48 protein-coding genes and 1 pseudogene (2 of these 49 only partly in view) are annotated in these 57,671 nt (G+C 47.1%); 34 read left to right on the plus strand and 15 right to left on the minus strand.

Features of this window, described 5'->3' with window-relative positions:
• From mmsA to CWM47_RS14460, 10 genes and pseudogenes are all read left to right on the plus strand, one after another.
• Nucleotides 1–237 carry the 3' end of a CoA-acylating methylmalonate-semialdehyde dehydrogenase gene (gene mmsA / locus CWM47_RS14420; RefSeq protein WP_100988661.1) on the plus strand. 1,221 nt of this gene lie to the left of the window's left edge, so 237 of the gene's 1,458 nt are visible here — the last part of the coding sequence; its start codon lies off the left edge, out of view; its stop codon occupies nt 235–237.
• A gap of 21 nt (nt 238–258) precedes the next feature.
• On the plus strand, nt 259–1,605 hold the full coding sequence (locus tag CWM47_RS14425; RefSeq protein WP_100988663.1) for an aminotransferase class III-fold pyridoxal phosphate-dependent enzyme: 1,347 nt from the start codon (nt 259–261) through the stop codon (nt 1,603–1,605).
• 142 nt (nt 1,606–1,747) lie between these two features.
• Nucleotides 1,748–2,476 (plus strand): annotated as a pseudogene (locus CWM47_RS14430) (cytosine permease); the annotation flags it as partial.
• Between the two features lie 218 nt (nt 2,477–2,694).
• Nucleotides 2,695–3,201: a tRNA-dihydrouridine synthase gene (locus CWM47_RS39200; RefSeq protein WP_240625906.1), complete on the plus strand. Its 507-nt coding sequence runs from the start codon at nt 2,695–2,697 to the stop codon at nt 3,199–3,201.
• A 45-nt stretch (nt 3,202–3,246) separates the two neighbouring features.
• Nucleotides 3,247–3,555: a 4Fe-4S dicluster-binding protein gene (locus tag CWM47_RS39205; RefSeq protein ID WP_240625907.1), complete on the plus strand. Its 309-nt coding sequence runs from the start codon at nt 3,247–3,249 to the stop codon at nt 3,553–3,555.
• 116 nt (nt 3,556–3,671) lie between these two features.
• The gene (locus CWM47_RS14440) at nt 3,672–4,157 is read left to right on the plus strand and encodes a GNAT family N-acetyltransferase (protein WP_206170641.1); all 486 of its coding nucleotides are present in this window, start codon (nt 3,672–3,674) and stop codon (nt 4,155–4,157) included.
• 699 nt (nt 4,158–4,856) lie between these two features.
• Nucleotides 4,857–5,603, plus strand: coding sequence for a (S)-ureidoglycine aminohydrolase (allE, locus tag CWM47_RS14445; RefSeq protein ID WP_100988667.1), 747 nt, complete (start codon nt 4,857–4,859; stop codon nt 5,601–5,603).
• Nucleotides 5,604–5,984: 381 nt separating this feature from the next.
• Entirely contained in the window at nt 5,985–9,257 is a 3,273-nt protein-coding gene (locus tag CWM47_RS14450) for a CotH kinase family protein (RefSeq protein WP_170069427.1), read from the plus strand.
• Between the two features lie 303 nt (nt 9,258–9,560).
• Nucleotides 9,561–9,827 carry a hypothetical protein gene (locus CWM47_RS14455; RefSeq protein ID WP_100988671.1) on the plus strand — a complete coding sequence of 89 codons (267 nt, stop codon included), beginning with the start codon at nt 9,561–9,563 and terminating at the stop codon, nt 9,825–9,827.
• A 59-nt stretch (nt 9,828–9,886) separates the two neighbouring features.
• A complete protein-coding gene (locus CWM47_RS14460) occupies nt 9,887–10,369 on the plus strand; it encodes an Hsp20/alpha crystallin family protein (protein ID WP_100988673.1) in 483 nt (160 codons plus the stop codon).
• A gap of 73 nt (nt 10,370–10,442) precedes the next feature.
• Here the strand turns inward: CWM47_RS14460 and CWM47_RS14465 are convergent, their stop codons facing one another.
• Nucleotides 10,443–10,898, minus strand: coding sequence for a CHRD domain-containing protein (locus CWM47_RS14465; protein WP_100988675.1), 456 nt, complete (start codon nt 10,896–10,898; stop codon nt 10,443–10,445).
• Nucleotides 10,899–11,202: 304 nt separating this feature from the next.
• On the opposite strand from CWM47_RS14465, the gene CWM47_RS14470 reads away from it, so the two are divergent.
• Complete coding sequence (locus tag CWM47_RS14470; RefSeq protein ID WP_100988677.1) at nt 11,203–13,470, plus strand: aconitate hydratase; 2,268 nt, start codon at nt 11,203–11,205, stop codon at nt 13,468–13,470.
• A gap of 238 nt (nt 13,471–13,708) precedes the next feature.
• Here CWM47_RS14470 and CWM47_RS14475 read toward each other — a convergent pair whose 3' ends face one another.
• The 4 genes from CWM47_RS14475 to CWM47_RS14490 are packed head-to-tail and all read right to left on the minus strand — an operon-like array spanning nt 13,709 to nt 17,263.
• A complete protein-coding gene (locus CWM47_RS14475) occupies nt 13,709–14,236 on the minus strand; it encodes a GNAT family N-acetyltransferase (RefSeq protein WP_100988679.1) in 528 nt (175 codons plus the stop codon).
• A gap of 18 nt (nt 14,237–14,254) precedes the next feature.
• Entirely contained in the window at nt 14,255–14,593 is a 339-nt protein-coding gene (locus CWM47_RS14480; RefSeq protein ID WP_157815969.1) for a hypothetical protein, read from the minus strand.
• Nucleotides 14,594–14,644: 51 nt separating this feature from the next.
• The gene (locus tag CWM47_RS14485) at nt 14,645–16,147 is read right to left on the minus strand and encodes a helix-turn-helix domain-containing protein (RefSeq protein WP_100988683.1); all 1,503 of its coding nucleotides are present in this window, start codon (nt 16,145–16,147) and stop codon (nt 14,645–14,647) included.
• Between the two features lie 15 nt (nt 16,148–16,162).
• Entirely contained in the window at nt 16,163–17,263 is a 1,101-nt protein-coding gene (locus CWM47_RS14490) for an o-succinylbenzoate synthase (protein ID WP_100988685.1), read from the minus strand.
• Between the two features lie 84 nt (nt 17,264–17,347).
• Between CWM47_RS14490 and lpxK the strand changes: the two genes are divergently transcribed.
• From lpxK to CWM47_RS14545, 11 genes are all read left to right on the plus strand, one after another.
• Complete coding sequence (lpxK, locus tag CWM47_RS14495) at nt 17,348–18,412, plus strand: tetraacyldisaccharide 4'-kinase (protein ID WP_100988687.1); 1,065 nt, start codon at nt 17,348–17,350, stop codon at nt 18,410–18,412.
• Nucleotides 18,413–18,464: 52 nt separating this feature from the next.
• Entirely contained in the window at nt 18,465–20,483 is a 2,019-nt protein-coding gene (locus tag CWM47_RS14500) for a putative porin (RefSeq protein WP_100988689.1), read from the plus strand.
• Between the two features lie 131 nt (nt 20,484–20,614).
• Nucleotides 20,615–22,360 (plus strand): GMC family oxidoreductase, encoded by a 1,746-nt coding sequence (locus CWM47_RS14505; RefSeq protein WP_100988691.1) that lies wholly within the window; start codon nt 20,615–20,617, stop codon nt 22,358–22,360.
• Between the two features lie 189 nt (nt 22,361–22,549).
• Nucleotides 22,550–23,188, plus strand: a complete 639-nt coding sequence (locus tag CWM47_RS14510) for a gluconate 2-dehydrogenase subunit 3 family protein (RefSeq protein WP_100988693.1) — start codon at nt 22,550–22,552, stop codon at nt 23,186–23,188.
• Nucleotides 23,189–23,508: 320 nt separating this feature from the next.
• Nucleotides 23,509–25,206 carry a CTP synthase gene (locus CWM47_RS14515; protein ID WP_100988695.1) on the plus strand — a complete coding sequence of 566 codons (1,698 nt, stop codon included), beginning with the start codon at nt 23,509–23,511 and terminating at the stop codon, nt 25,204–25,206.
• Nucleotides 25,207–25,277: 71 nt separating this feature from the next.
• Nucleotides 25,278–27,149: a membrane protein insertase YidC gene (yidC, locus tag CWM47_RS14520; RefSeq protein WP_100988697.1), complete on the plus strand. Its 1,872-nt coding sequence runs from the start codon at nt 25,278–25,280 to the stop codon at nt 27,147–27,149.
• 161 nt (nt 27,150–27,310) lie between these two features.
• Nucleotides 27,311–29,104, plus strand: a complete 1,794-nt coding sequence (locus CWM47_RS14525) for an ABC transporter substrate-binding protein (RefSeq protein ID WP_100988698.1) — start codon at nt 27,311–27,313, stop codon at nt 29,102–29,104.
• A gap of 87 nt (nt 29,105–29,191) precedes the next feature.
• Nucleotides 29,192–30,481, plus strand: coding sequence for a glutamate-1-semialdehyde 2,1-aminomutase (gene hemL / locus CWM47_RS14530; RefSeq protein WP_100988700.1), 1,290 nt, complete (start codon nt 29,192–29,194; stop codon nt 30,479–30,481).
• Nucleotides 30,482–30,504: 23 nt separating this feature from the next.
• Nucleotides 30,505–30,630, plus strand: a complete 126-nt coding sequence (locus CWM47_RS14535) for a GxxExxY protein (protein ID WP_100988702.1) — start codon at nt 30,505–30,507, stop codon at nt 30,628–30,630.
• A 6-nt stretch (nt 30,631–30,636) separates the two neighbouring features.
• The gene (locus CWM47_RS14540) at nt 30,637–31,662 is read left to right on the plus strand and encodes a glycosyltransferase (protein WP_100993880.1); all 1,026 of its coding nucleotides are present in this window, start codon (nt 30,637–30,639) and stop codon (nt 31,660–31,662) included.
• Nucleotides 31,663–31,750: 88 nt separating this feature from the next.
• Complete coding sequence (locus CWM47_RS14545) at nt 31,751–32,107, plus strand: hypothetical protein (protein ID WP_100988704.1); 357 nt, start codon at nt 31,751–31,753, stop codon at nt 32,105–32,107.
• A 20-nt stretch (nt 32,108–32,127) separates the two neighbouring features.
• On the opposite strand, the gene CWM47_RS38770 is transcribed toward CWM47_RS14545, so the two are convergent.
• Nucleotides 32,128–32,283, minus strand: a complete 156-nt coding sequence (locus tag CWM47_RS38770) for a hypothetical protein (RefSeq protein WP_170069428.1) — start codon at nt 32,281–32,283, stop codon at nt 32,128–32,130.
• Between the two features lie 164 nt (nt 32,284–32,447).
• Between CWM47_RS38770 and hisS the strand changes: the two genes are divergently transcribed.
• The gene (gene hisS, locus CWM47_RS14550) at nt 32,448–33,812 is read left to right on the plus strand and encodes a histidine--tRNA ligase (protein ID WP_100988706.1); all 1,365 of its coding nucleotides are present in this window, start codon (nt 32,448–32,450) and stop codon (nt 33,810–33,812) included.
• Between the two features lie 64 nt (nt 33,813–33,876).
• Here the strand turns inward: hisS and CWM47_RS14555 are convergent, their stop codons facing one another.
• The 3 genes from CWM47_RS14555 to CWM47_RS14565 all read right to left on the minus strand — a co-directional run bounded on the left by CWM47_RS14555 (nt 33,877) and on the right by CWM47_RS14565 (nt 35,874).
• Nucleotides 33,877–34,773, minus strand: coding sequence for a phosphoenolpyruvate carboxykinase (ATP) (locus CWM47_RS14555; protein ID WP_100988708.1), 897 nt, complete (start codon nt 34,771–34,773; stop codon nt 33,877–33,879).
• A gap of 63 nt (nt 34,774–34,836) precedes the next feature.
• Complete coding sequence (locus tag CWM47_RS14560) at nt 34,837–35,196, minus strand: hypothetical protein (protein ID WP_240625909.1); 360 nt, start codon at nt 35,194–35,196, stop codon at nt 34,837–34,839.
• Between the two features lie 99 nt (nt 35,197–35,295).
• Nucleotides 35,296–35,874: a DUF4142 domain-containing protein gene (locus CWM47_RS14565; protein WP_100988710.1), complete on the minus strand. Its 579-nt coding sequence runs from the start codon at nt 35,872–35,874 to the stop codon at nt 35,296–35,298.
• Between the two features lie 134 nt (nt 35,875–36,008).
• Here CWM47_RS14565 and parS point away from each other — a divergent pair, with 134 nt between their 5' ends.
• The 4 genes from parS to CWM47_RS14585 all read left to right on the plus strand — a co-directional run bounded on the left by parS (nt 36,009) and on the right by CWM47_RS14585 (nt 41,260).
• Nucleotides 36,009–36,392 carry a type II RES/Xre toxin-antitoxin system antitoxin gene (parS, locus tag CWM47_RS14570; RefSeq protein WP_100988712.1) on the plus strand — a complete coding sequence of 128 codons (384 nt, stop codon included), beginning with the start codon at nt 36,009–36,011 and terminating at the stop codon, nt 36,390–36,392.
• A gap of 41 nt (nt 36,393–36,433) precedes the next feature.
• Entirely contained in the window at nt 36,434–36,883 is a 450-nt protein-coding gene (locus CWM47_RS14575; protein WP_100988714.1) for an RES family NAD+ phosphorylase, read from the plus strand.
• A gap of 277 nt (nt 36,884–37,160) precedes the next feature.
• On the plus strand, nt 37,161–39,677 hold the full coding sequence (gyrA, locus tag CWM47_RS14580) for a DNA gyrase subunit A (protein WP_100988716.1): 2,517 nt from the start codon (nt 37,161–37,163) through the stop codon (nt 39,675–39,677).
• A 140-nt stretch (nt 39,678–39,817) separates the two neighbouring features.
• Nucleotides 39,818–41,260, plus strand: a complete 1,443-nt coding sequence (locus CWM47_RS14585; RefSeq protein ID WP_100988717.1) for a tetratricopeptide repeat protein — start codon at nt 39,818–39,820, stop codon at nt 41,258–41,260.
• Between the two features lie 764 nt (nt 41,261–42,024).
• Here the strand turns inward: CWM47_RS14585 and CWM47_RS14590 are convergent.
• Nucleotides 42,025–42,534, minus strand: coding sequence for a helix-turn-helix transcriptional regulator (locus CWM47_RS14590; RefSeq protein WP_100988719.1), 510 nt, complete (start codon nt 42,532–42,534; stop codon nt 42,025–42,027).
• 191 nt (nt 42,535–42,725) lie between these two features.
• The gene (locus tag CWM47_RS14595; protein ID WP_100988721.1) at nt 42,726–43,541 is read right to left on the minus strand and encodes a 2,3,4,5-tetrahydropyridine-2,6-dicarboxylate N-succinyltransferase; all 816 of its coding nucleotides are present in this window, start codon (nt 43,539–43,541) and stop codon (nt 42,726–42,728) included.
• 1,405 nt (nt 43,542–44,946) lie between these two features.
• Between CWM47_RS14595 and gap the strand changes: the two genes are divergently transcribed.
• Nucleotides 44,947–45,939 carry a type I glyceraldehyde-3-phosphate dehydrogenase gene (gene gap, locus CWM47_RS14600; RefSeq protein WP_100988723.1) on the plus strand — a complete coding sequence of 331 codons (993 nt, stop codon included), beginning with the start codon at nt 44,947–44,949 and terminating at the stop codon, nt 45,937–45,939.
• A 132-nt stretch (nt 45,940–46,071) separates the two neighbouring features.
• On the opposite strand, the gene trmB is transcribed toward gap, so the two are convergent.
• From trmB to CWM47_RS14615, 3 genes are read right to left on the minus strand one after another with little or no spacing between them, the layout of a single operon-like run.
• Nucleotides 46,072–46,704, minus strand: a complete 633-nt coding sequence (gene trmB, locus CWM47_RS14605) for a tRNA (guanosine(46)-N7)-methyltransferase TrmB (protein ID WP_100988725.1) — start codon at nt 46,702–46,704, stop codon at nt 46,072–46,074.
• A gap of 2 nt (nt 46,705–46,706) precedes the next feature.
• Nucleotides 46,707–47,993: a bifunctional folylpolyglutamate synthase/dihydrofolate synthase gene (locus CWM47_RS14610; RefSeq protein WP_100988727.1), complete on the minus strand. Its 1,287-nt coding sequence runs from the start codon at nt 47,991–47,993 to the stop codon at nt 46,707–46,709.
• Nucleotides 47,993–48,937, minus strand: a complete 945-nt coding sequence (locus tag CWM47_RS14615) for an energy transducer TonB (RefSeq protein WP_100988729.1) — start codon at nt 48,935–48,937, stop codon at nt 47,993–47,995. Before CWM47_RS14615 ends, CWM47_RS14610 begins: the two co-directional genes overlap by 1 nt.
• A 281-nt stretch (nt 48,938–49,218) precedes the next feature.
• Here CWM47_RS14615 and CWM47_RS14620 point away from each other — a divergent pair, with 281 nt between their 5' ends.
• The 4 genes from CWM47_RS14620 to CWM47_RS14635 all read left to right on the plus strand — a co-directional run bounded on the left by CWM47_RS14620 (nt 49,219) and on the right by CWM47_RS14635 (nt 54,604).
• Complete coding sequence (locus CWM47_RS14620) at nt 49,219–50,382, plus strand: sensor histidine kinase (protein ID WP_100988731.1); 1,164 nt, start codon at nt 49,219–49,221, stop codon at nt 50,380–50,382.
• Complete coding sequence (locus CWM47_RS14625; protein ID WP_100988733.1) at nt 50,348–50,755, plus strand: response regulator; 408 nt, start codon at nt 50,348–50,350, stop codon at nt 50,753–50,755. Before CWM47_RS14620 ends, CWM47_RS14625 begins: the two co-directional genes overlap by 35 nt.
• Nucleotides 50,756–50,865: 110 nt before the next feature.
• A complete protein-coding gene (gene menD, locus CWM47_RS14630; protein ID WP_100988735.1) occupies nt 50,866–52,617 on the plus strand; it encodes a 2-succinyl-5-enolpyruvyl-6-hydroxy-3-cyclohexene-1-carboxylic-acid synthase in 1,752 nt (583 codons plus the stop codon).
• 406 nt (nt 52,618–53,023) lie between these two features.
• Complete coding sequence (locus tag CWM47_RS14635; protein ID WP_100988737.1) at nt 53,024–54,604, plus strand: serine hydrolase; 1,581 nt, start codon at nt 53,024–53,026, stop codon at nt 54,602–54,604.
• Nucleotides 54,605–54,615: 11 nt separating this feature from the next.
• Here the strand turns inward: CWM47_RS14635 and CWM47_RS14640 are convergent, their stop codons facing one another.
• Entirely contained in the window at nt 54,616–55,719 is a 1,104-nt protein-coding gene (locus CWM47_RS14640) for a tetratricopeptide repeat protein (RefSeq protein WP_100988739.1), read from the minus strand.
• Nucleotides 55,720–55,746: 27 nt separating this feature from the next.
• Here CWM47_RS14640 and CWM47_RS14645 point away from each other — a divergent pair, with 27 nt between their 5' ends.
• Together CWM47_RS14645 and CWM47_RS14650 are read left to right on the plus strand one after the other, a co-directional pair.
• Nucleotides 55,747–55,995, plus strand: coding sequence for a hypothetical protein (locus CWM47_RS14645; protein WP_100988741.1), 249 nt, complete (start codon nt 55,747–55,749; stop codon nt 55,993–55,995).
• A gap of 216 nt (nt 55,996–56,211) precedes the next feature.
• A protein-coding gene (locus CWM47_RS14650; protein ID WP_100988743.1) for a chemotaxis protein CheB crosses the window boundary here: on the plus strand, nt 56,212–57,671 show its beginning. 3,145 nt of this gene lie beyond the right edge of the window; 1,460 of the gene's 4,605 nt are visible here — the first part of the coding sequence; it begins with the start codon at nt 56,212–56,214; its stop codon lies beyond the right edge, outside the window.

The raw sequence follows: 57,671 nt of genomic DNA on the forward strand, positions 1-57,671 counted from the left end.
GTTTTTACGCAAAACGGCGGCATGGCCCGATACGTAATCGACAAAGCCAGTGCCGGCATGGTGGGTGTGAACGTGGGCGTGCCTGTTCCGCGCGAACCCTTCTCGTTTGGCGGCTGGAACGAAAGCCGATTTGGTGTGGGCGACATTACGGGTAAAAGCTCCATCGAATTCTGGACGAAATTCAAAAAAAGTACGACGAAATGGAACCCCGAAGCGGGTATAAACTGGATGAGTTAGACAACTTCAAACAACAGAAACATGCTTGACACAGCAACGCTTTCCGAAACGCAGGAAGTCCTTCAGGATAATTTCGATTATACCATGTTTGCGTGGAGCAAGCAGAAAAATATTTCGCCCATTGCGGTAAAATATGCCAAAGGCGTGTACCTATACGATTATGACGACAAGCGGTATATCGACTTTTCATCGGGCCTGATGAATGTCAATATCGGGCATGGTAATCAGCGGATAACGGAGGCTGTTGTCCGGCAAATGCAGGAGGTGAGCTACGTGACGCCCTATTGTGTAACTAAAGTTCGGGGGGAGTTGGGTAAGAAACTGGCCGAAATATGCCCCGGCGATCTTAACAAAGCATATTTCACCCTGTGCGGTGCTACCTCAAATGAGGCAGCCATCAAACTGGCTCGATTATATACAGGACGGCACAAGATCCTGAGTCGGTATCAGTCCTATCATGGGGCTACCTATGGAACGCTTTCCGTTGGGGGCGACCCCCGCAAACTACCCGATGATTCACAACAGGCACCAAACTTCGTACACATTGATATTCCCTATCGATATCGGTGGAATCACGACGAAGAAAGCATGTTAACGGATTCGGTTGCTCATTTAGAGCGCGTCATCGCTTACGAAGGACCAGGCAACATAGCGGCTATTATGCTGGAAGGGGAGTCGGGTACGTCGGGTTGTTTGCAATACCCCGTCGGCTATCTGGCTGCCGTCCGGGAAATCTGCGACAAGTACGGTATTCTCCTTATTATCGACGAGGTGATGAGTGGTTTTGGCCGCACGGGAAAATGGTTCGGCTTTGAAAATCACGGTATTGTGCCCGACATGGTCACGATGGCTAAGGGTATCACGAGCGGGTATATACCTTTTGGATGTTTGATGGTAACGGATAAAATCGCTGCCCGCTACAATGACACCGTCTTGGCAACGGGTATGACCTATGCCGCCCATCCAGTGGGTTGTGCCGCAGCGCTGGAAACGCTGAAAATTTATGAGGATGAACATCTGATTAAGAACACCGTTGAGATGGGAAAATACATGGATGCTCAGGCGGCACTCCTAATGCAAAAGCACCCGTGTATCGGCGATTTTCGAAATACGGGCCTGCTCGGTTGTTTTGAATTAGTCAAAAACCGGACGACAAAAGAACCAATGGCCCCCTTCAATGCAAAGCCGGAGGAAATGGCGGTTATGGCGAAAGTGGCCGCTAAAATAAAGGAGTTGGGCATGTACACCTTCGTTCGCTGGAGTTACGTATTCGTGGCGCCCCCATTGTGTGTTACCAAAGAGCAAATAGATGAAGGACTGGCAATCATCAGCGAGGCATTGTCGATTGCTGACGAGTATGTAAGGTAAAAAGGTAACAAAACCAACTACCGTAGGCCAGAGACTAATGCAGGCACTAACCGATGAAACCGTAGTTGAATCATCCGCTCTGTATAGCGAAGATTTAGCGCCCATTCCCGCGTCGAAGCAAACGTGAAATACCTGGAATTTTGCTGCTCTGTGGATCAGTATGAGCCTGTGTATTCCCTACTACATGATGGCCAGTTCGCTGATTCAGGGGGATGAACTGGTGGCAGGCCATTTTACCATCTTTCTGGGCAATACAATTGTGTTGATTCCAATGGTCTTGAATGGACATGCCGGTGCCAAATACGGGATTCCCTTTCCGGTGTTGGTGCGGTCCAGTTTTGGCACTAAAGGGGCCAATATTCCGGCTTTGTCGCGGGCCAATGTGGCCTGTGGCTGGATTGGCATCCAAACATGGATTGGTAGATTTTCTATTTACCAGATGTTTCGGTTGTGGATTCCGACACTGGAAACATTGCCCCAGGTCTTCACAACTTCATTTGGTCTGCAAACGGGCCCGGCTATCTGTTTCTTCTTATTCTGGCTGCTGAATATTCACGTCGTATACCTTGGCGTTAACAGTATCAAGAAACTGCTGATTTTTAAGGCGTTCTTTCTGCTTGTCGCGGCACTGGCGTTACTTTGGTGGGCTATTTCGGCTGGAAATGGACTGGGACCAATTTTAGAGCAGCCCGCTAAATTCACCTCACCGGCTACTCTCTTCGCCTTTTTCTTCCCGGCTCTAACAGGCATGGTTGGTTTCTGGGCTACCCTGTCGCTCAACATTCCTGATTTTACGCGCTTTGCCTTCAGCCAGAAGGCGCAGGTAAAAGGGCAGATTATTGGACTTTCATTCTTCAAAAACAAAGGATAAACAATACATTGTACTGCGGGCCTTCGAAGCTGGCTGGGGTGGTGTCGTCTGGAAACGCTCGGAAGTCAGGTTAAAAACTTGTCGTTCCGGTATTCGGCGATTGATTAAGGCGGCACCAAAAGATGAGGTTCAACAATATCGAGCTCATTTCCAACCGTCCGCTGGAAATCAACCTGTGAGAAATAGCCGAATGCGTCCGATTATTCCCGGATCGGGCCATGATCGTGTTGTTAATGGCTGATAACTCACGTGAAAAATGGCATGAATTAATTGCCCAGGTTGAAGACACTGGCGTACACGGTTTCGAATTAAACTTCGGTTGTCCGCACGGCATAACCGAACGTGGTATGGGGGCGGCTGCAGGGCAGGACCCGGAAATTGCCAAAATGGTGGTGGAATGGGTTATGGAGAAAGCGACCATCCCGGTCATTACCAAGCTGAGAGCCACCGTTCACTCCGTAGTGCCAACGGGTCGTGCATCTGTAGAAGGCGGCACGAATGCACTGTCGCTCATTAACACAATACAGTCGATAACGGGTGTAGATCTGGATACGTTTGTGCCTAACCCTTATGTGGCCGGAAAATCGGTTTTTGGCGGTTATTGCGGGCCTGCGGTGAAACCCATTGCCTTGAAAATGCTAACGGCCATCGCGCAGGACCCGATAACCTCCCGTGTGCCCATTTCGGGTATTGGCGGGGTTAGCACCCGGAAAGCTGCTGTATAGTTTATGCTCCTGGGGGGCTCGAACGTTCATATTTGTACGGCTGTTATGAAACACGGCTTTCGCATCGTTGAGGACATGTGCGATGGAATGACTAACTGGATGGACGAAAAGAGTTTCAAAACCCAAACCGATCTCGTTGGAAAATCGGTCCTTACCATTACGCATTGGGAAGATCTGGATATCAATTATCACATTGTTGTCAACATCGATCAGAACAAGTGCATCCATTGCGGCCTGTGTCATATCGCCTGCGAAGATACCTCTCACCAGTCGATTATTTTGTCGTATGGAGACCCATTCAACACCTATTCGATCAAAGAGGATGAATGTGTCGGTGCAATTTGTGTAAGTTAGTGTGCCCCGTCGATAGCTGTATTTCAATGGTAGAGCAGCGAAAAGGCGATGAATACGTAAACTGGAAAGAATTTCAGGCTCGCGGACTACCGCTGAATGACCATTGACTAAGGAGCATGATAGAGATTAGACACGCTACATCGGCTGATAATGAGCAAATTTGGGAAATAATTCAGCCGGTAATTTCAGCCGGTGAAACGTACGTTTTCGCCCCGGATTCTTCAAGAGAAAAAATGCTCGCTTACTGGTGCGGTCCAGACAAACACACCTACGTGGCGGTGCTGGACGGTCTGGTAGTGGGAACGTTTGTGCTTAAAGACAATCAACCTGACTTAGGTTCACATATTGCCAATGGCTCTTATATGACGCTGGCATCGGCATCAGGCCAGGGGGTAGGGAGGGCAATGGGCGCGTTTTCGATAAACGAAGCGAAACGGCTGGGCTATAAAGCCATGCAGTTCAATATAGTAATCAAAACGAATGAGCTAGCCGTACAATTATGGCAAAAATTGGGATTCAATATAATTGGCGAAGTACCAGAAGCCTTTAATCACAGGCAACATGGATTGATAAACGCCTATATCATGTACCGTAAACTCTGATAAACTGTCAATTCACGATTTACACAAAAACTGATCGGTATAAAGTCGAGTTTGACGCATGACCTTTTCTTAGGGTCATGACCCTTTGTTGAGATTGTTGTTGGGCAGAATTGTCTCGTACCAGCGTATCATTTGTCTCGAGAAGAAAACTGAAAAGCTTATGCGCAGGCAATGGCCATCCAGCCCATTTATTGGCACAGCGAGACTGATTATCGTCAACTAGTGGATGAAAGCGGACAAATTAGGTTGGAAGCACTAGTTAAAAAACAGATTCCACACCCATTCAATTGTTGTTAAAAACAGAAATCCAGAGATGAGAAATACTACCGTCCAAGGTCCAGGTACAAGGGATTTTTTGTTAATAGTCATTGTCAAATAGGCTTTAGTTACGAATGTAGAAATATCAATAACGCTAAGTTAAATAAATATTCTTATGTGTCCAAAGATAGATTCTATTTGCCGAATATAAATCTATTTTTATTTCTCTAATCCGAAACCAAGTATAACTGATTTTGCTGTTATCATCACAATTTTTTGTTACCAGTTTTCCTTAATTTAGCTCAAAACCTTATTTTCTGCCAACACGGCGGTTCTTTTTACACCTGGAAATCGAGTACCGGTTTGCTAAATTTTGTTGAAGCGGACGAATTCAAGTAGGGCGGAATGGTATTCCGTTTTATAGTTTTACTAATGAACTCTATGGAAATTTCCGCACTAACCCGTTCTGTTGTTAAGCGTACCCATGCCGTAATCAGTCCCGACGGTTACATCAATAGTCGCGTGCCTGGCTGGGACAATTGCACCGTCAATGTTATCATCAACGAGCAGATGGGGGCAAACTTGTGTCAAACGCTCATTACAATGAATGCGAATGGTCAACTTGTTGGCAAAACAATCGCATCTCAATTGTTTTTCTATGTCATTGAAGGCCAATGCACTGCTGCTATACGTGGAGAGAAACAAGTGCTAACCGCAGGCCAATTTGTTTATGTCCCCATTGGATACAACTATGTAGTTGATAAGCCGACAGAAGGAGCAAAATTAGTGTCGTTTCATAAGGTCTACGAAAAACTGGATGGTTTCGATGTGCCTTCAAGTCTGTATGGCGATGCTGCAACTATAGATTGCCCTGCCTATATGGGTGATCCGGCTCTTCGTTTACAAGTGTTGCTGCCAGATGATCTCTCGTTCGATATGGCGGTCAACATTTTTACCTACGATCCGGGTGGGCACCTGCCGCTTGTTGAGACACACGTTATGGAACACGGCCTGATTTATTTGCAGGGACAGGGTATATATAGGCTCGATCAGGATTGGTACCCGGTGAATAAAGGAGATTCTATCTGGATGGCCCCCTATTGTCAGCAGTGGTTCACGGCAATGGGCAAAGAACCCGCCGTTTATATTTATTATAAGAACGTAAATCGGTTTCCTACAACAGTATGACTATTCGAGAGTAAAGATGAAGGCCTTATACTGTATTCTATATGCAGTATGACTATACGCATAAAAATGTATCAAGTAATTCTTTGATGTATCGATTGGAATCGAAAAATTCGGTGAAACCGGTTTAAACAAGCCTGCACTGATGATCGAATAAAACGTTTTTTTCTAAAGCGCTTTGTGTTATAACTCATATGTATTTATCTATTTGATAGTCAGTTGTATGGGCATAGTTTCGCTGGGTAAAAAAAATAAAAAGTGGGAATTATTCTCTTATGGATTTTTGATCTAGTTTTGTAAATAAATATACAAAATATGAACAATAGTATATCTTTTAGTATCAGGTGGTCATATATCGTACTACTTATACTTGTTCCCTGGGTTATGATGAGTTTCACCTGTACAGCCCAGCAGCTTTACATTAATGAAATCATGGCGTCTAATTCTCAAACAATTGCCGACGGTGCTGGGGCATATGAAGATTGGTTTGAGATATACAACCCAAATCCCACACCGGTCAATATAGCGGGCTATTACCTATCTGATAATTCGAATTTAATAAAATATCACCTGCCTGTCGGTTCGTCACAGACCATTATACCGGCCAATGGGTATTTGTTGTTATGGGCAAGTGATGTTGTCAGTCGTGGGCCCCTTCACGTTGGCTTTAAACTCTCGGCAGATGGCGAGATGATTAGTTTGGTTCAGCCCGATGGCAGTACGGTGGTCGATCAGGTACTATTTGGTGCCCAGCGTACCGACGTTTCCTGGGGGCGGCAACCGAATGGATCCTCTACCTGGCTTTATTTTCAGCGAACCAATTCGATAAACAACACGAGTCCGGGGGCCAGTAACAATGCCAAAACTGGTTATGCAACTATCATGAGTGACCCCATTTTCTCGCAGGTGGGTGGCTTTTACTCCACAGATTTTAGCCTGACTATCACCTCGTCTGATCCAACAGCGACTATTTTCTACACGTTGGATGGTTCAGATCCAGATCCAGTTAATCCGGGACCCAATACCTTTCAGTATAAAAATAATTATGCCGAGCAGCCAGGTCAGGGCAATGGATCATTTTTAACAGAGAGTTATCAGACACGTACCTACTCCAGCCCGTTGTCGATTAGTGACCGAACCAGTTCACCCAATAAAGTATCGACTAAATCGTCGACGTTCAACTCGTCGCCCTACTATATACCAACCGAACCGGTCTTTAAAGGAACTGTAGTGCGGGCAGTGGTCTATAAGGCCAATGCGCTGATGAGCGACGTCGTTTCGGAAACGTATTTTATTGCGCCTGCCACCAGGTACGGAAACCTTCCCGTTGTGTCGATCAGTACGAATGAAAAATCCCTGTTCGATTATAATAGTGGCATTTATACCGCCGGTACAACATTTGATGGCTGGCGAGCCGGTAATCCAACAGCCGAAAGTATTTTTTGTTCGCCCGGTAACTTTACAAACAAAGACGATAATTGGCAGCGATCGGCCCACGTACAATTTTTTATCAACGGCCGCTCCGTGCTTAATCAGCATGCAGATATTGCCATCAACGGTGGTTGCTCCCGATCCACTCCGCGCAAAAGTCTGCGACTGTATGGTGATACCGATTTTAATTACCCATTTTTCAGCAATCGCCCAATCAACCAGTATTACAATCGATTATTGCTGCGTAGTGGAGGTAATGACTGGAACTTTACGACCCTTATTGATACCTATATGCAAACCATGGTCCGGCATTTGCCATTCGATACCCAGTCGAATCGCCCCGGTATTGTGTTTTTGAACGGTGAATATTGGGGTGTTCATAACTTAATGGAGCGGTATGACCAATACTACCTGAATCGAAATTACGGCGTAGACCCGGACAGTGTTGACATAATTAAGTTCGATTATGGCGCTTACCAAGCCGATAATGGCGATCTGGTAAAATTCTATGCACTAAAAGATTATTTTGTGGGATCACCTACGATAGACTACGGGTATGTTTCCACATTAATGGATGTAGATGGGTTTTCGGATTATCAGATTTCCGAAATCTACGCCGGAAATTTTGACTGGCCCTATAACAATCAGCAACTCTGGCGGAAACGAACCAGCCAGTATGTGCCTACTGCACCCAAAGGGCATGATGGCAGATTCCGCTGGATGATGAACGATATGGACTGGACACTGGGAGCGGGTAACGACTATACGTCCAATTCACTCGATCGGGCCACCTCTACGGGCTACGACGTTTCAGTTACCGAATACACGCGCTTCCTTCGTCGGCTGCTGGAGGTAAGCAGCTATAAAACATACTTCATTAACCGGTTTGCCGACCTGCTCAATACTACGTTCATTCCGGGCCGAAACATTGACCTGCTCAATACTTTCCAGCAGAGTTATCAGCCGTATATGGACGAACATTTCTCGCGATGGAAAACAGGAAATTCGCTTACTAAATGGCTCAGTAACGTCAATATCGTCCGAACGTTTCTACAGCAGCGTCCTGCTTATGTACGCGACCATATTCGCTCCCGATTTAGCCTGACTGCCAATCGTACCATTACACTGTCTGTGTCTGATACAGCCAAGGGATATGTTAAAATTAATACAATTGATATTTTGCCCTCCACCGTTGGGGTGGCCACTAATCCGTACCCTTGGACTGGTACCTATTTTCAGGGGAACGCTGTACGGGTTGTTGCCAAAGCGCGTGTTGGCTATCGCTTTGTTTCCTGGCAGGAAAACAGTGCTACTATTTCTACCGATACAGCTTATAGTTTTGATCCTACCACCAATCGGAGCCTTATTGCCCAATTCGACCTCGATAATTCATCGACCGGAAAACCAACAGCCTATAACCTGAGCACGTGCGAATATCGGTTCGATGCTTTTCCGGCCACAACCCCGGCGGGAACCTACCCACCCAACATGTATTTTGTGAGTATGAATGCAGCAGATCCAGCCCTATCAGCTACGTTCGCCCTGGCTGATACGGTAAAAGGTGCTTATAACCTCACTAGTGCTACCCGCATTAATGGGTTGGGGAGCGACGGAATTGCGATGATAAATACAGGTAGTGCGCCGTCGGGCTACATTGCTGGTGCATTGGGCGGGGTGGTTCTTGGGCTGCGAACCACCAATTTGACCGAAGCTACAGTGCAATGGACAGGTGGAACAGTTACGCCCAATCCGCGCCAGTACAATATTCGGCTTCGCTACCGGATTGGTAATTCCGGGCCCTTTACTGACTTGACAGATGGGGCAAATAATCCAGTGGAATATGTTCGAAATGCAACGGCCGGACACAGCCAGGATATTGGGCCGGTGTCATTGCCAACGGCTCTGCTCAATAAACCTTATATACAACTGTTATGGCAATACTACTACACCGGTGTGGGTACTTCGGGAGCTCGCGACCAGTTGCGAATCGACAATATTAGTATTCGCCGGGGTGGTTGCCAGAGTATTTCGTCGGGTAGTTGGCACACGGCCAGTACCTGGAATTGCGGGCGGGTGCCCAGTGTATGCGATGATGTCGTGATACGTGCCGGACACGTTGTATCTGTAACGACAAACGCTGCAACGGCCCGTAGTATTCGCTTTGAATTGGCAGGGCAACTACAGTATGTAAATGCTAATGCGTCGGTGTACCTCCAAAATCCCTGAACCAGTCTGCTCTTCTATTTTTTTTTGCGTCGCCAAAATGATCCTGATTTGAACGTTAAGTCGTTACTAATCAGGATCATTTTTTATTGATTGTCAGTTTTAAGGAATAGGCTAGATATGGACAGCCGCTCTTGACGGCAGTATTTTAAAAATAATTTAAAAATTTTTAAAGTAAAAGTAAAGCCTTGTGCGTCATCCTTACCAAAGGCCAATACCAGGAAGCACACGAAACGATAAACATCGAATTTCACCATTCACTTCCTACTAAACAGGGCTTTTTTTAACCATTAAATCATAAACAACATGAACATCATTTGGCGAGTAGCAGGGGTGGCGTTGGCTGCCGGATTGGTACTGTTTCTGGTATCACTTATTGTAAAAGTACTAGTCGTTGGCCTGGGCATCGCCTTGCTGGCTCGGGTAGTAGGGCCTCGGCTGGCCGGAGGGCGGGCGTTTGGTCGGTTTGGTCGTGGTGGCTGGCAGTCTTCGCAGATCATATCCATCGACGATCCAACGTATCATTCGCCCATGAGCCGGGGAAGGTTTGAACGGGTTATCCCAATCAATTAATCAAGAGCAGTAAACACACGAATACAATCAGTAAACACAAAACTAAACAACACACAAACATGTATAATCAACACGCATTCGAAACAGGTAATAAAGGAGGTTGTGGCTCAATGGGCCGTGGTAAATTTGGTGGCCCCTGGGGTCGCGGTAAGTTTGGCGGATTCTGGGGCGGGCCAATGGCCGGTCGTCATGGCGGTGGCTTTCAGCACACACCCGTCAACATTGAAGAAAATGAGACAAGCTACATTATCTCCCTGTTTGCGGCTGGTCTGGTAAAAGAGAACGTGAAGCTGTCGGTTAAAGACGATGTACTGACAATCTCGTACCCCGGCACCGACCAATCGGGGAACCCTGAACAAGCGACAACGGGCAATTATACCTATCAGGAATTTACGAACCGTTCGTTCGAGCGTTCATTCCGACTCAACGATAAAGTGCTCACCGAAGAAATTTCGGCCACGTATGCCGAAGGAATTCTGAAAGTGACACTGCCTAAAAATCCGGCAACGAACAAACCTGCGCAAACGATCTCGGTAGCGTAACTGATGGCTTAGATTAACTAAAAAAGCCCCTCCTGAAATCAGGATGGGCTTTTCTGTTTCTGTTGATGGCACTTTACTGTTTTTTTACTTCACCCCGAATTTCGCCACCTGGATAGGCTACCGTGTGCAGGTTTGCATAATATTGACCCGCCAGTAAACTATCGACCTGTGTTTGGCGCAGTGCGGCTGTCGTGGCAATAATAGGATTCGTTAAGCTAGGGAATGGAATGTTTACCGGGCCTGTGCCATCGGCGTTTGTAATCCGGTGTAAATGGCCACCCGTTGGGGTTAGCCCCTGATAGTTAACCGTATAACTCAATACACGAGTCGTTGTGTTCAAATCGCCCACGAATGTACCCGTTGCTGTCGATGGTGTTGCCGCAGGTTTTTCACCGGAACCGGTTAATGTTGCCGCCAGGCGTGTCTTCGTGGTGGTAATGGTTGGGTTTTCGTCATTGCTACATGACGACAGAGTAAGTCCGAGACTTAACAGGGTTGCCACAGAAAGGAGAACGTTTTTCTTGTTCATAATAGATAGTGTCTATGCGTCAAATAGGTTGATTAATAGTTGGGTGTTAATTGAGTTAACCCGATTTTCACTGCCAAGATAGGTTTATTATCTATTCAGTTCTATTTGTGAACTTAGAAACTGAGCGAATTGCAGGATTGTACCCTACCTTTACGGCTGTTTAGAATCCATTCTTCGGAATATTTCCAAAACGAATCAGAATCTTATAATTTTGACTCGCTAAAACGAATCAATTTTCTGAATTCGTTGGTTCTTCCTAAGAGAATATCCCTTTCAGTAACCTGTTTTTTTATTCCTACTTGCTATGGCTTTTGATTTAGACATGATTCAGCGCGTTTACGCTAACCTCGGCAAACGCGTCGAAGCCGCCCGGCAGGCAGTCGGCAAACCGCTGACCTTGTCGGAGAAAATTTTGTACAGTCACCTTTTCGGCGGTGAAACAACCCAGGCGTTCGAGCGGGGTAAAGCGTATGTTGATTTTGCACCCGACCGCGTGGCTATGCAGGATGCAACAGCCCAAATGGCCCTTTTGCAATTCATGCAGGCCGGTCGGCCACAAGTTGCTGTTCCATCCACTGTTCACTGCGACCACCTGATTCAGGCTGAAGTAGGGGCCGTTGAGGATTTGGACATCGCTAAAAATAAGAACAAAGAAGTATATGACTTCCTGGCATCTATTTCCAACAAATATGGTATCGGTTTCTGGAAACCCGGTGCAGGTATTATTCACCAGGTCGTAATTGAAAACTACGCGTTTCCGGGTGGCATGATGATCGGAACCGATTCGCACACGCCTAACGCGGGTGGATTGGGTATGATCGCTATTGGTGTGGGCGGTGCTGATGCCTGCGACGTGATGGCGGGGCTCGCCTGGGAACTCAAAATGCCGAAACTGATCGGTATCAAACTGACCGGCAAACTGAGCGGCTGGGCATCGGCAAAAGACGTTATCCTGCGTGTGGCTGGTATCCTGACCGTAAAAGGTGGAACGGGTTGCATTGTTGAATACTTTGGCGAAGGAGCTGAAAGTCTATCGGCAACGGGCAAAGGTACGATCTGTAATATGGGTGCCGAAATTGGGGCGACCACCTCTATTTTCGCCTATGACGAGAAAATGGCAGATTATCTGCGGGCAACCAGCCGCGCCGATATTGCAGATGCGGCCAACGCCGTAAAAGCGGATCTTCGTGCCGATGAAGAAGTCTACGCCGATCCGGCTTCCTATTATGACCAACTGATTGAAATCAACCTGTCGGAACTGGAGCCACACATCAACGGTCCATTTACGCCTGATCTGGCCTGGCCTTTGTCGAATTTTGCCAAAGCCGTAAAAGAAAATAACTGGCCCGCCAAGCTTGATGTTGGTTTGATCGGTTCGTGTACCAACTCCAGCTACGAAGACATGACCCGTTCGGCTTCTGTAGCGGCTCAGGCAACGGCCAAGAATCTGAAAACAAAAGCGGAGTTCACCGTAACGCCGGGCTCTGAACTGGTTCGGTTCACCGCTGAGCGCGACGGTCTGCTAACGACATTTGAAGAAATTGGTGGGGTAGTATTGGCTAATGCCTGTGGTCCTTGTATCGGTCAGTGGGCGCGTCATATGGACGATCCAACCCGTAAAAATTCGATCATTACGTCGTTTAACCGGAACTTTGCTAAACGGAATGACGGTAACGCCAGCACCCACGCGTTTGTGGCATCGCCGGAAATCGTAACAGCCTTGGCAATTGCCGGAGATCTGACATTTAACCCAATGACCGATACGTTGACAAACGAAGCCGGTGAGCAGGTAAAACTTGATGAACCACAAGGCATTGAGCAACCCCTGAACGGGTACGCCGTTGATGACGCCGGTTATCAGGCGCCAGCCGAAGACGGTTCGGGTGTGCAGGTACTGGTTAGCCCAACCTCCGACCGTCTGCAATTGCTGGCTCCATTTGCTCCCTGGGAAGGTACAGACATCAAAGGGTTGAAATTGCTGATCAAAGCGAAAGGCAAGTGTACGACCGACCATATTTCGATGGCTGGCCCCTGGTTGAAATACCGCGGTCATCTTGACAATATTTCCAACAACATGCTGATCGGCGCAGTGAACTTCTACAACGAGAAGACCAACACCGTTAAAAATCAGCTAACCGGCGAATACGGCGAAGTGCCAGCTGTACAACGGGCCTACAAAGCCGCAGGTATTGGTTCGATCGTAGTTGGTGACGAGAACTACGGTGAAGGTTCATCACGTGAGCACGCGGCTATGGAACCTCGTTTCCTTGGTGTGCGGGCAATCCTGGTGCGTTCATTTGCCCGGATTCACGAAACCAACCTGAAAAAGCAGGGGATGCTGGCCCTAACATTCGCCAACCCTGCCGACTACGATAAGATTCAGGAAGACGATGTTATCGACATTGACGGACTGACGGAGTTCGCTCCGGGTCGTCCGCTCGAAATCGTTCTGCATCATGCCGATGGATCGACGGATGAGTTTCCTGTCAATCATACTTATAACGAAGGCCAGATTGAGTGGTTCAAAGCGGGTGCCGCACTGAACATTATTCGGATGAAGCAAAACGCGTAAGATAAACGTTTCATTACTAGTTAACAGACCGGGCCGATTGTTAAGACAATCGGCCCGGTCTGTTTGTTATTACCGATGGCGCAAGACTCTGGCCTTGTGTCTGGTATTCTGCGGCCTCCGGCCGGAATAAATACGAAAGCTTACAAAACGGCCAGAGGCCCCAGAATACCAGACACAAGGCCAGAGCCTTGCGCCATCATATCACAGTTAACGTGGCCCGGCCTTACGTCATCAACGATCAATAAAATCGGTTATAAACCCGCGCTTCAATAAGCGCACTTAGCTCGGTAAATGCTTCCGGGTTTTCAATGGCAGGTATCGACATCAAGTGCATGGGTATTTCAGGCATCCCGGGCTGATAAGGAGGTTGATTATAGTTGAATAGGTTTAGATGAAAGCCTTGCCGTTCATAAAACTGAATCCGTCGGCGGCTGATGTCATCTTGTGGTAATTCGACTTCCAGAATAAAATAACGGCTGTCTATAGCCAATAGTTTGTCGAGTGCCCGCTGGCCAAATCGCTGGCCTCGTTGACTTGGGTCAATGGCAAAATGCTCAACAAATACCAGCTCAGGCCATTGCCAGTAAACGATAAATCCAACCAACTGCCCCTGCTCGACTAATCCGCAGAGGTGCATGTCAGGACATGAAAGAATCCGACGTAAGTTGGTGAATGAACGACGTTCGTTCGCTGGGAATGACTCCTCGTACCAGATTCGAATGGTGTCTAAATAGGGGTGTTCCTGCTCAATTCGTACGAATATCATTTGTGGAAACAGGGAATTTTAATCAATCGGAACCGAGATAACTGCACCCTGTTGCCTGTAAATCAGTATTAATTTTTCCCCTTTCTCTTTGGTCACGGTATCGCCAATGGCTATGCTGGCACGGTCACGGTAGTCCATGAAAAAGCTGGCTGCTGCTTTTGTGTCTATATCGGTGTAGCCAATTTTGAGCAAATAATTGGCAGCATTTGCCTTGTTTACTGACGTATCCGTGACGACAGCGTTCAGTCGTTTGTTGATCAGGGAATTTGTAGTAACGTCTGTGGCAGTAGCAGCGTCTTCGCCCATATACTCCTGGTAGAAAATGACGAACACTATAGCAACTATTGCTATAACCATGATAACTAGATACCGAGTGGCTGGCTTCATACAAGTGGATAGAATGACCGATTAACGTAGTCCCTCGATAGCTTTTTTCATAGCGGCAAACTGCCGTTTCTTTTGTAAAACAGCCGGAGCGGCAACCCGTTCGCGACAATCAAAAATGCCACAGCGTTCACAGGCCTCATTCACGATACGAAAAGATACCTCGCTGGCAGGGTTGTTTTCCGGAGATGTCGACAGGAAATTCATCTTGCTTTTTAGGGCGTCATTCACGGCAAAACACATGGATACACTGATGTTTTGATCACCGGCGGCCCGCGAAGGGTGAGCTACTGAAATAATCAGGTATTGGTGTCCGGTATCGTAATACTCCGAAAGTTGTGCCCGGCAAAGCGTGCCATCGAATTGTTTATTCTGTTGTAGAAACTGTAGTTCCTGCAAAATTGTCCAGGCTATCCACCGCCGACAGAAATGCTCGTCCATAATACCGCGTGGTCCTTGCAAACGCGACAGGTGCATTTCCTTTGTCAGTTTAAAGGTCGTTTGGCCGGGTGTATGATTGAACCGATAAAAAAACAACTGATCTATACCGAATGCACTGGGCAACACATTACTCAGTCGATAACAGAAGCGCTCAGGCGTTGCCCCAAAATGGTCGATGAGTTGCAGGAAATCGTCGTTGTTCCAGGTATCCCGGGCAAAAAGTTCACTTAATTTAGCGACGAGCGCAGCCCGTCGAATTAAAATGGCACCGGCAAAGTAAGAGGCTTTATAATTATTGAGAATCTGCTCAAACGATTCTGCTTCAACCCAGGAATAGCTGAATGGACGATTCTTAAGATTCATAAACTGGAAGCCCACTTCCCGCGACAGAATAAACGACCGTTGTTCTGTCGAAAGGCCCGCATTAAGGTGAAGTGTGTGCTGTTCGGGTCGATATACTGACCGCAAGGCGGCTAATTCGGGTTGCGTTAGCGGGTCGAAGTGCTCGATTCGAATGTTATACCGCGTTTTAAGCAGATTAATTAACAGAACTTCGGTAACCGCCTGATCGGGCATTGGGGCAAATTCGGCCAGAAAGCGATCGGCATCGGCTTCGATATCGGGAAAGTAATTATCGTGCATTTCCTGATAGGACCGCAGCATAGTCAGATACAACCGCTCGACGCTCATGTTGTAGCTAAGGGCAATATCCATGAATGTACGAATCATGGCACTGACTTTAGCGGGGGCTTCGGCCAGTAGTTCGAGCAGGTCGGAGGGGTCTATTCCGAACAGTTCGAGGGGGATTTCAGTCAGGAATTTCGAGCGCAGCAAGTCCGAAATGGGCTCCAGCTTCTTGCTTAATTTTAACGAAACAAGCGTATCGTAATCCACTTGCATAGCATTGGCAAGTGCCGAAATTTTATCGGCTTTGGGGTATTTTCGTCCTTTTTCAATTTCGGTGACGTAGGAGACTGATAAGTTGGATCTTTGGGCTAATTCGCTGACAGACAATCCTTTATCAAGGCGTAGTTGGCGAAGTTTCAAGCCAAACAACAGGCGGATATGATCTGCGGGTAGGTTCAAGGAATGGAAGCTTAATTAGTGAGACGCATCAACTAAAAGCGGACTCAGGTTCCAGGACCTGGCCGGATCGTATTGCAGTTGACCATGGTCGATAACCAGCGGGCTATCGACATTATTGTGGTATAATTGCCCAGTGCCTAAGCCCTGTGGCAACAGGTGTTTAAATTGCGCTGTATACTGAGCAATAGCATTCAGGCCAATATTCGATTCCAGCGCCGAGGTAAGCCACCAGCCAATATTGAGTCGGCCAGCCAGTTCGATCCATTCGTCGCAATGACGTAACCCACCCAAAAGGGTAGGTTTCAGTATAATATACTGTGGCTGGATTTTTTTTAAGAGCTTAAATTTATGGACGTATTCCATTTGCCCGATCAGCTCTTCGTCCAGCGCAATTGGTAAAGGCGAATGCTTACACAGGTCGGCCATTAGCTCCGGTTGCCCGGCACGAATGGGTTGTTCGATAGAATGCAGGTTAAACGTGGCCAGCCGTTCGAGCTTTGCTATTACATCGGCAGGGGTAAACGCACCGTTGGCATCCACCCGAAGGGTGATCTTATCGGCCGGGAATCGTTCCCGAATCATGGCCAGCAGATCGCACTCCTGTTCAAAATCAATAGCCCCTATTTTTAGTTTTATCGTAGTGTAGCCGGCTTCAAGTTTTTCCTCGATCTGCTGCCGCATAAACGACTGGCTGCCCATCCAGATCAGGCCATTGATTGGCAGTGTGCGCTGTCCGTTAGTGAAATCAGACGTCCTGATAATGTGTTGCCCGCCTGAGAGGAAATCAAGCATGGCTGTTTCAAAGCCAAATAAAATACTTGGGAAAGCCTGGCTGATAAGTTGATTCAGGATGATGGGAATATTCCAGCTAAACAACTCCAGATCCATCTCTGTAAACTCATCGCAATACTGACAAAGAATATCCTCGAAATCGGGACGGTCATCGAAGCTTAGTCCTTTCAGCGGTCCACATTCCCCATAACCAACAACAGCCGGATTTTCATCATCAAAAATTCGAATAACGTAGGACGTTTTTTCCGTAAGGGTGCCGCGTGACGTACCCGCTTCGAAGCGAAAGTGCAACGTGTATTTCAGGTAGTCGGCTTTTAAACTCATTGTACCAAACGGTGAGGACGGGAGTTCCCAGTCCTAAAAGTACTAATTTTGACTGCTCAAGCTGGCAATATTACGAAAATATTAATGAAACGTTTAGGGAGTAAGTGGCTACTATTGCCTTTCAGTCTAGTATATGGGGTAGTTATGGACATACGTAATTGGCTATTTAACAGCCACTTATTGAGATCCTATTGGCCTTCTATTCACACAATATGCGTAGGCAATTTGACCGTTGGCGGCACCGGAAAAACGCCTATGATCGAATTTTTGATTAAACGGTATGCGTTATCAAAGGAAGTAACCCCAGGAGTAACGGCTACGTTAAGTCGGGGCTACGGCAGGCAAACGACTGGGTTTCGGATAGCTACTGATACCGATACAGCCTCGACGATTGGTGACGAACCCCTCCAGCTATACCGAAAATTTGCACCCCTCGTTCGGGTGTGTGTTGGCGAACGAAGAGCCGGGGCTATTCAGGTACTGGTGAGCCATCATCCCGAAACGAAGCAGGTTTTGCTGGACGATGCTTACCAGCACCGGGCTGTTCAGCCACACCTGACTATTTTATTAATGGATTACAATCGGCCCTTTTATGACGATTATCCGTTCCCCGCTGGTCGATTGCGCGAACGGCGAAAGGGTGCGCGTAGGGCCGATGTGATCGTTGTGACGAAGTGTCCAACTGATTTGTTTACGACCGAACAGCAGCGTATTTCGGAAAAGATTCGCCCATACTGTAAGCCTGAAACGCCCATTTTTTTTGCGGGCTTGCAGTACGGTCAACCTGTTTCGTTCGAAAGTCGGCAAGCCGTAACGAACCTGCAAAAAGTCGTGCTGGTGTCGGGCCTGGCAAATGCCGATCTGCTGGAATACTATGTTGATCAAGCCTACACCTTAGTTAAGCATCACCGCTTTGCCGATCACTACGCGTACAGTCGCGATGAACTTGATTCTATCCTGACAGGCTTACCGCCCGCAACCGCTTTGCTTACAACTGAAAAAGACTGGGTAAAACTCGACGGGTTGCTCTCGCCTGGCGAGCGTACTACACTTCCGTTGTATTACCTGCCGGTTGCCATGCAGTTCCTGCCCGGACATGAACAGGGCTTTAACCAGTTTTTAGATCGATCAAGCCTTAAAAATCGTTAACTGAACCAAGTCGACGAGCGAGTGTCCGACGTTTTGACGTACTTTTGACCTAATGAATCGGAGTTTACTTGCCTTACTTTTTAGTACTTGCCTCTCGCTCACAGCCTGGGCACAGCAGTTTCCGGGTAATACCCAAACGCCCAATAGTTTTGGCGGTCGCCAGACAATGCCTACGTCAACAACCGGCAGCAATGGTATCGACGATTCGACGAAGGTTATTTATGGTCCAAAGTCAACCCGATATGTACTGGAGGACGATAATTTGAATAACCGCCGGAAACTTTACACCCTCGATACGACCATGGACGAGGTGCATCGGTTCACCTATGTGCAGCGAAATCAAAATCTGTATCAGGACTTAGGCGAACTGGGTACGCCCATGCGGCCTGTATTTCTGCAAGTTCCCCAACAATTGGGTGCGCAATCGGGCTATTATGTCTTTTTGCCCTATGCCTTTCAACCAATGGACGTGAAGTATTTCGATACCAAGTCGCCTTATACTGATATGTATCTTGCGCTGGGCGGGCATAATCAGAATATACTTCGGTTCGATATGTCGCAAAACATTAATTCCCGCTGGAATGTGGGTTTCGATGTACAGCGATTTACCTCCCAGAAGCAGTTTGGCACGAGTGGTAATAACGACCCATACAAGTTACTGGCGCAGAACTGGGGGTTGTTACTGCATACGAATTACCGCTCTAAAAACGAAAAATACACCCTGCTGGCTCACTTCAATAACATGAACCACAGCCTCGATGAGCAGGGGGGAGTATTGCCGGGGCAAAATGCAGATGGAAGCACCATTGCCATCAATTACACCGGCGATTCGCGTTTACGCAGCGGCAGTACAACCGCTCAGGGACCACACGGTTGGGAAATTCGGAACAACTGGCATGTCTATCACCAGTATGTGCTCGACAAGGGATTTCAACTGTATCATAAATTTGACTATCAGACCCAAAAGAATTTTTATCAGGATGATACCCTGCGGCTGAATCAGACAGATACGCTGCTGGCAGCTGACAATAAAGTCAGGCGATTCTATCCCGCTATTCTGGGCGACACATCCCGCCTGGAGCAGCACGCCCGGTTTCGAGTGCTCGATAATCAGTTTGGGATAAAAGGGGTTGCGCAGTACAAAGGCGCGTCGTTCAACTACCGCGCGTACCTGCGGATACGAAATTATAAACAGTCATCTCTCTACAATACATCACGCACTCAATATAATGAATACAGTACTGCCCGAACCGAAACGTTTGTGGGTGGCTGGCTAGGCTATTATTTCCCGGATAGCTTGTCGCGGCTGACGGCCGAAGCCGAAATTGGGGCCGATGGTAGCCGACGAATTCAGGGGCAGGTCGAAAGTAAGTTTCTAACAGCGGGCGGCTCCTATGTAAATGTCCAGCCTACACTCGTTCAGGAACGTTTTCAAAGCAAGGTATATAACTGGCCGGATGTAACGAACGGACTTAATCCACTGACCAAGAGGGACTATTTGCAGGCCTATGGTAAGCTGACTGTACGATATCATAAACTCCGACTGGAACCGAGCCTGGACTATTACCTGATTAAAAATTTCGTTTATTTCGACACAAAAGGTGTTGTTCAGCAGGAAAATTCACCCATTAGTATTGTTCGGCCGGGACTTGGCTACCACTTTCAAATCGGCAAGTTTCTGATCTCTGGGCAGGGCTATTATACGGCGAAAGAAGGCCCCGACGTTATCCGTATACCATCAATTTTTGTGAACACTCGCATTCAGTACGAGTTTTTATATGCTAAAGTGCTGTACATACAGACCGGGGTCGATTTGCACTATAAGTCGAAGTACTATGCCGATGCGTACATGCCCTTAACCCAGCAGTTTCATCTTCAGAATAGACAACAGGTGGAAGGCTATGTTCTTGCCGACTTATATGCCAATCTTCGTATCAACCGTACCCGTTTATTTGTTAAACTTACGCACATAAATCAGGGCATTTTATCGCCCGGTTACTATGTAGCGCCCGATTTCCTGCAAATGCGCCGTGGCTTCTCATTCGGAGTTGACTGGTATTTATTTGACTGATTCTGGCGTTAACAGGTAGGAGACCGCCATTTTTTGCTTATTCCGTCAATGACGGAACGAATTGTCTCTTTTGCTTTACAAAAGTACCATTGCGTTTCTTTTCATTTAAATAATTAATCTTTACTTTTTGCATGGATCCATTTCAGATTCAAAAAGCTCCGGTTCAATACGACGTTGCCATTGTTGGTTCAGGAGCCGGGGGCGGCATGGCGGCTTATACACTGGCAAAAGCGGGCGCTAAAGTCGTTTTGCTGGAAGCAGGCGGTTATTTTGATCCTGCCGATCCGAAATACATTACGCAACTGAAATGGCCCTGGGAATCGCCACGGCGGGGAGCTGGTACGACACGGGCGTTTGGGGATTTCGATGCCGCCTGGGGTGGCTGGGACATTGAAGGTGAGCCGTATACGAATGTAAAAGGCTCCGATTTTCAGTGGTTCCGGTCCCGTATGTTAGGTGGACGTACCAATCACTGGGGACGTATTTCGTTACGTTTCGCCCCCGACGATTTTCGCCGGAAAAGCATGACGGGTGTTGGTGAAGACTGGCCTATTGGCTATGACGATATCAAACCTTTTTACGACCGAATCGACCGGATGATCGGCGTTTTTGGCTCGGTTGAAAATATGGCATCCGAACCGGATGGTATTTTTCTGCCTGCGCCAAAGCCGCGCTTGCACGAGTTGATGATTCGGAAAGGAGCCCGCAGTATCGGTGTTCCGGTTATTCCGTCTCGCCTGTCGATTCTTACCAAACCTGTGAATAACGAACGCGGGTCCTGTTTTTATTGCAGCCAGTGCGGACGGGGGTGTCAGGCCTATGCCGATTTTTCCTCCTCGTCGGTGCTGGTGAAGCCCGCAATGAAAACGGGCAATGTTACCCTGATTAACGGGGCCATGGTTCGTGAAGTCCTCACCGATCCGGGAACGGGATTAGCCACAGGCGTTAGTTACGTCGATACGTTAACGTTGCAGGAAGTTACCGTGAAAGCGAAGTCAGTCATTCTGGCTGCCAGTGCGGGTGAAACGGCACGTTTGCTGTTAAACTCTAAATCAAGCCGTTTTTCGACGGGGCTTGCCAATTCAAGCAACGTTGTCGGTAAATACATCAATGACTCTACGGGTGCCAGTCGCTCGGCCTTTATTCCGGCCCTGATGGATCGCAAACGGTATAATGAAGATGGTGTTGGCGGTATGCACGTGTTTACCCCCTGGTGGCTCGACAACAAAAAACTGGATTTTCCGCGTGGTTACCATATTGAATACTGGGGTGGCATGGGAATGCCTGCCTACGGATTTGGTTGGGGAATCGAAGCCATGAACGGCATGATAGCCGCTCGTAATGGCATGATGAAGCCGGGTGGTGGATATGGCGCTAGTTTGAAAGACGACTACCGCCGATTCTATGGTGCCTACGTGGGTATGGCTGGTCGGGGCGAACCCGTCCCGCTGGAAAGTAATTATTGCGAAATTGATCCTGGCGTTGTCGACAAATACGGTATTCCAGTGCTGCGATTCAACTACAAATGGTCGGAGAACGAGGTAAAGCAGGCAAAGCACATGCAGGATACCTTCGAGGAAATCATTCACTCGATGGGCGGCATTGCGTTGGGCGACAAACCGAATGCGTCAACTAATTACGGTCTGGCCGCTCCGGGTCAGATTATCCACGAGGTAGGAACCGCCCGTATGGGTAATGATCCAAAAACGTCGGTACTGAATAAATACCAGCAGGCCCACGACGTGAAAAACCTATTTGTTGTCGATGCGGCCCCATTTCCATCGCAGGGTGACAAAAACGTTACCTGGACAATTCTGGCCAGTTCCATGCGCACAAGTGAGTATTTGATCGATCAGGTAAAACAGAAAAATATATAATGTTTTCGGTTTTCGGTATACGGTAGGAGTTTCAGGGCAATGGCGAAGATAGATCGGTCAGTCCCTGAAAAAATCACCTATTCGCGGGTTGAGATATAAAGTGGATGAGCCCGAGATCGACTATCAGGTAGAGAACTTCCCGAACCCGGCACTGTAAACCGAAAACAAAAAACCAAAAACCTTTCGTTTATGAAACGCAGAGATTCCTTAAAAGCCCTTTCGCTCGCGGGTTTTGGCATGGCTGTCAATCCTGTCGAAGCCGCTGTACCCGCACCACCCGATGTTAAACCACTGAAAATACCCGGTGGCCGACAGAAGTTCGAAGCCGAACGGGATGCAAAACTAAACGCTGAAAAATTCTTTACACCCCACGAACTGCAAACGGTTACGGTATTGTCAGATATTATTCTGCCTGCCGATGATCGGTCGGGGAGTGCCTCACAGGCCGGTGTACCGGCGTTTATTGAGTTCATGATGAAAGACCAACCCAAGAACCAGACGCCCATGCGCGGTGGTATTCGGTGGCTGGACAATACCTGTACCAAACGCTACGGTAAGGCATTCATGCTGTGTACAAAAGCGCAGCAGATCGATATGGTTGAGCAAATCGCCTACCCGTCGAAAGCCAAGCCCGACATGACGCAGGGTGCTTCGTTTTTCAGTTTCATGCGTAACATGACGGCTTCGGGATTCTACACCAGTCAAATGGGTGTGAAAGACTTAGGGTACGTTGGTAATGTTCCCAATCAGTGGGATGGCGTTCCAGCTGATGTGCTCAAGCAATACGGGCTTGCTTATGAGGAGCGAGAGCTGAATCAGGATAAATAAGTAAAGTTTTAGTTTAACTATAGTGTAAAAAAATGGCCCTACTGACTCAGATAGGGCCGTTTTTATATGCGCAGTTGCCCTAAACTATTCTGATCGGTTCAAGGGTAATAAGGGTCTACACTAGGTGTCGAGACCGGACAATCAGGTTCAGACGATGTTGTTGACCGCTAAAGTCAGTGACAAATCAATAAATCGCAGACCAGTTCATTGACCACCAATAGATTACTCAACAGGCCCGAACATTTCCCGTTTATTTTTCTGCCATTCTGCCTTTTTTCTCGTACTTTTACATCCCGTAACGACCTAATTAGGTTTCAATCATGGCAGCTACGGGACCAAAATCCGCGAAATATATTTTTGTTACCGGCGGAGTAACTTCATCACTAGGCAAGGGTATCATTGCCTCTTCATTGGCCAAATTACTTCAGGCACGGGGACTTACGGTAACGATCCAAAAATTCGATCCGTATATTAACATTGATCCAGGCACCCTCAATCCGTATGAACATGGCGAATGCTATGTGACCGACGACGGCGCCGAAACAGATCTAGACCTTGGGCACTACGAGCGGTTCCTGAACCGACCCACCTCGCAGGCAAATAACATCACCACCGGGCGCATCTACAACAATGTCATCACCCGTGAACGTCGGGGTGATTTCCTTGGTAAAACCGTTCAGGTAGTTCCCCACATCACCGACGAAATCAAACGTAATATTAAGTTGCTGGGCGAAACCGGCGATTATGATATCGTCATCACCGAAATTGGCGGATGCGTTGGCGACATCGAATCGCTGCCGTTTGTGGAAGCCGTTCGACAATTGAAGTTCGAACTCGGCGAAAAAGACACCCTCGTTATTCACCTCACCCTGGTGCCTTACCTGCAATCGGCGGGGGAGTTGAAAACCAAACCTACGCAGCACTCTGTTCGGATGCTGCTGGAAAATGGCGTTCAGCCCGACATCATTGCCTGCCGCACGGAGCATCCGTTGCCACAGGATATTCGCCGGAAAATTGCCCAGTTCTGTAATGTTCAGGTTAGTTCGGTTATCGAAGCGATTGACGCCGAGACGATCTACGACGTGCCGCTGTTGATGCAAAAGGAACGGCTCGACCAGCGTGCCTTGTACATGCTCGACCTGTATAACGATAAAGATGCCGACCTGGATGCCTGGAAAGCTTTCCTGGGTCGTCTGAAGAATCCGGGCGATACCGTTAAAATTGGCCTGGTGGGTAAATATGTCGAGTTGCACGATGCCTACAAATCCATTGCCGAATCGTTCATTCATGCGGGTGCTGCCAATGAGTGTAAAGTACAACTGGAGTGGATTCAGTCCGAAACGCTGGTTGACGAACATCATTGCGCTGAGGTTCTGAGCGGGCTGGACGGCGTGTTGGTGGCGCCTGGTTTTGGCGAGCGTGGAATTGAAGGGAAAATAAATGCCGTTCGTTTCGTTCGCGAGCGGGGCATTCCGTTCCTGGGAATTTGTCTGGGAATGCAGATGGCCGTTATCGAATATGCCCGGAATGTGATGGGTATTCAGGATGCACACTCGACCGAAATGGAGCCTCATACGGCTAACCCCGTTATCAGTATGATGGAAGCGCAGAAAAGTGTAACCGATAAGGGGGGGACCATGCGCCTTGGGTCGTATACCTGCAAGCTCAAACGTGATTCGATGGCTCACCATATTTATGGTAAAACTACCATAAACGAACGGCACCGGCACCGCTACGAGTTTAATAATGACTATCTGGACGCCTTCGAAAAGGCTGGGTTCAAACCAACGGGTATTAATCCTGATACCGGACTGGTAGAGATTGTTGAATTAAAAGGGCATCCCTGGTATGTGGGTGTTCAGTTTCACCCGGAGCTAAAAAGTACCGTCATGAACCCGCATCCCCTGTTTGTGCAGTTTGTGAAAGCCGCGCTCACCTTTAGCCAAAAGAAACGCGAGGCAGAATCTACATCCGATATGTCTACCGCCCGTGTAGAAACTGCCGAGGTGGTTGATTAAGCGCACGGATTGGCGTAATTTTGCAGAAATAGTTGGTAAGTCGTCGACTTGCCAACTTACTAACTTATAAAATGGATCGTAATCAACTTATTGGCATTGTCCTGATTCTGGCGATGCTGGTCGGCTACCAGCTACTGGTACCAAAACCTGCGCCCGAAAAACCGGTTGCTCAAAAAACACAGACTATTAAACCGACAACTGCATCGGGTGGAGAGACCGATTCAGTTGCTGACAGTAAAGGCAATTCCGCTACGCAACGAATCGATTCTGCCGCCGTTAAAGCACAGTTTGGCGATTTTTCGACCGTAGCCACTGGACAGGCACGGGATATTTTTATTGAAAACAAAGACATCAAACTCACATTCAGTACACAGGGTGGCCGGGTTAAAGAAGTTGTCCTGAAAAATTACAAAACCTACGATCAAAAGCCACTGGTATTAATTGACGAACAGAGCAGCAAAACCGTGCTCGAACTGCCAACCAGCCGGGGTAAGGTCGATTTACACCAACTCTATTACCAAACTACTACGCAAAGTGGCACTGTTGGCGGTCAGCCACAGCAGATTGTATTTCGGGCTGAGGTGGCACCGGGACAAGCAATTGAGCAGGTGTATACCATTCCTGCCGAAGGGTTTGTGCTGGATTATGACCTGAAGCTAAATGGCCTCAATAACACCATCGGCACTGGTGATATACGGTTCTTCTGGGAAGATAAAATGCGGCAGTATGAAAATGACCTGTCGAATAACCGCAGAGCGGCCACCGTCAACTACCTGACTTCCGACGAGAGTTTCGAGAAACTAACCGAAGGGGAAAGCAGCCAGGATGTCACCGTTGAAGAACCCGTACAATGGTTTACTATCAAGCACAAGTATTTCCTGTCGGGTTTTGTTGCTAAAAATAGTCCTCTCCGCAAAGCCAGCTTTAAAACACTGGTTGATACCGCTGACAGCAGCGTTGTAAAAACAGCTGTTGCCGATGTAACGTTGCCGATTGCCGATGTGAAGGCTGGTAAAGGACAGTACAAATTCTTTTATGGCCCCAATGATTTTCAGCTGCTAGGTAAAGTGGCTCCTGAATTTGACCAGAACGTTTACCTGGGCTATTCAATTCTGAAACCGATCAACAAGTACTTCTTTGTGCCGGTCTTCAACTTCATGGGCCAGTTTATTACAAATTACGGCTTGCTTATTATTGCCCTTGTTGTGTTTGTAAAACTGATTCTAACACCGTTAACCTACAAGTCATACATCAGTATGGCTAAAATGCGGGTTCTTCAGCCGGAGCTGAACGAGATGAAGGAGCGCGTTGGGAATGACATGGCCAAGCAGCAGTCGGAGCAAATGAAGCTATATCAAGAGGTGGGCGTAAGTCCGCTGAGTGGTTGTGTGCCTGTACTGGCAACCATGCCGATTCTGTTTGCCTTGTTCATGCTCTTCCCGAACCTGATCGAGTTGCGCCAGAAATCGTTCCTGTGGGCTAGTGACCTGTCGACCTATGACGCCTTTATTACCTTCCCGACTATACCGTTCATTGGTAGTCACCTGAGTCTGTTTACGGTGCTGATGACGATCTCTTCGATCGCCTACGCGTATTATAACAACCAGACAACCCCAACTCAGCCGGGCCCGGTGAACATGAAAGCGATGAGTTATGTATTCCCGCTCATGTTCATGTTTGTGCTGAACTCGTATCCTGCTGGGTTGACGTTCTATTATTTCGTGTCGAACGTGGTGACCATTGCGCAGCAGTTACTGATTCGCCGGTTTGTCGATGAGGATAAGATCAAGGCTGTACTGGACGAAAATCGCCGGAAAAATGCCGCTGGTGAAGGTAAAAAGCCCGGTGGATTTCAGGCCCTTTTACAGAAGCAGCTAGCCTCTGCCGAAGAGGCTCGTAAGCTGGCTGATGAAGCAACGCGTAGAGCCAAGACTAAAAAATAAGGGATGATGCCGGAAGAATAGGCTGGATTGCCTACATCAATGGCTTCATCATAGTATACATGAGACGCACTAATTTTATATGGTTACGGTGTTTCATTCGATTGTCATCAATAGCAAAAGCAACGCAGTAGCGTTGCTTTTGTGCATTAACCCTAATGAACATGAATGGTAGGCTTTATTGGTTAAAACAGATAACAGTTGCTTGTATTGGGTTACTAAGCTGGCCGCTTGCCAATGCGCAGATTGCTCCCGATGTTCAGAAACGCTATACCGCAGCAGTAAAACTGGTGCAGACGGGCGACTATGAGCGTGCTAAAGCTGACCTTAACGTAATTATTCAGAAACGTGGAGTTCTGGCACCTTATGCCAGCTATTATTACGCTCTTGCTGCGTTCCGGCAGCGAAATTATAATCAGTCCCGTTTGATGCTCAGGCAGTTGATGGAGTTTTTTCCAGATTGGCGCAAGATGGATGACGCTAATTACCTGCTTGCGGCCAACTGCATGGAGTTGGGGCAGTATGAGGACGCGTTGACCGCGTTGCAACCGATTCGCACCCCAGCGTTGCGAGCTGATATCACTAAACTTGAGCAGAATTTTCTGCCCCGTATCACGAATCTTGATCAACTAAAACAGTTAAATAAGTCGTTCCCGAACGATCGGGTTGTTGGCTTATTGTTGATCGACTTGATTCAGCGAACCGCCGGAGATAAGGATGATCTCGAATTATCAGATCGGCTTACAAACCGCTTTGGGGTACCGGGTATAGCGACAGCCTCTACACCACCGGCGGCAACAACTTCGCAAGCGTCGGCTAGCCGGACAGGTACATCAGGTACACAGCCCACTCGAACAGTACGGCCGAAAGGGTATTATAATGTTGCCGTTATGTTTCCGTTTCGGGTAGAGGATTTTAGCTCCGACAAACGACTGCGGTCTAATCAATATATCTACGACTTGTACAATGGCATAAAAATAGCCAGAGCCAGGTTACAGGAAGAAGGCATTACCGTAAATCTGTTTGCTTATGATGTAGATAATGATGCCAATAAAACCCTCGAACTGGTCAATAGTCCTGCTTTTGCTCAGACCGATTTAATTATTGGTCCATTGTATGTAGAACCGAACCGGATTGCCTCGGCTTATGCCAACAAAAACAACATCCTGTTGCTAAACCCCATTGCCACCAGCAGCGAACTGGTTGCTAATCAGCCGATGTCGTTTCTGGCGCAGCCGTCCATGAATCAGCAGGCTATAAAGGTGGCTGAACAAGCCAGAAATTTTACCGGACTGCGTCGGGCAGCTATTTATTTTGGCCCCATGCGTAAAGATTCTCTATTGGCCGTTTCCTATCAGGCTGAACTTAAGCGGCAAAATTATCAGGTAATTGATTTTCGGAAAGTGAGCGGTACCGCGCAGGCAATGGCCGATGCTATGCAGTTTACGGGTACAACCACTGCAACGCGCCCAGTTAGTATAACGGCACAACAAGCGGGCAGTACGATTGGTCATGTTTTTTTTGCCAGTAGCAACGCCGACGATGGTGTTCGGATGCTTGATGCACTAAGTCGCCGAAAAGTAACAGGACCTTTGATTGCGACTGCCTCGGCTTTTGACTTTTATAAGAATCCTATATCAACGTTTACCCGCCGGGATTTGTATTTACTATACCCGGACTTTATCGATTCATCCAGGGAGCCGGTCAATACGTTTCAGGAAGAGTATATAGCCAAACGCAATACCATTCCTTCCGTATTTGCCAGTGAAGGCTACGATATGATGCTCTTTTTTGGGCGTCAACTGGCCAAGAACGGTCTAATGCCCCGTAACCGGATGAATCTCCATTCCGACACGGATGATTACCTGTTATCTGGTTTCGATTATACACAAAGCAACGACAACCAAATCGTTCCAATCGTAAAATACGAAGATGGGCGGTTTGTGAAAGTAAATTAATGAGTGAAAGAGCGAAAGAGCGCAAGAGTGAATTATACACAACCTATTCACTCTTTCGCTCTTTCACTCTTTCGCTCTTTCACTTCTATGACAACGAGCGAACAACTGTTTGAAAAAGCCAAAACGCTGATACCCGGTGGCGTTAACTCTCCCGTGCGGGCATTTCGGTCTGTGGGTGGGACACCTGTATTTATCAAGTCGGCAAAAGGTGCCTATCTTTTTGATGAGGATGGACGGCAATACATTGAACTCATTAATTCCTGGGGACCAATGATTCTGGGCCACGCATTTGAACCCGTCGAAAAAGCAGTTCGTGATGCCATCCAGCATTCGTTCTCTTTCGGCGCTCCGACGCGGAAGGAAGTCGAAATGGCCGAATTGATTACGACGATGGTGCCTTCTGTCGAGAAAGTACGTATGGTTAATTCGGGTACGGAAGCCACTATGGCGGCTATCCGCGTGGCACGTGGGTTTACCGGCCGGGACAAGATCATCAAATTTGAAGGGTGCTATCACGGGCACGCCGATTCATTCCTGATTGCCGCCGGTAGTGGTGCCATGACGATGGGTATTCCCGATAGTCCAGGTGTTACCAAAGCAACGGCCGCCGATACCCTGACGGCACCTTATAATGACCTTTCTGCCGTTGAGAAGTTACTGGCTAATAATCACAATCAGGTAGCGGCTATCATTCTGGAGCCGGTCGTTGGCAACATGGGCTGTGTTTTGCCTGAACCCGGTTTTCTGGAAGGCCTTCGCACGCTGTGCGATCAACACGGCGTTGTCTTTATTTTCGATGAGGTAATGACAGGTTTCCGGCTTGCCAAAGGCGGGGCACAGGAACGGTTTGGTATTACGCCCGACTTAACCACGATGGGGAAAATCATTGGGGGCGGTATGCCCGTGGGTGCCTACGGTGGTCGTGCCGATATTATGAACATGGTAGCACCGGCGGGTCCAGTCTATCAGGCGGGCACATTATCGGGAAACCCGATTGCCATGTCGGCGGGATTGGCCATGCTGCATCAACTGAATGACCATCCTGAAATTTATACCCGGCTGGAAGAAATTGGGCAGAAACTGACCGATGGCTTCCGGGCTGGATTAGTGAAAGCCGGGTTGAACTACACGATAAATCATATCGGCTCCATGTTCACTCTGTTCATGACCGAGCGATCGGTGTCCAACTTTACCGATGCCAAATCGTGTGACCTTCCAATGTTTGGCCGGTATTTCCACGCCATGCTGAAACGGGGCGTGTACCTTGCTCCCTCACAATTCGAAAGCTTGTTTCTATCCGTTGCGCTCACGGATGATCTGGTCGATCAGGTTATCCAGGCGAATGAAGAAAGTTTACTGGAAATGATGGAACGCTGATTTAGCGGATTAACACTGATTTTATGGATATTCCCCTTCGTACCTCTACTGATCTTGTAATTAGTTGCTTCTGCAAAGTATATAATACCGTAGGGTACGGTTTTCTAGAACGTGTTTATGAACGTGCTTTGTTATCAGCGTTCCAATAAATTATGTTGCGCTACTCTATTATCATCCCCGTTTTTAACCGCCCCGACGAACTGCGCGAACTGCTGGTTAGTCTGACCAGACAGACGTACCAAAATTTTGAGGTGCTGGTCATTGAAGATGGCTCGACCAATAAATCGGATGAGGTAGCGACAGAGTTTTTAACCCAGCTCGACATCCGGTATTTCTTCAAAGAAAATTCGGGTCAGGGGTTTACCCGTAATTACGGTTTCGACCGGGCAACGGGCGATTATTTCGTGATCTTTGATTCCGATGCGCTTATCCCCCCGCATTATTTTTCCGTCGTAAACCAGCGGCTTACCCCTGAGCCTGGCTCTACGCGCCCGGCATTCGATGCCTATGGTGGGCCAGATGCAGCTCATCCTGATTTCACCGATATTCAGAAAGCCATCAGTTACTCTATGACGTCGCCTTTTACAACTGGCGGCATTCGGGGAAGCAAGAAAAACCTCGGGGGGACGTACCATCCAAGAAGTTTCAATATGGGTCTATCCCGAACGGTGTGGGAAACCATTGGCGGGTATAAACTTAGTCGGATGGGGGAGGATATTGAGTTTGCTATTCGGATTATTGATAATGGATTCAAAACCGGCCTTATACCGGAGGCTTTTATTTACCACAAACGCCGGACAAATTTTGGGCAGTTTTTTCGGCAGCTTCGTTTTTTCGGTCGTGCCCGGATCAACATTTCACGGTATTTTCCGTCCGAACTCAAGCTTGTTCATGCTTTTCCGGCCTTGTTTACGTTGTTCGTTTTTTCGGTGCCTGTCTGGGTGGTCATTAGCTCGGTTTTATTCTGTCTGGCTGTAAGTGTGTTGGCACTTTTTTCGCTGCTTATTTTGGTTGATGCCGCCCGCAAGGAAAAAAGCCTTAAAGTTGGTATATTGAGTGTCGTGGCTGCATTCGTGCAACTAACGGGCTATGGTATCGGCTTTCTTACCGAAGGCTGGAAACGACTGAGAGAACCGAACGGGTTTCGCGAAACAGGAGCCAGTATTGAGTATCCATCCTGAAGGAAATTTATGTTACAAAAACCTCAGGTAGTAGCAAAGAAATGATAGCCTGACACGTTGTTTACCTAAACCCACCTACGAATAGCGTATGCCAAAACCTGTTAAACCACCCGGCCAGCGATTAGTGAAACGCATGAGTACCCGAACCAAGGGCCTGATTGTGGCTCCTTTGGGATTACTCCTGTTAAGTGTAGGCTTGTGTGTGCTTAGTGAAGCGGCAGAGTCAAAGCACGGCGGTGCTCCGTTTCGGCAATGGTTTTTGTGGGGAAGCTACAGCCTTATTTTGATCAATGGCGGCCTGCTGCTTTTTGGACAGGCCGTGCGGTATCGGGCACAGCTGGACTATCGCCGGTTTGTGCGTCGTGAACTCAAGAAGCGGGATCGTGAATGGGCTCGCCTGCGCCCAAAACGAAAAGCCTCACCGAGTAAGGGCGAGGCTAAATAATCGTCAGTCTTTGTGTATGCTTAGGCTGCCTTCTTTTCTGCAAACGAAGCTTTGATGGCTTCAACGTCTACATTCTTGATGGTTGGCTTACGCAGCAATTGTTTGATTGCATTCACTTTATTGTTAGCAATAGCGCGGTTCCGGCGAGCCTTACGCTTTAGTTCTGTTACTCCCATGATTGTATCTTTTTAACGTGTCAGTTCAAAATCAGAGCGCAAAAGTAAGGTTTTTCCTTGATTTTTGAAAGCACCACCGACTAAAGTCCGTATTTTTGCACCCTAAAAAGCAGCTTGCAGTTAATATAGTTGCAAAAACGGGCTAAAGTCCGGATTTTATTCCAATGCAAAAACCAACTTTGCCAAAAGGCACGCGTGACTTTGGCCCGGAGCAAATGAGCAAACGGCTGTTTATTTTCGACACCATTCGGGAAACCTTCAAACGCTTTGGCTTCCAGCCACTCGAAACGCCATCTATGGAAAACCTGTCGACCCTGACGGGAAAGTATGGCGACGAAGGCGATCAACTCCTGTTTAAAATTCTGAACTCCGGCGATTTCTCGGCCAACATAACCGAACTCGATCTGGCATCGGGATCTAAAAAATTAACGCCTAAAATTTCGGAGAAAGGTCTGCGGTATGACCTGACGGTACCGTTTGCCCGCTATGTGGTCATAAACCGAAACGCGCTGACGCTGCCCTTTAAACGCTACCAGATGCAGCCCGTCTGGCGGGCCGATCGCCCGCAACGGGGACGTTATCGGGAGTTCTACCAGTGCGATGCCGATGTTGTGGGAACCGATTCACTGTTGTGCGAAGCAGAAATTGTGCTGATGATCCACGAGGTGTTTCGCAATCTGAACATTCAGGATTTTACGCTGAAAATTAATAACCGCAAAATTCTGGCGGGTATTGCCGAGGTCATTGGCGTGCCGGGGCAGGAGGGAACACTTTCAGTCGCCATTGATAAACTGGATAAGATTGGCCAGGAAAAAGTACTGGATGAACTTCGGGGACGTGGATTCACTGAAGATACGCTTAGTAAACTTGATCCTCTGTTTTCGTTTGGCACACTTGATCTCACCACGACACTCAACCAGTTAAAAACATGGCTCTCGGTTTCTGATTTGGCGAGTAAAGGGATTGCTGAACTCGAAGAAACCCTTTTGTTCGTTCGTCAATACGGGCTGGCAAATGCACGTGTTGAGTTTGATCCGACCCTAGCGCGGGGATTGTCGTACTACACGGGTGCTATTTTTGAAGTGAAAGCCAACGGTGTTTCGATTGGCAGTGTGAGCGGGGGAGGGCGTTACGATAATTTGACCGGAGCCTTTGGCATGCCGGGCTTATCGGGGGTGGGTATCTCGTTTGGGGTAGATCGTATCTATGATGTGATGGACGAGCTGAACCTGTTTCCTGCCAGTGCGGGCCAGGGAACGCAGGTGCTCATTGTCCCATTCGATTCCGAAGCCCGTTCGGTGGCGTTGCCCTTGTTGAGTAAACTTCGGGTTGCCAATATTGCTGCCGAAATGTATCCCGACCTGACGAAAGTGAAGAAAATGCTCGATTACGCCAATGCACGGGCTATTCCGTTTGTCGTACTAATCGGTTCCGAAGAAGTGCAAACTGGCGTGTTGACGCTGAAAAATATGCTTACCGGCGAACAGCATAAGTTAACCGCTGGGGAATTAGTCACTCGTTTGGAATAGGGTTGGCTTGGTTTATGATGCTTTGGCAACGGCCACCCGGCTTCGTCAGCATGACAAAAACAACTTAATCGAAGCTAAATTCCTGTACGAAAAGGCTCAGCGCGTCAAAACCGTCGGGCCTTTTTAATTGGTTGATCGTTGCAAACCTGGTGATGGTTAACGCATCCTGAAAATGGGTTTTCAGGTATTGGCCGGTCAATAGTTGAACAGGTAACGGAAAGTGTTTCAATAGTTCCACCGGGGCATGCAGGGGCTTGATTCGCTCAGTTTGTTTACGCGAATTTGGCGGATAAAGGAGCGTAATCATTCGCAGAGGAATAGGCGTTTGTGGGAAATCAGTTACTGATTGATTAACTAAAAATTTAGTTGATCCTTCAAACGACGGTTCCAGTTTTGATTCATCGACGTTAAGGCCGTCTACCGTATTTTTCCAGATCTTGTATTGACCAAAAGCGGGAATCACGTAGGGTCTACCGTCAATGAGCTGGACAGCGACTAAGTCATCCGTCAATACCGTATGGCCTGCTTTCCCGAAGGCGGCCGCCGTTGTCGATTTACCTGCACCCGGTATTCCCAGAAACACAGCCGCATCATCGCCGAATTTAACCGCACTTCCATGCAACAGCAAAAGACCGCGCTGATAGAGAACAAGACCAATTACTTCACTCAGCAGAAACAGTCTTATTGTCCCTTCATCGGCACCATTATTTTGGTAGACGATTGTTTTGCCGTCCGAGACCCTGAAGATCCCGACCCCGTCCCAATTCAATACAATGTCTGACGCTGTAATGCCTAGCTTAGCCCGAATCCCCCGGCGCTGAATCCTGGTAGGACGGTTTGCTTTCTGTTGAATACTACCCTCGCTTATACAAACATCTGTTTCGGCTGTTGAATGGGGCAAAACACCGGTAAAATCAATGTCTGTTTCAAGAGTCAACCCAAAGGCAAGGTATTTTCGCATAGATGGAGATAAGCAAGTCTACTCCCCAAAAGTAGGCATTATATGATCCGTCCGCGTTATTGATTACTCCGTTCCTTTGGGTTGGCCAGTTTGTTTTTTCGGTAAACCAGTCTGGCTTTTTGTCTTTGTACTGGTCGATGACGTCGGCTTGGCAGGTGTTGAATTACCCGAACCATCGGGAGACGCCGATCTGTTTTTTACATTGGTTGGCGGAACGTACATGTAATCGCGGGAGGCCCCTTCGTCGGCAATCGTCATGCTTGCGGGGCTACCGGCAGCTGCGCGTTTCCCTTCGGTCAGGTAACCTGTACCCGTCGAGGCAGTTGACCCGCCACTACGCCCACCCGTTGTCGATTGCGCCTGAACAGATAATGTGCAACCGATTAACAGGGAAAATGAGGCTATTGCAAAAGTCGTTTTCATGAGTGGGGTTTGTTTATGGATAAAGGCCAGACTGCCATTGCCATCAGGAACTTGTCGTATCGACAATATCTCGACAGCAATGGCAGTCTCCCTTGTCTCTTACTTCATTTTCTTATCAATCGCATTGATGGCATCCATGTGCTTTTGCAGCGTTGGGAGCGTCTTTGTAGCAAAATCTTTAACCGCCGGGTTTGTCTTATCGTCTTCGGCTGCCTTTTTGAATTCGTCGATATCGTCCTTGTGATCATCGACCATCATGCTAACATACTTTTTATCGAACTCTGCTCCCGACAGTTTTGCCATGTCGTTCACGTGCTTTTGTTCGTCCTCACCCAGTGTGCTCGGCAGGGTGATATTTTGCGTAGCCGCGATAGTTTTTAACTCTTCGTTCGCTTTCGAGTGATCGCTTACCATCATAGCGCCGAACTCCTTCACATCTTTACTTACCCCTTTTTCCTGAGCCATGCGACCTAGCTCCACTTCCAGCATACCACCGTTTGCCGCTTTCACCGCAAACTCGTTGGTGTCTTCGGTCTGGCCGGTGCCGGCATCTTCTTTAGCGTCGTTGGATTTCTCCGCATTTTCAACGCTGTCATCACCTTCTTTTTTCTTTTCACTGCAAGCCTGAAAACTCAGGGTGCTGATAACCAGTAACAGAAGCAAACTTACTTTTTTCATAACGTTATTAATTACAGTTTGATGAACTTCTACTAGAAACGATTTTAAGCAAGATAGGTTTTAGGGAACCGAGGGAGCGGGAAATTATTAGACAAAATTCTTAGTTATCCAGACAAAAGTCTTAAGTTTGTTTTATGATTGTTCCAGACCGTATAGCACTCGTTTTTTTGGCCCTAAAAGGTGTTCCGGCTACGCGCTTCTTTGAAATTGCGGATCTGACGGGCTATAAACGTGAACATCTGGCGGAGGTGTTTGACACATCGCTCAAAACCTTTCAGCGATACGAGCGCGAGAAAAAAAGCCTGAATCCGCAGGACAGTGAGAAAGTGCTCAAAATTATGGCCCTGTTCCAAACCGGTGAATCGGTATTTGGAACGGCCGATTCGTTTCGGCGGTGGATGGATAAACCCGCCTATGGCCTGGGAAACCAGGTTCCCTTCGAACTCCTGCATACGTCGGGTGGGATAGATTTAGTGATGGATGAGCTTACCCGCATCGAATACGGCGATCTGGCCTAGTACTTAATCGCCAGTCTCTCATTGCTGAGCTGGTTTACCCAATGATTGTTTATCGAATTACCAAGGCGGTGTATGCTGATCGCTTAGTGGCTTCTGGTGGGGCGGCTCGCTGGAACAGCCGGGGGCAGTTTGTTATCTATACCGCTGCTACCCGCGCACTGGCGTGTCTGGAGAATGTTGTTCACCGGGGGGGTGAAGGGTTACTGGATACGTTTCGGGTCATGGTGATCGAGGTGCCGGATGCGCTGCTTGTTGAAACGATAGCGGCCGACGTGCTGCCCGTCAACTGGTTTGATTATCAGCAATACAACACCTGTCAACAGGTAGGAGGGGAGTGGCTGAACCGTAGCCGCTCGGCGGTATTACAGGTACCATCCGCCATAATTCCAAATGAATGGAATTACCTGCTTAATCCTGCCCATCCCGATTTTTCGATGGTGCGGTTAGTGCGGACAGAACCCTTTGCGTTTGATCCGCGCATTAAATCCTAGCGACTAAATTAACTTGATTAACGGGACTGAAACCGGATAAAGGCAGACTATATTTTAGTTGAAATAGAATTGTATTTGATTTAGATGATGATACTGGCCTGTGTTATCATTTTTAGCCTTTTTAAGGGGTTTTTCTATCGCCCATTTAAGCCCTTTGCGCGCGATTTTAAGGGATTATTTCTGGTTTCTCCTGAAAATTTTGTATATTTGTGTATAGAGCGGTTTACGCGCAGTGTGTAAGCCGGAATAGTAATTTTCTGCGAAACTCATTTGTCACATGGCGGACGAAACTCCCGACCTCGAATCTCCCAGTAATATCATTCCCATCAACATTGAAGACGAAATGCGTGGTGCCTACATTGATTACTCAATGTCGGTTATCATCTCTCGTGCGTTGCCCGATGTTCGTGACGGCCTGAAACCCGTTCACCGTCGGGTATTGTTTGGAATGGCAGAATTAGGGGTTAATTACAATAAGCCCCACAAGAAATCGGCCCGTATTGTTGGTGAAGTGCTTGGTAAATATCACCCACACGGCGATTCATCGGTATATGATACAATGGTTCGGATGGCCCAGGACTGGTCATTGCGCTACCCGCTCGTTGATGGTCAGGGAAACTTTGGTTCCATCGACGGTGACTCACCGGCAGCCATGCGGTATACCGAAGCCCGGTTAAAGCGGATTGCCGATGAGATACTCACCGACATTTATAAAGAAACGGTTGACTTCCAGGGTAATTTCGATGATTCCCTTCAGGAGCCTACTGTTATGCCGGCCAAGTTGCCGAATTTATTATTGAATGGTTCGTCAGGTATTGCCGTAGGGATGGCCACAAACATGGCTCCCCACAACCTTACCGAAGTGGTGAATGGTATTCTGGCCTATCTGGATAACTACGACATCACGATTGAGGAACTGATGCAGCACGTGAAGGCACCAGATTTTCCTACGGGTGCTACTATCTACGGCATGGAGGGTGTTAAGTCAGCCTTTATGACCGGTCGTGGCCGAGTGGTAATGCGGGCACACGCTACCATTGAAGAGAATCGGGGCAAAACACAGATCATCGTAACGGATGTTCCGTACATGGTCAACAAAGCCGTGATGCTCGAAAAAACGGCTGATCTTATCAACGATAAGAAAATCGAAGGTATCATGGCCTTCCGGGATGAATCTGACCGGGATGGCCTTCGGGTAGTTTATGATCTTCGGAAAGATGCCATTCCTAACGTGGTCCTGAATAACCTGTATAAGCATACAGCTCTGCAATCGTCTTTCAGTATCAACAACGTCGCCCTGGTAAAAGGACGCCCGATGATGTTGAATCTGAAAGATATGATGAAGTATTACGTCGAGCACCGATTCGAGGTAATTACCCGTCGTACGCAGTATGAACTGCGCGAAGCTGAAAAGCGGGCCCATATTCTGGAAGGTCTGTTGATTGCGCTGGATAATATCGATGCGGTCATTGAGTTGATTCGGTCATCGCGCGATCCGGAAGTAGCCCGTACGGGTCTTATGGAGCGCTTCAGCCTCAGCGATATTCAGGCCAAAGCCATTCTGGAAATGCGTTTGCAGCGGCTGACAGGTCTGGAGCGGGATAAGCTGCAGGCTGAGTTTGACGAGTTGATGAAAGAAATCACTGACCTGAAAGAAATCCTTGCCAGCGAAGAACGCAAACGGGATGTTATCCGGGAAGAACTGACCGACATCCGCGCCCGTTACGGCGACGAACGCCGAACGGAAATCAACCCATTGGGCGACGGTAATATCAGCGATCTGTCGCTTATTGCCGATGAGGACATGGTCATCACCATCTCGCATGAAGGCTATATTAAACGAACGCCAACAACTGAGTACCGGTCGCAGGGGCGGGGAGGAGTAGGAGCAAAGGCCGTTGCAACAAAGGAAGAGGACTTCACCGAGCACCTGTTCACGGCAACCATGCACAATACCCTGCTGGCGTTTACCCAGAAAGGTCGTTTGTACTGGCTGCCGGTTTATGAACTACCCGAAGGTTCACGTGTATCGAAAGGTCGGCCACTGGCTAATTTTATCAATATCGAGTCTGACGACAAAGTTCGTGCGGTCATTAACGTGACCGACCTGAAGAACGAGGATTACATCAACAATAATTACATTGTGATGTGCACCCGGAAAGGCACCATTAAGAAAACAATGCTGGAAGCCTATTCCCGTCCGCGTCAAAACGGCATCATTGCGATTACCATTGATGAGGACGATCAACTGCTGGGCGTTTGTATGACCAATGGCGACAATGATATTGTCATTGCGTCGAGTGCCGGTAAGGCTGTTCGTTTCCACGAAAGTCGGGTAAGGCCAATGGGTCGTACAGCGGCTGGCGTACGGGGTATTTCGCTGGATGACGATGATGCATCGGATCATGTAATTGGTATGGTGTGTATCTCTTCAGCTCAGGCTCAGTTACTGGTTGTCTCGAAAAATGGCTATGGAAAGCGCTCGGACATTGATGGCTACCGGATTACGAACCGGGGTGCCAAGGGTGTTGGTACGCTGAAAGTGACCGATAAAGTTGGTCGGTTGGTTGCCGTACTCGACGTAGCGGATAATGACGACCTGATGATCATCAATAAATCGGGTATTGCCATTCGGACCCCGGTAGAGGCCATCAGCGTTATTGGGCGGAACACACAGGGTGTACGCCTGATCAAGTTAAATGATGGGGACGAAATCTCGTCGGTAACGAAAATCAAACGGGAGGAAGGAGAGGAGCTACTTATTGCCGAACCAGACGCTACAGTTGTAGAATAGTAATTTTATAAGTTAGTTGAGCCGTCAATGCTGAAAACAAAAATCAGTGTTGGCGGCTCAAACATTTTAATGCGGGTCATGCTTATACAGTCAGATTCCGTAATTTCGTTTTTAATAAGAAACACAACCCCAGTTTACACATGAAACAAGTTTTTGTAATTCTCGTTGCGTGTCTCCTGTCAGCAGGTGTACGCGCTCAGCAAGGTACTACCGCGGCAGATGTAGCCATGGAGGCCTCTAAAAAAGAAAAGGACAAAAGTGACAAGGATATTACGGATGCGAAAGCGAGTGCTAAAGCAAGCACCTGGATGGATCGTGCCAAAATTTATCAAACGATTGCTGCCAATGGATACATTAAGCTGGATTCTGCTGCTGCGACGACTGCCTTTGACTCATTCAAAAAGGTAATTGAACTGGATAAGGATAAAAAAGGTGGTGCTGGTAAATTAGCCAAAGAAGCTGAGGACGCCCTGAAGTCGCAAACCCTGGCTACCGCTTTTCTACAACAGGGCGTAGCCAAATTCCAGTCTAAAAATTATGCAGACGCTGCTAAGTCGTTGGCAATAGCGGGTGATATCAATCCTAAAGACACGTTAGCCCCGCTTTATACAGCTATTGCCGCTCAGCAGATTAAAGATAATGCAACGGCAAAAACTCAGTTGGAAAAATACATCGCTGGTGGTGGTAAGGATGCAAGTATCTACGGATCATTGGCCATGTTATATCGCAGCGATAATGAAATTGATAAGGCACTGGCTGCTTTGGATAAGGGTATTGCCCTGGCACCAGGTAATAAAGATCTGGCTAACGAGAAAATCAACATCATGCTCTCGACAAACCGGATGGACGATGCTATCTCGGGCATGAAGCAAATGGTTGAAAAAGACCCAAACAATGTTCAGAACCTCGTGAATCTGTCCATTGTGTATAACAATATTGCCAGTAAGTCGACCGAAGAAATTCGCAAGCTGGAAGGGGATAGCAAGAAAGGGGGTAATACCGCAAAGCAACTGGCCGATGGCAAAAGTATCATTGATGCCTACAACAGTGAAATTGCCCGGTTAACAGCTACGATTAAGAAGACGCCTAAGCCTGAATTGAAACGCCAGTTGGCCGATGTTCAAAAGCGCCTGGCCGATCAAAAAACAGAAGTAGCTAAATTGGAAGCAGATGCTAAAGCGGCCTCGGCTGCTGCTGCGGGAGCAACCGATTCGGCAAAGCGCTTAGCTGAACTCAAACAGGTACAAACGGAGAACAAGAATCAGGAGAAATTGTATTTGGATAAGGCATTAGCCATTGATCCAAATAACTATGATGCCAATTTCAATATGGCCGTGTTTATCTTCAATGATGCCGTTGAAATGAAACGTGGTGTCGACCGGATGGACATGGCTGAGTACAGCAAGAGTGGGAAAGAATTAGATGGTAAGGTTTGTGGTAAATTCAAACAGTCACTACCTTATTTTACCAAAGCGAAATCAATTAAAGATGAAGCTGATGTGAATGAAAACCTGACGAACCTGCAGAACATTTTAAAGCAGTACGAAGAGAAGAAGATCGTTTGTATTGAGCCTGCTAAATAAGGAAATAGGGACGGTGCCAATGGTATCGTCCCTATTTTTCAAAACTCTACTTAACATAATATAAATTATATAACAAATTTGATGAGGTAATTCACAGACTTATCAACACGTTATCCACGTGGAACACTAAAGTATTGCTTTACAAGGAGTTAGGTAGCTTTTAGCCTATAAAAGGGCTTATAATGCCTTAAAAGGGTCTTTTTAATGAAGTAATGATCTCACTAAGCGAAGAATATGTACGGATAAACAAGATAGAACACTGCTAAAATTGATATACTATTGTTTGATGTACTGGAATGAAGCTCTACTTGAACGTTAAGACAAGCTAGTTAAATTTTATTTTCCTGAACTTAGGTGCATATCCAGTGACTTGAAATTTAAACAGCTCCTTTATAAAAAAGAATGCGTTTCGTAATTACGAATTACCTTCTTTCCGACATATCGTTTGGCATTAGAAATAGACTATTGTCTGTTACTTCTCAAAGCTAAAACCAGATGAAATTCGAATGAGTGGATAATAATTTGTTTGTCCATAGTTTATTGTTTCAACAAGGTCCAGAGAAAAAAGTCTCCTCTTACTATTCTGATCTGACAATAACTCTTCAGCATCGCTTTTGAGTATAGCGAGTCTTTGAAAACTATAAAATACTCAACAAAGCAAAAGCTACTCCACTGCAATAAGCTAAAATCTACTTCTAGAGGGGTAATTAAATTCATTAGTTATCTAGTAAAGCGGCTCCTATAGTTTGCCAAGCTTCACCCGTCTAGTTACTGGGGGTATATTCCCGGAACGATCCATCTGTATAAAATATAAGAATACGCTCTACTCTTTTATCCGTAGTTGAGGACGTATCACCAACTGATTCGGAAGTGCCAGCTCCCAAATCGACGGGTGCTTGTATGGGCATACTAACCGGTGGGATCTCGTTGCGCTGGCTGCGGATGCCCGGTGATTGACTTGGATAAGGCGATACAGATGATGGTTGCCCTGCCCCAAATCGATCTGAGCGATCAACTGTAGGACGCCCTATCGAGCGATTTCCGTAGCCTGTAGGAATCGTTTGATTGACCTGTTGGTCCTCTTCCATGATCCAATCGTAGCCAAGCTCAGGAAAACGACGAATTATTTTTTGAATAATATCGAAACTAGGGCGGTTACGACCCGATAGAATATGCGAAATGCTGGAGCGTTGAACGCCAATTTCATCGGCAAAATAAGATGGTGTAAGATTCTTGTCGATTAGAATCTGTTTAATTTTGTCATTAATAGTCATCTTAGAATGAAAGTTATTGATGTTATCTGTGACAAATATAAACTTAAATAGTGATGTATGTTGTAGGTTACAAAATAAAATAGCCACACAACATGTGTGGCCATGTAAATTAACATTATTAATTAACAATTGTAATATAGTGTTTTGTTAATTATAATAGTATCTAGTTACCCTAGTAAATATATACACTGTTAAACGGATACATTATTTTCGCGTAGCGCATCGTTCAGAGAAGTCTTAAGATCTGTTGATGGTTTACGCTGACCAATAATAATGGCGCAAGGAACATGAAATTCGCCGGCCGGGAATTGTTTAGCATAACTGCCAGGTATTACAACAGAATTAGCAGGAACAAATCCTTTATACTCCACTGGTTTAGCACCCGTCACGTCAATAATTTTCGATGAGCCGGTAATCGTTACGCCAGCGCCTAATACGGCCCGCTTGCCAATGTGGGCTCCTTCCACGACAATGCACCGTGATCCGATAAAAGCACCATCTTCAATTATAACAGGAGCGGCTTGCGGTGGCTCAAGGACACCACCTATTCCTACGCCCCCACTCAGGTGAACATCTTTCCCAATTTGTGCACAACTTCCTACAGTTGCCCATGTGTCAACCATGGTTCGCTCATCAACATAGGCACCAATGTTAACATAGGATGGCATCAGAATCACACCCGGTGCCTGGTACGAGCCAAACCTGGCTACCGCTGGCGGAACCGCCCGAACTTTAGCGTCTGCAAAATTTGTCTTAAGTGGAATCTTATCGTTGAATGTAAAGATGCCCACTTCTTCTGTCTTCATTTGCTGGCTGACAAAATAAAGCAGGATCGCTTTTTTTACCCATTCATTAACAGTCCAGTTGCCTGACTCGTCAGAGGGTGGCGTTGCGACGCGGAGTTCCCCCCTATCTAATTGATTTATTACTTCCTTAATTAGTTGTATGGATTCTGGCTTGGCTAACAACTCACGGTTCGCCCAAATTTCTTCGATTTTATTATTCATTTAATTAAAGTAAAAATTTATAAATACTGATATAACTATCTGAATATGAATTAATTAATTTTAACGACCAAATTTTATATTGTTATACATCGATATTATATACTGTACTTTTTTTCTTCTTTCAAAGGTAACACTTAGACGTGTATAGTTGAAATATATGGCGTCAATTAATTTAAATTTGATCGTTGCTCTCCCCCTTATTAACCTAATCAATACTTTAATACGTACCTGACTTACGGAAGTCTAATAGGACTGTTTGTCCCACGAATGCCAGTGAACTACGATGTTCTGCTACGTTGTTTATAGCCCAGTTAGTTTACGTTCTAGATGACAACACATGGGAGCTAATAAAATTGGTTAAATCAGTATTATGCCGCTTTAATGATTTACTTAAGATTGATCATCTTCTTGCTTCTTGGTTGGTTAACTACTTGTAAAGATTAGGGCAATAATTGAGCCGTTTTTAAGTGCCATTTGAGGTAGGCCTAGATGGTCCTAGGCAATAGCCATTTGTATATTGCCTAGGACCATCCAACTATAATGTTGCGTTACTTACGGAATCTGATACGTATGGTTTGTCTGGCCTGAGTTACGTTTAGATTGGTATAGACAAGCCTCGCATGTCAACTATAATTTTTACAAACATGAGTATTCTGTAATTATCTTAAATACGGAAGAAGATCAGAGGATCAGGTAGGGTTTGGCAACCAACTCATATATCGTTTTAAATAGTAAAGGAAGGTTAATCAAGAAAAACTAAAGCATAATATTAGCTACTGTTCGTACAGCTATAAGCAATCTAATGTAGCATAGAAGAATTTGATTGTCATTCGCCATAATGCTAATACGTAGGCCGTCAAATACGCCGATAAACCTATTCGTAGAGTAATACCAAGTAAAATGCGACGTGTGGGCGGTGTTTTAATTCATGAAAAATAACAATCCCGCTTTTTGCTTGAGAAACTGTTTGTAGAAAAAAAACCTCATTAGTATGGAGAGATTGAGACAGTGAACAATTTATTAGTTTCGATCGATAAATTAATTTTGTACCTATTGATTGTGTAACCCTTCACTCCTATCTATCCTAAATAAACCAATGAATAAACCACTGGTAAATAGCGTGAGTAAAAAAATAGCTTTTAGCAATAAAAGTGAATTTTATTAGTAATTACGAGTCCAATTAGTAATAAAATTAGCAAATGCTAATGTATTATAGTAAAATTACTAAAAATTGCTATATTCATTTAGTAATATGCTAGTAATATACTAAAATTTCAACATTGAAATTACTAAATACTAATTACCTACCCTATTTTGCTAATTTAACGTCAAGAATAGATATACCTACAAAAGGCTTATTAAATCTGTATATTTGACCCCGAAAACAAACAAATTTTCTCAGTACATGGAAAAAATACGCGTTGCTATTAACGGCTTTGGCCGTATTGGACGGTTATCGTTCAGACGACTGCTTGAAAAAGAAAACATTGAAATAGTCGCTATCAATGACCTAACCGACAATGCGACCCTGGCGCATCTGCTTAAGTATGATTCAGTTCACGGTAAATTTGCAGGAACAGTTGTTTCCGATGGCGACAGCTTAACCGTGAACGGAATTCGTATCAATGCATACGCTGAGCGTGATCCAAAGAACTTACCCTGGAGCGATTTAAAGGTAGATGTCGTTCTGGAGTCGACCGGACGTTTTGTTGATGAAGCGGGTGCAGGCATGCACTTACAGGCAGGTGCTAAAAAAGTTGTCATTTCAGCCCCGGCAAAAGGCAACATCCCAACGGTGGTTCTTGGTGTAAACGATGATACGCTCACCGGCACGGAAACAATCATCTCGAATGCATCTTGCACAACCAACTGTTTAGCGCCGATGGCTAAAGTTCTGGATGACGTGTTTGGTATTGAAAAAGGCTACATGACTACAATTCACGCCTACACCGCCGATCAGAACTTACAAGATGGGCCCCACTCCGACCTGCGTCGGGCGCGCGCGGCTGCATTATCGATTGTACCAACCTCAACTGGTGCAGCGAAAGCTGTTGGGCTCGTTCTTCCCCAGTTAAAGGGTAAATTGGACGGGAATGCAATGCGTGTGCCAACCCCAGACGGTTCATTAACTGATCTTACAGTTGTTCTCAAGCGCGAAGCAACCATTCAGGAGATCAATGACGCTATTAAACAGGCTTCAGAAACTACGCTGAAAGGAATTCTGGAGTATTGTACGGATGAAATCGTATCGATTGATATTGTAGGCAACCATCACTCCTGCATTTTCGACTCGAAATTGACAGCCGCTAACGGAACGCTGGTGAAAGTTGTGGGCTGGTATGATAATGAATTCGGCTATTCAAGCCGGGTAGCTGACTTAATGGCTAGGTTATTTTAACAATGTAATTTTTAAATTATTCAATACAGGTTTACTTTGTTATACTTAAAATTGCATTGAATAGCTAATTACAGAGTTATATTACATAAGTAAACAGTAAAATGGGTGTGATTATGTTAAATCACACCCATTTTACATTGTAAATCCTTTGTCGAAGAATAGCTGCTCGAACATTGTCTTGATTCCCAGATGTATTTCGTTCAACGGTGAGTTATATAAGTCAGTTGTATATTGTAAATCAACGCCGTTTGCTTGTTTAACCTGCTCCAGGCTATAGGCGAATAACTCCGGACTATCCGTTTTCAAATGTAACGTCCCTCCTGGCACCAGCAATAACTTGTATAGGGCCAGAAACCGAGGATGGGTCAGCCGATGTTTTTCCTGTTTGGGACGTGGCTGCGGATCGGGAAATGTAATCCAGATTTCACTGACCTCCCCTTCTCTAAAAAATTCTGTCAGGAAGTTTATATCCGTACGCAGGAACGCTACATTTTGTAAACCCAATGTTTCTGCAGCCTTTGAACCTCGGGCGATCCGATCTCCTTTAATATCCACGCCAATAAAATTTACATCCGGGAAAGCCTGAGCAAGGCCCACAGTATACTCCCCTTTTCCACAGGCTAGCTCAAGAACAATGGGGTTTTCATTACCAAAATAATCAGTTTTCCAACGCCCACGAATTGTTTTATAGAACGGTTTACCAACTTCAATAACATTTGAACTCTCTGCATTTTGCAGAAAGAATTGTGCTTTTCTACGCGTCACGGTTATAGGGTTGTTAATTCGGCAATGGTGTAATTACTGCCTGTTATCAATAGTAAATCGTCAGCAGCGGCATCCAGTAAGGCACTCGATAGGGCAGCATTGACATCGGTAAAAGCCTCCCCGATTCGGCCCAAACCGGCAGCTTCCAATTGTAACTCGGCCGCTGGTAATGACCGCGGTGTTTGGGCCTGACAGAAGTAATAAACTGCATTCTGAGGAAGTACAGCCAGAATATGGCTACGATCTTTGTCGGCCACCAAACCAATAATTATACGCAGACGTGCATAATCAATTGATCGAATTGTCTCAAGTAAAGCTTCTAAGCCGGGCTGATTGTGGGCAGTATCAGCGATAACTCTGGGCCGATACTGGAGGGTTTGAAACCGTCCTTTTAACCCTGTCAACAAGGTTACAGAAGTTAACCCTGTCTGCATTGCCGCCAGCGAAACAGAAAATAACGATTGTAATGCCGAAACGGTGGCTAACACGGCGGGCAGGTTTTTTAACTGATAAGAACCCAATAAATCCAGGTCAAACGGTTGCGCAAGTTCGCTGTCTCTTCTCACCAGGACGTTCCGTCTTTCATTTAAAATGCCGTTATCCTGTACGGAATAGTGGCGATCAGCAAATTCAATTGGAGCATTTACAAAATCGGCCATCGTACGAAAAACAGGCTCTGTTTCGGGATTCGTTTCGCCTATTAGTACGGGCACCCCTGGTTTTATAATGCCCGCTTTTTCACTCGCTATTTGCGGCAGGGTATCGCCTAATATATCGGTGTGATCATAACCAATATTCGTAATGACCGAAGCGACCGGGGTGATTACATTTGTAGAGTCAAGTCGTCCGCCAAGGCCCACTTCTATAATGGCAACATCAACGGCTTCGCGGGCAAAAAAATCGAAGGCCATGGCAACCGTCACTTCAAAGAAAGAGGGTTCGATCCGCTCAATAAGTGCCTGATGCCGGACAACAAAGTGAGCCACCTCCGTCTCAGGAATAGGCTGCCCATTGAGCCGGATACGCTCGGTGAACGATTTCAGATGGGGGGACGTGTACAAGCCCACCCGATAGCCAGCCGACTGGTAAATAGCCGCCAGCATATGAGAGCTGCTGCCTTTCCCATTCGTTCCTGCCACATGGATACTGGTGAACTGATGCTGGGGATTCCCAAGGGCTTCACACAACAAAAGGGTATTACCGAGGCCGGGTTTGAGCGCTTTGGCACCAATCCGGTGAAAAACAGGGAGCCGACTATATAAATAGTCGATTGCTTCCGTATACTGCATTAATCTTTGGACTTTATAATAAAGGTAATCGTACCCGTGGCCGTTGGTGGCGTTGCTCCCCCTTTTGGACGTAACCGGAGCCGTTGTACTGCTTTCCGGTACACCTCGGCAACCGAAGGACTAACGGTACTTTGCAACTGTTGAATCCGGGTTATCTCTCCCCCATCGTCCACTGTGATTTTAAAAACAATTTTACCGGTCTCGTCGGAATCGTCATTTATACTGGGGCGGCTGGCCATCGACCAACCCGATACATCGAAAGCTACCCCCGATGAAGCCCCGCCAGGGGTTCCATAAAACTCCTTAGCATTGATTTTTCCGTTCGGATTGCCTTTATCGCCTACACCACTGGCATCGTCGCCGTTGTTATTCCCACCCGTACCCGACGCTTTACCAACGGTACCATTGGAACCACCCCCTCCCGACGACTTTTTGAACAGGGCATCATTATTTACGGTCTCCACTTTCTTAGGGGGGGCCGGTGGAGCGGGCCGTTCGACGGGGGCCGTTGCTTTCGGTGATTCGACCCGTTTGGGTTCGGGCCGCTCAGGCGTTGTTACAGGACTTTCTGCTTTACTGGTAATGATGGGCTTTTCAGTGGCTGTTTTGGCGGGTTTCGCATCGGCTACTTTAGGTGATGGCGTAACCCGGGTCTTTTCGAGCCGGGGCGTTGTATTGACTTTGGGATTTGGTCGCTTATCGGCGGCTTTGACATCGACGGGGTTTGGCGAGTCAGACGCTTTGTTATAAGTCTGAATACGGCTACTACCACGGGCATCGGTCCCGAAGTTGACCTCCACAAACTCGATGGGCGGTGGGTTCGGTACGGTTTGGGATAAATTCACCAATAACAATAATGCGATCAGGAACACATTGATGATTAGGGCACCGGCGAAGGATTTTACCCGAATTTCATCTTCGTTTTCAAAAGTAATACGATTCATGCAGGCGATGGTTTTTCTCTCCTATAACGTGAACAATGGCTGCATCGTTTATTCATGCAATAAGGATAGGCAGCCACTTCATAAACAAAGTAACAGAAAATCTGGGATAGATAGTTTTGGATATACGTTTAGCTGAGTATTTTTACTGTAGATTAAGTGCATTTATCTGAAAAAGAAAGGTACATTTATCTCTTTTAGTTATCTTTAATGCCTAAATAATAAATAGTTATTACCAATTCAGGGCAAAACCCTTTCCTCCCGTAACCTATTTCCTGAAAAGTATGGAACAAGTAATCGAGTTTTTTCAACGACTCGCTGATGTAAACGATTGGCCCCCCAGGTGGTATTGCGGCCGATGGACCGACTTTCATGGCTGGCTGTATATCGTCTCCGATCTAACTATCTGGCTGGCTTATATGGCCATTCCACTCATATTGATTCGATTTCTGATCGTGAAAAAAGGGGTACCCCTTTCCGGGGTATTCTGGCTTTTTGGCGCCTTTATCCTCCTCTGCGGCCTGACCCACCTGCTCGACGCAGTCATGTTCTGGTGGCCTGCCTACCGCATTAGTGCACTGGTTCGTTTTCTGACAGCCGGCGTATCGGTGGCAACCGTCCTCGCTCTGATTCGGTACTTCAACGATGCCATCGGATTACGGACGTCAAGCGAGTATGATCGTGAACTATCCTTTCGGCAACAGGCTATGCAGGAACTTAGCCGCTCAAATGAAGAGCTGCAACAGTTTGCCTATATCGCTTCCCATGACCTGCAGTCTCCATTAAAAACAATCGTCAATTACCTGTCGCTGCTCGAAAATAAACACAGCGACAAGTTAGATACCGACGCCCAACGGCTCATTGATGTGTCGACCGCTGCCGCCGAACGAATGCGGGTTCTTATCAATGACTTACTGGATTTTTCCCGAGTAGGTACTCAACTGGAATTTGTCCAGATCGATTTAAATACGGTACTGGCTGAAGTTCAGGAAGAACAAGAGGCTGACAGTCGAAATACAGACGCACAGATCGATATTGGACCGATGCCAACCCTCCTGGCCCATCGGACAGATTTGAAACAGGTATTTCAAAACCTGATCTCGAACGGGCTTAAGTACCGTCGGCCAGGCGTAACACCACGTGTAACGGTTCGGGCAACGGATGAAGGAAGCGAGTATTTGTTTTCTATAAACGATAATGGAATTGGCATAGACAAACAATACTTTGAGCGGGTTTTCCAGATTTTCCAACGCCTTCATGGACGCAACGAGTATGCAGGTACGGGCATTGGCCTGGCAACCTGTAAAAAAGTAGTCGATATTTATGGCGGTAAAATCTGGCTTGACAGTACAGTGGGCGTAGGCACAACATTTTTTGTTACCATTCCCAAAGTGATTAAAACCAGTAAGCATTATGCCCAAACCCATACGTTGTATCCTGCTCGTTGACGACGACCCGGACGACAATTTCCTGCATCAGCTCATTATTGACGAATCGGAACTGTGTGAGCAGGTTCGAATTTCCGATAGTGGGCCAAATGCCCTCCAGTATTTAACCGTTACCGATCATCCCGATTATGTTCGACCAGATGTGCTGATACTTGATATCAATATGCCGGGCATGAATGGATTTGAATTTCTGGAGGAATACGATAAACTGGATAGTCAGTTAAAAAGCAGCATTGTTGTTCTGATGCTGACCACCTCCCTTAATCCGAATGATAAACACAAGGCAAGTTTATGGACGGATATAAAGGCGTATCGGACCAAACCACTTACCAGTGCTATGATCCAGGAAATTGTGAATACACACTTTACCTGACCGATTCGTTTACAGCCCGCCACAAATGACTCCGGTAACAAAGAAACAAAGCAGCTTGTTAGGCGTAAAGAATTGACGAATTTTGTCCGGTATCCAGTACGTCCTGCCCTATGCCTGTTTTACAGCCTATCGTTACCATTGCCGAGCTTTTATATAAAAAAGGGATCTCCGATGTCGTTGTCTCGCCGGGTTCCCGCTCAGCTCCGCTTACGCTGGCGGTAGCCCGACACCCACACTTACGCACTCGCGTAATGGCCGACGAGCGATCGGCCTGTTTTGTGGCCCTGGGTATGGCTCTGCAAAGTGGCAGGACCGTTGCGGTTATCTGTACATCGGGCAGTGCAGTCTATAACCAGGCACCAGCCGTTGCCGAAGCGTTTTTTGGTCAGACACCCCTCCTGCTGCTTACCGCCGACCGCCCTCATGAGTGGTTGCACCAACAGGATGGTCAGACAATTAACCAGGTGGGCATTTTCGGCACGCACGTAAAACGAAGCTACGACCTCCCCGCCGACTATTCCCATCCAGACGCCCACTGGTTCATTGAACGAACACTTAATGAAGCCATCACCCTGAGCCAGTTGTCTCCGGCCGGTCCGGTTCATATTAACGTACCTGTTCGCGAACCATTCTATCCCGCTGCCGATGAATCATTCATGTATGGACCCGTGCGGATTATTGATGTCTGTGCAGCCCAACCCACACTAGCCCCGGAAACCTGGCACGGTTTACTACAGGAATGGGAACGAAGTGAACGGACATTGATTGCCGTCGGGCAAATTCCCAGAGACCCGGCCTTACTGGCTATTCTACGAAAATTGAGTGAAGAAATAGGGATTCCGATTGTGGGGGAGATTGTCGGCAACATTCCGCAAAACGATTTATTCATTACCCGTACCGATACGTTTCTAGCCGGGATAGACGAACGAACGGCTCATTCACTCCGGCCGGACTTACTCCTGACAATAGGCAACTCGTTTCTGACCCGAAACCTAAAGACCTTCCTTCGACAGTATCCGGCACATCGGCATTGGCATATCCAGCCGGCTATTGATCGAATCAATGATTCGTTTCAGAGCTTAACAACCCTAATTCCGGCTGAACCGCTGGCTTTTCTAGAAAAACTCTTTGCCGATGTCGACTATCAGCGTTTCCTTCAGGGCGATGATGACGATGATACCCACGAATACCTGAACCTTTGGCGAACCGTTGACCGAAAAGCCGCCCGGCTCGTTGAAAAAATGCTTCTCTCCGAACCGGAAACCCTGACCGACTGGTCGGCGGTGCAAGTCGTTCTGGAACATCTGCCCGAAAACTCCCTGCTCCATCTGGCTAATAGTATGCCCGTACGCTATGCAAACCTCTGCGGTGTGTCGGAACGGCAACAGATTAGTGTGTCGGCCAATAGAGGGGTAAGCGGGATTGACGGTTGTTTAAGCACTGCGGTTGGAGCTGCGCTCATGACCGACCAGCTCGTTACAGTGCTTATTGGCGATGTCGCTTTCTTTTATGACCGAAATGCACTCTGGTCGGCACCCATCCCGCCCAACCTGCGCATTATTTTATTGAATAACGACAGCGGACATATTTTCAGAATCATCGACGGGCCCAGCCGCCAACCTGAACTGGAAACCTATTTTGAAACCCCACACGGATACACCGCCCGCAACACGGCCCAGGATGCCAAACTGACCTACACCGTTTGTGACTCACTCGACGTCCTGCGCTCCCTCCTCCCCGATTTTTTCCATCCGGGCAACACCGCGAAACTACTGGAGTTGACAACCGATAAACTGGCCAATCAAAACCAATTCATGGCGTATAAAGCCCAAATAGCCAGCTTGCATAACACCACAGCTTAAAAAAAAAGAGGTAACCACAAAGAACCCCGCCTAAGCGTAGGCACAAAGTGCACATATGGCTTTTTTCTCTGTGTCCTTTGTGTCTATGCTTAGGCGGACCGTCTCTGTGGTTACCTCTTTCTTCTTATTAAGTAGGCTGTTTAAACTTTTACAAGCAAGCTTGCTCTGTATGTATTTTTGTCATCCCGACGATAGGAGGGATCTTCGATAAATTGGAGAACTTCTTTCTACCGAAGTTCCCTCCTATCGTCGGGATGACAAAAATACCCTAAATTTCACCAAACCAGAAAAACAGTAGTCACATCAGTAATCCGAACAACTATACCTATAGTTATAGTTGTTATACCACCTTTATATTGCGAATCGGTCAAATCTGTTTTCTTTGCCCTTTCTCCCCGAAACAACCATGAAAAATCGACTCCTGCCTTCCCATATCTGGTTTACTTTATTTTTCGCAACGATCACGCTGGCAAATGCCCAGATTATTACATCGCCACAAATCGATGCGGTCGTACAGCGAACCTTATCCACCTTCGATGTACCAGGCATTGCCGTAGCCGTCGTGAAGGACGGTAAAGTAATCCACGCCAAAGGCTATGGCGTCCGCTCGTTAAAAACTAAAGAAAAAGTTGACGAAAACACCCTCTTCGGTATAGCGTCAAACAGCAAAGCCTTTACGTCGGCGGCACTTGGCATATTAATGGATGAAAACAAACTAAAGTGGGACGATAAAGTGATCGATTACATTCCGGAATTCAGGATGTACAATGCATACGTAACGGAGGAGTTCACGATTCGGGATCTGCTAACCCATCGCAGCGGGCTCGGCCTGGGTGCAGGTGATCTGATGTTCTGGCCCGACTCCAGCACCTTTACCATGAAGGACGTTATCCATAACCTCCGCTACCTAAAGCCAGTCTCGGGATTTCGGACGAAATATGATTACGATAACCTGTTGTATATGGTGGCAGGCGAAGTAATTGAGCGGGTGAGTGGAAAAAGCTGGGAATCGTTTATCGAAGAACGGATCATGAAACCCCTGGGCATGACCCACAGCGCAGGCACCTATTCCCGCTTGACGGATAAAGTAAATGTGATTGATGCCCACGCCCCGGTCAACGGCACGGTGCAGGTAATTAGTCGGGATATGTTCCGGTTTGGCAATTCGGCGGGGGGCATAAACTCCAGTGTGGCCGATATGAGCAAATGGGTCATTGCTCAGTTGAATAAGGGCAAATACGGGGATAACCTCAGCAAACAACTTTTCAGCGAGAAAGTCCATGCCGATATGTGGAGTGCCCAGACTATTCTGCCGGTGAATCCCACCCCTACTCCCCCTTATCTCACACATTTTGCAGCCTACGGGCTTGGTTGGGGTCTTAGCGATGTAAAAGGCTATAAGCAGGTAACCCATACGGGTGGACTGGCAGGTATGGTGACACAGGTAACCTTACTCCCCGAGCTTCAATTGGGTATCATTGTCTTTACAAATCAACAATCCGGAGCAGCGTTTAGCGCCGTTACCAACACCATCAAGGATAGTTATTTAGGCCTCCCGCAAACCGATTGGGTATCAGTGTACAGCGAGCGGGTAAAGAAAGGCCAGGAAGAAGCGAATAAAATTACGAAAGACACCTGGGATACTATCGAGAAGGAACAAAAAAACAATACGGCAAAAATTGATCGCTCAACCTATACCGGAACGTATCGGGATAACTGGTTCGGGGATGTGCAGATTAGCGAGAAAAATGGCAAGTTGTGGTTCCATGCAGTGCGGTCGCCCAAACTAACGGGCGAACTGTTCTTTTATAAAAAAAATACGTTTATCGTGAAGTGGAACAACCGAAGCTTTGACGCCGATGCCTACGTGACCTTTCAACCCGACGAGAGCATGAAACCCGGGTCTATTACCATGAAACCCATCTCCCCCCTCACAGATTTCAGCTTCGACTTCCAGGATTTGGCGTTAAAGCGAGTGATGGACTAATACGTATAGATCTACCGACAGCGAGCCGCCCGTTCCTGTCTGGCCTGTTCGTCGCCCGCCGATTCACCCCGGCGCCAAGCGTCACAGGCTTCGGTCTTATGCCCAAGGGCGTTTTCGGCGGTGCCGATATAGTAATACAACTGATCGACGGATGCATCTAATTTTTCGGCCTGCCGAAATTCAGACAGGGCGCGGTCAGCCTGTTTCTGATTCAGGTAGTAGAGCCCCAAGGTCTGATGCGCCCAGGCATTCTGATTATCGCGCTGGAGAGATTCCTGTACCAGCGGCAACGCGTCGGCCGGGCGGTTCAGTTTCAAAAGCAAATAGGCTTTGTTATTCAGGTAATACGGCTGGCGGGGTTGCTGGGCCAACGCCTGCTCGACAAACCCAAGAGCCTCGGCATATTTTCCGGCATGAGCCAGGAGTAAACTTTGGTTATTAAGGGCGGCATCCTGCTTTGGGTTCAGTTGCAGGGCGCGCTGGATATCCTGTTTGGCCGGTTCATACGCTTTCTGACTGTAATATAAGGCAGCCCGGTTGGTTAGAGCCTCCACGTTTTTCGGGTCCAGTTGTACCGCCTTATCGTAGGCAATCTGGGCCTGAGTTGGGTTATTGAGCCGGACATAGGCATCGGCCAGGCGAGTCTGGTAAAATGTCGAATCGGTATACTGTTTCTCAATATGCTGTAAATCGGACACACTACCCGCAGCATCACCGGTTTCCAGACGAACTTCGGCCCGGTTGAAATAGGCAGTGCCAAAATCAGGGTCGGTTTCGATAGCACGGGTATAATCGGCGAGAGCACCCTCGCGATCGTCGTTCCTGAATTTAGCTAATCCACGATTATTATAGGCATCGGCAAAGTCGGGCTTTTTGATAATGGCTTCTGAATAATATCGTATGGCCTCTTTGTATTCGCGCTTTTGAAGCTGCACATTCCCTTTCAGGAAAAACTGAGCGGCCTCATCGGTGGTGCTGTTGCCACAGTTTACCAGAAATCCAGATACCAGGACAATTGATGATGAATAGTAAATGATCGATACAACCACAAACGAGTGACGAAGTAAGTTACCTACCTTTACCAACCAGTTGTTGGCTACTGTAAAATCAATCATAATTCAACATTTACACGTAAAACAATCATGCGCTTTGTTCAGGATATTCCGCACGCCCAGTTTCGAATTGGTCTTTATGCCTGGAACGGCAAATATATCGTCAAAATAGAAGCCGGGCCCTATGAGCAGACATATAAGGTAAGCGAAATGGACCTTATCAACCCGGAAGCCGTGCCTACTATGCTCGATGAAGCCTTTTTGATGCAGGTTGCCCGGCGTTTTCAAGAAATGGATACCGACTGGCAGGCAACTGGTGAGCGGAATGACGCCTTTTAAGTTTACCCGTTTGCTTATCCTACCTATCTACAAGATTATTTAAAACTTAGTACGCGTATACAGGTTATCAGCTAGACAAGTACATAGATGCATTTACTGCTATATCGAACATCGACTCTCTTCAGTTAAATCCTTACTCACCGCTTCATTGTCTGAGATTTGCTGTTAGAAATTTCCATTGGAAGTGTAACCCCACCATGAATCTGCCAGTTAAATATGAGTAGCCAAGCCCGTAAGCCTCCCGTTCCTATTGTTGCCATTGGTGCATCTGCGGGCGGACTGGAAGCGATTTCTGACTTGTTGCAGCACCTTTCTCCCACTACGGGCCTGGCCTATGTCTATATTCAGCATCTGAGCCCTACGCACCAAAGCCAGCTTTCTGAAATTCTTGGTCAACGAACCGAAATGTCTGTTCGGGAAGCTAAACACCGGATGAAGGTGGAGGCAAATCATGTGTATATCATTCCACCCGATCAGGATATGGAGGTGGTTGATGGTATACTCAAACTGGTTCCACGCCGACCTGAACCAGCTATTCATCTGCCCATCGACCAGTTTTTCGTGTCACTGGCTGAACACCAGCGGACGGCGTCTATTGCGATTGTCCTCTCCGGTACGGCCAAAGACGGCACGTTGGGTCTGAAAGCTATTAAGGGCGCTGGTGGCATCACGTTTGCTCAGGACGATTCGGCCAAGTTTCAGGGCATGCCGAAATCGGCCCAGGCCGAGGGCGTTGTCGACAAAGTACTCTCTCCCAGCGAAATCGCCAAAGAACTCGAATGGTTAAGCCGCCAGCCTAGCCTTTTTACCCAGACCGCATTAGCCGAGATACAGGAAGACACACAATTACAGACAGAAACAGGCTCTGATAGCGAAGACCTGAATGTGCTTCTTCAATTGCTGAGGAAAATTATTGGTATCGATTTCACCCATTACAAAACAGCCACCATCCGTCGGCGGGTTGTCCGGCGAATGGCCCTGTACAAATTACCTGCCCTACCCGACTATACAGACTATCTACGCCAGCATCCTGCAGAGGCTGGTTTGCTGTATAACGACTTACTCATAAATGTAACCAGCTTTTTTCGGGATAGTGAAACAATGGATTACCTTGGAAAAGTCGTGTTACCTCAGATTATACAGGCAAAACAAGCAAAAGAACCGTTTCGACTTTGGGTAACCGCCTGTTCTACAGGTGAAGAAGTCTATTCACTGGCGATCTTGCTGATGGAAGCGATTGATGAGCAGGAAAAACCTATTCCTGTCCAGATTTTTGCGACCGATTTGAGTGAACGTGTTATCGACAAAGCCCGGCTGGGGCGGTATACTGCCACGCAGTTGGCAGGGGTTTCACCCAAACGGTTAAACCGATTTTTTTCGCAGGAGGAAGAGGACTATCGTATCAGCAAGGTTATCCGCGACCTTTGTGTATTTGCCCCCCACAATGTTTTTGTCGATCCGCCATTCTCCCGAATCGACTTCATTAGTTGTCGGAATCTGTTGATTTATACCGATAACTTCTTACAGCGTAAGGCGATTGCTACCTTCCATTATTCCCTGAATGCTATGGGGTATTTGCTATTAGGGAAAGCAGAAACAGTGGGTGCATCAACAAACCTGTTTACCCAGGCAGCAAAAAATCATAAACTTTACACCAGAAAAAATAACGGAAATCG

The sequence above is a fragment of the Spirosoma pollinicola genome (assembly GCF_002831565.1).
Taxonomy (GTDB): Bacteria; Bacteroidota; Bacteroidia; order Cytophagales; family Spirosomataceae; genus Spirosoma; species Spirosoma pollinicola.

Bases quoted from the DNA above. Each gene is read 5' to 3' on its own strand.
- yidC (WP_100988697.1), top strand. From the start codon at position 25,278: ATGGATCGTAATCAACTTATTGGCATTGTCCTGATTCTGGCGATGCTG.
- CWM47_RS14590 (WP_100988719.1), bottom strand. From the start codon at position 42,534: ATGACTATTAATGACAAAATTAAACAGATTCTAATCGACAAGAATCTT.
- CWM47_RS14460 (WP_100988673.1), top strand. From the start codon at position 9,887: ATGTATAATCAACACGCATTCGAAACAGGTAATAAAGGAGGTTGTGGC.
- CWM47_RS14585 (WP_100988717.1), top strand. From the start codon at position 39,818: ATGAAACAAGTTTTTGTAATTCTCGTTGCGTGTCTCCTGTCAGCAGGT.
- CWM47_RS14450 (WP_170069427.1), top strand. From the start codon at position 5,985: ATGATGAGTTTCACCTGTACAGCCCAGCAGCTTTACATTAATGAAATC.
- CWM47_RS14525 (WP_100988698.1), top strand. From the start codon at position 27,311: ATGAATGGTAGGCTTTATTGGTTAAAACAGATAACAGTTGCTTGTATT.
- CWM47_RS14510 (WP_100988693.1), top strand. From the start codon at position 22,550: ATGAAACGCAGAGATTCCTTAAAAGCCCTTTCGCTCGCGGGTTTTGGC.
- CWM47_RS14480 (WP_157815969.1), bottom strand. From the start codon at position 14,593: ATGGTTATAGCAATAGTTGCTATAGTGTTCGTCATTTTCTACCAGGAG.
- CWM47_RS14515 (WP_100988695.1), top strand. From the start codon at position 23,509: ATGGCAGCTACGGGACCAAAATCCGCGAAATATATTTTTGTTACCGGC.
- CWM47_RS14505 (WP_100988691.1), top strand. From the start codon at position 20,615: ATGGATCCATTTCAGATTCAAAAAGCTCCGGTTCAATACGACGTTGCC.
- gap (WP_100988723.1), top strand. From the start codon at position 44,947: ATGGAAAAAATACGCGTTGCTATTAACGGCTTTGGCCGTATTGGACGG.
- hisS (WP_100988706.1), top strand. From the start codon at position 32,448: ATGCAAAAACCAACTTTGCCAAAAGGCACGCGTGACTTTGGCCCGGAG.
- CWM47_RS39200 (WP_240625906.1), top strand. From the start codon at position 2,695: ATGATCGTGTTGTTAATGGCTGATAACTCACGTGAAAAATGGCATGAA.
- CWM47_RS14635 (WP_100988737.1), top strand. From the start codon at position 53,024: ATGAAAAATCGACTCCTGCCTTCCCATATCTGGTTTACTTTATTTTTC.
- CWM47_RS14560 (WP_240625909.1), bottom strand. From the start codon at position 35,196: ATGAAAACGACTTTTGCAATAGCCTCATTTTCCCTGTTAATCGGTTGC.
- allE (WP_100988667.1), top strand. From the start codon at position 4,857: ATGGAAATTTCCGCACTAACCCGTTCTGTTGTTAAGCGTACCCATGCC.
- CWM47_RS38770 (WP_170069428.1), bottom strand. From the start codon at position 32,283: ATGGGAGTAACAGAACTAAAGCGTAAGGCTCGCCGGAACCGCGCTATT.
- CWM47_RS14555 (WP_100988708.1), bottom strand. From the start codon at position 34,773: ATGCGAAAATACCTTGCCTTTGGGTTGACTCTTGAAACAGACATTGAT.
- CWM47_RS14565 (WP_100988710.1), bottom strand. From the start codon at position 35,874: ATGAAAAAAGTAAGTTTGCTTCTGTTACTGGTTATCAGCACCCTGAGT.
- CWM47_RS14620 (WP_100988731.1), top strand. From the start codon at position 49,219: ATGGAACAAGTAATCGAGTTTTTTCAACGACTCGCTGATGTAAACGAT.
- CWM47_RS14440 (WP_206170641.1), top strand. From the start codon at position 3,672: ATGATAGAGATTAGACACGCTACATCGGCTGATAATGAGCAAATTTGG.
- lpxK (WP_100988687.1), top strand. From the start codon at position 17,348: ATGAAACGTTTAGGGAGTAAGTGGCTACTATTGCCTTTCAGTCTAGTA.
- hemL (WP_100988700.1), top strand. From the start codon at position 29,192: ATGACAACGAGCGAACAACTGTTTGAAAAAGCCAAAACGCTGATACCC.
- menD (WP_100988735.1), top strand. From the start codon at position 50,866: ATGCCTGTTTTACAGCCTATCGTTACCATTGCCGAGCTTTTATATAAA.
- CWM47_RS39205 (WP_240625907.1), top strand. From the start codon at position 3,247: ATGAAACACGGCTTTCGCATCGTTGAGGACATGTGCGATGGAATGACT.
- CWM47_RS14615 (WP_100988729.1), bottom strand. From the start codon at position 48,937: ATGAATCGTATTACTTTTGAAAACGAAGATGAAATTCGGGTAAAATCC.
- CWM47_RS14470 (WP_100988677.1), top strand. From the start codon at position 11,203: ATGGCTTTTGATTTAGACATGATTCAGCGCGTTTACGCTAACCTCGGC.
- CWM47_RS14575 (WP_100988714.1), top strand. From the start codon at position 36,434: ATGATTGTTTATCGAATTACCAAGGCGGTGTATGCTGATCGCTTAGTG.
- CWM47_RS14640 (WP_100988739.1), bottom strand. From the start codon at position 55,719: ATGATTGATTTTACAGTAGCCAACAACTGGTTGGTAAAGGTAGGTAAC.
- CWM47_RS14475 (WP_100988679.1), bottom strand. From the start codon at position 14,236: ATGATATTCGTACGAATTGAGCAGGAACACCCCTATTTAGACACCATT.
- CWM47_RS14645 (WP_100988741.1), top strand. From the start codon at position 55,747: ATGCGCTTTGTTCAGGATATTCCGCACGCCCAGTTTCGAATTGGTCTT.
- CWM47_RS14535 (WP_100988702.1), top strand. From the start codon at position 30,505: ATGGATATTCCCCTTCGTACCTCTACTGATCTTGTAATTAGTTGCTTC.
- parS (WP_100988712.1), top strand. From the start codon at position 36,009: ATGATTGTTCCAGACCGTATAGCACTCGTTTTTTTGGCCCTAAAAGGT.
- CWM47_RS14490 (WP_100988685.1), bottom strand. From the start codon at position 17,263: ATGAGTTTAAAAGCCGACTACCTGAAATACACGTTGCACTTTCGCTTC.
- CWM47_RS14425 (WP_100988663.1), top strand. From the start codon at position 259: ATGCTTGACACAGCAACGCTTTCCGAAACGCAGGAAGTCCTTCAGGAT.
- CWM47_RS14595 (WP_100988721.1), bottom strand. From the start codon at position 43,541: ATGAATAATAAAATCGAAGAAATTTGGGCGAACCGTGAGTTGTTAGCC.
- CWM47_RS14455 (WP_100988671.1), top strand. From the start codon at position 9,561: ATGAACATCATTTGGCGAGTAGCAGGGGTGGCGTTGGCTGCCGGATTG.
- gyrA (WP_100988716.1), top strand. From the start codon at position 37,161: ATGGCGGACGAAACTCCCGACCTCGAATCTCCCAGTAATATCATTCCC.
- CWM47_RS14625 (WP_100988733.1), top strand. From the start codon at position 50,348: ATGCCCAAACCCATACGTTGTATCCTGCTCGTTGACGACGACCCGGAC.
- CWM47_RS14610 (WP_100988727.1), bottom strand. From the start codon at position 47,993: ATGCAGTATACGGAAGCAATCGACTATTTATATAGTCGGCTCCCTGTT.
- CWM47_RS14465 (WP_100988675.1), bottom strand. From the start codon at position 10,898: ATGAACAAGAAAAACGTTCTCCTTTCTGTGGCAACCCTGTTAAGTCTC.
- CWM47_RS14545 (WP_100988704.1), top strand. From the start codon at position 31,751: ATGCCAAAACCTGTTAAACCACCCGGCCAGCGATTAGTGAAACGCATG.
- CWM47_RS14500 (WP_100988689.1), top strand. From the start codon at position 18,465: ATGAATCGGAGTTTACTTGCCTTACTTTTTAGTACTTGCCTCTCGCTC.